Source organism: Arthrobacter sp. B0316-5-4 (assembly GCF_059090325.1).
Window position 1 is genome coordinate 503,511 of record NZ_JBNHFN010000005.1, and the last position, 44,822, is coordinate 548,332.

The 44,822-nt window shown below is 63.3% G+C and carries 46 protein-coding genes (1 of these 46 only partly in view); 24 read left to right on the forward strand and 22 right to left on the reverse strand.

The annotated features are described in order from the left end of the window. Positions 1-457, forward strand: the 3' portion of a protein-coding gene (locus tag AC5RU9_RS18005) for a phosphohydrolase (protein WP_211710680.1). It extends 80 nt beyond the left edge of the window; the window shows 457 of its 537 coding nt (coding positions 81-537); the start codon falls outside the window, past its left edge; the stop codon is at positions 455-457. A gap of 75 nt (positions 458-532) precedes the next feature. Here the strand turns inward: AC5RU9_RS18005 and AC5RU9_RS18010 are convergent, their stop codons facing one another. The 3 genes from AC5RU9_RS18010 to AC5RU9_RS18020 all read right to left on the reverse strand — a co-directional run bounded on the left by AC5RU9_RS18010 (position 533) and on the right by AC5RU9_RS18020 (position 4,118). Then, positions 533-1,777 (reverse strand): low temperature requirement protein A, encoded by a 1,245-nt coding sequence (locus AC5RU9_RS18010; protein ID WP_494017494.1) that lies wholly within the window; start codon positions 1,775-1,777, stop codon positions 533-535. A gap of 43 nt (positions 1,778-1,820) precedes the next feature. Next, the gene (locus tag AC5RU9_RS18015; RefSeq protein WP_494017495.1) at positions 1,821-3,122 is read right to left on the reverse strand and encodes an ATP-binding protein; all 1,302 of its coding nucleotides are present in this window, start codon (positions 3,120-3,122) and stop codon (positions 1,821-1,823) included. Positions 3,123-3,209: 87 nt separating this feature from the next. Further along, positions 3,210-4,118: a fumarylacetoacetate hydrolase family protein gene (locus tag AC5RU9_RS18020; protein ID WP_494017496.1), complete on the reverse strand. Its 909-nt coding sequence runs from the start codon at positions 4,116-4,118 to the stop codon at positions 3,210-3,212. Between the two features lie 192 nt (positions 4,119-4,310). Here AC5RU9_RS18020 and AC5RU9_RS18025 point away from each other — a divergent pair, with 192 nt between their 5' ends. Genes AC5RU9_RS18025 through AC5RU9_RS18035 form a run of 3 tightly spaced genes read left to right on the forward strand, consistent with a single transcriptional unit; the run spans position 4,311 to position 7,468 of the window. Beyond that, a complete protein-coding gene (locus tag AC5RU9_RS18025; protein WP_494017497.1) occupies positions 4,311-5,618 on the forward strand; it encodes an alpha-L-fucosidase in 1,308 nt (435 codons plus the stop codon). Positions 5,619-5,667: 49 nt separating this feature from the next. After that, positions 5,668-6,606: an aldo/keto reductase gene (locus AC5RU9_RS18030; RefSeq protein WP_494017498.1), complete on the forward strand. Its 939-nt coding sequence runs from the start codon at positions 5,668-5,670 to the stop codon at positions 6,604-6,606. Continuing rightward, the gene (locus AC5RU9_RS18035; RefSeq protein WP_494017499.1) at positions 6,599-7,468 is read left to right on the forward strand and encodes an amidohydrolase family protein; all 870 of its coding nucleotides are present in this window, start codon (positions 6,599-6,601) and stop codon (positions 7,466-7,468) included. The genes AC5RU9_RS18030 and AC5RU9_RS18035 overlap by 8 nt, the downstream gene beginning before the upstream one ends. Here AC5RU9_RS18035 and AC5RU9_RS18040 read toward each other — a convergent pair. The 5 genes from AC5RU9_RS18040 to AC5RU9_RS18060 all read right to left on the reverse strand — a co-directional run bounded on the left by AC5RU9_RS18040 (position 7,465) and on the right by AC5RU9_RS18060 (position 13,096). Next, a complete protein-coding gene (locus AC5RU9_RS18040) occupies positions 7,465-8,136 on the reverse strand; it encodes a FadR/GntR family transcriptional regulator (protein WP_494017500.1) in 672 nt (223 codons plus the stop codon). The two genes, AC5RU9_RS18035 and AC5RU9_RS18040, sit on opposite strands and share 4 nt — an antisense overlap. 130 nt (positions 8,137-8,266) lie before the next feature. After that, positions 8,267-9,775: an amino acid permease gene (locus AC5RU9_RS18045; protein WP_494017501.1), complete on the reverse strand. Its 1,509-nt coding sequence runs from the start codon at positions 9,773-9,775 to the stop codon at positions 8,267-8,269. A gap of 144 nt (positions 9,776-9,919) precedes the next feature. Beyond that, positions 9,920-11,335, reverse strand: coding sequence for an aspartate ammonia-lyase (locus AC5RU9_RS18050; protein ID WP_309996969.1), 1,416 nt, complete (start codon positions 11,333-11,335; stop codon positions 9,920-9,922). Positions 11,336-11,348: 13 nt separating this feature from the next. Beyond that, positions 11,349-12,371 (reverse strand): asparaginase, encoded by a 1,023-nt coding sequence (locus tag AC5RU9_RS18055; protein ID WP_494017502.1) that lies wholly within the window; start codon positions 12,369-12,371, stop codon positions 11,349-11,351. After that, positions 12,368-13,096, reverse strand: coding sequence for a FadR/GntR family transcriptional regulator (locus tag AC5RU9_RS18060; protein WP_494017503.1), 729 nt, complete (start codon positions 13,094-13,096; stop codon positions 12,368-12,370). The genes AC5RU9_RS18055 and AC5RU9_RS18060 overlap by 4 nt, the downstream gene beginning before the upstream one ends. Before the next feature lie 92 nt (positions 13,097-13,188). Here AC5RU9_RS18060 and AC5RU9_RS18065 point away from each other — a divergent pair, with 92 nt between their 5' ends. The 3 genes from AC5RU9_RS18065 (at position 13,189) to AC5RU9_RS18075 (ending at position 14,920) form a co-directional block, all read left to right on the forward strand. Next, positions 13,189-13,695 carry a hypothetical protein gene (locus AC5RU9_RS18065; protein ID WP_494017504.1) on the forward strand — a complete coding sequence of 169 codons (507 nt, stop codon included), beginning with the start codon at positions 13,189-13,191 and terminating at the stop codon, positions 13,693-13,695. An 89-nt stretch (positions 13,696-13,784) separates the two neighbouring features. Beyond that, the gene (locus AC5RU9_RS18070) at positions 13,785-14,393 is read left to right on the forward strand and encodes a hypothetical protein (protein ID WP_494017505.1); all 609 of its coding nucleotides are present in this window, start codon (positions 13,785-13,787) and stop codon (positions 14,391-14,393) included. A 65-nt stretch (positions 14,394-14,458) separates the two neighbouring features. Beyond that, the gene (locus AC5RU9_RS18075; RefSeq protein WP_494017506.1) at positions 14,459-14,920 is read left to right on the forward strand and encodes a DUF3817 domain-containing protein; all 462 of its coding nucleotides are present in this window, start codon (positions 14,459-14,461) and stop codon (positions 14,918-14,920) included. A gap of 651 nt (positions 14,921-15,571) precedes the next feature. On the opposite strand, the gene AC5RU9_RS18080 is transcribed toward AC5RU9_RS18075, so the two are convergent. The 6 genes from AC5RU9_RS18080 to AC5RU9_RS18105 all read right to left on the reverse strand — a co-directional run bounded on the left by AC5RU9_RS18080 (position 15,572) and on the right by AC5RU9_RS18105 (position 20,108). Beyond that, positions 15,572-16,294, reverse strand: coding sequence for a hypothetical protein (locus AC5RU9_RS18080; RefSeq protein ID WP_494017507.1), 723 nt, complete (start codon positions 16,292-16,294; stop codon positions 15,572-15,574). 221 nt (positions 16,295-16,515) lie between these two features. Next, on the reverse strand, positions 16,516-16,947 hold the full coding sequence (locus AC5RU9_RS18085) for a DUF6318 family protein (protein ID WP_494017508.1): 432 nt from the start codon (positions 16,945-16,947) through the stop codon (positions 16,516-16,518). Positions 16,948-16,969: 22 nt separating this feature from the next. Then, the gene (locus tag AC5RU9_RS18090) at positions 16,970-17,101 is read right to left on the reverse strand and encodes a hypothetical protein (protein WP_494017509.1); all 132 of its coding nucleotides are present in this window, start codon (positions 17,099-17,101) and stop codon (positions 16,970-16,972) included. Between the two features lie 191 nt (positions 17,102-17,292). Further along, entirely contained in the window at positions 17,293-17,670 is a 378-nt protein-coding gene (locus AC5RU9_RS18095) for an RNA-binding S4 domain-containing protein (RefSeq protein ID WP_018779945.1), read from the reverse strand. A 144-nt stretch (positions 17,671-17,814) separates the two neighbouring features. Further along, complete coding sequence (locus tag AC5RU9_RS18100; protein ID WP_494017510.1) at positions 17,815-18,909, reverse strand: sulfite oxidase; 1,095 nt, start codon at positions 18,907-18,909, stop codon at positions 17,815-17,817. A 164-nt stretch (positions 18,910-19,073) separates the two neighbouring features. Beyond that, complete coding sequence (locus AC5RU9_RS18105) at positions 19,074-20,108, reverse strand: aldo/keto reductase (protein WP_211710658.1); 1,035 nt, start codon at positions 20,106-20,108, stop codon at positions 19,074-19,076. 248 nt (positions 20,109-20,356) lie between these two features. Here AC5RU9_RS18105 and AC5RU9_RS18110 point away from each other — a divergent pair, with 248 nt between their 5' ends. After that, entirely contained in the window at positions 20,357-20,848 is a 492-nt protein-coding gene (locus tag AC5RU9_RS18110) for a flavin reductase family protein (protein ID WP_211710657.1), read from the forward strand. A gap of 8 nt (positions 20,849-20,856) precedes the next feature. On the opposite strand, the gene AC5RU9_RS18115 is transcribed toward AC5RU9_RS18110, so the two are convergent. Next, positions 20,857-21,729 (reverse strand): hypothetical protein, encoded by an 873-nt coding sequence (locus tag AC5RU9_RS18115; protein WP_494017511.1) that lies wholly within the window; start codon positions 21,727-21,729, stop codon positions 20,857-20,859. 98 nt (positions 21,730-21,827) lie between these two features. Here AC5RU9_RS18115 and AC5RU9_RS18120 point away from each other — a divergent pair, with 98 nt between their 5' ends. Next, positions 21,828-22,283, forward strand: a complete 456-nt coding sequence (locus AC5RU9_RS18120; protein ID WP_494017512.1) for a YchJ family protein — start codon at positions 21,828-21,830, stop codon at positions 22,281-22,283. A gap of 34 nt (positions 22,284-22,317) precedes the next feature. On the opposite strand, the gene AC5RU9_RS18125 is transcribed toward AC5RU9_RS18120, so the two are convergent. Together AC5RU9_RS18125 and AC5RU9_RS18130 are read right to left on the reverse strand one after the other, a co-directional pair. After that, positions 22,318-24,282, reverse strand: a complete 1,965-nt coding sequence (locus tag AC5RU9_RS18125; protein ID WP_494017513.1) for an acyl-CoA dehydrogenase family protein — start codon at positions 24,280-24,282, stop codon at positions 22,318-22,320. A gap of 62 nt (positions 24,283-24,344) precedes the next feature. After that, positions 24,345-24,779, reverse strand: coding sequence for a hypothetical protein (locus AC5RU9_RS18130; RefSeq protein WP_494017514.1), 435 nt, complete (start codon positions 24,777-24,779; stop codon positions 24,345-24,347). A gap of 160 nt (positions 24,780-24,939) precedes the next feature. On the opposite strand from AC5RU9_RS18130, the gene AC5RU9_RS18135 reads away from it, so the two are divergent. Genes AC5RU9_RS18135 through AC5RU9_RS18145 form a run of 3 tightly spaced genes read left to right on the forward strand, consistent with a single transcriptional unit; the run spans position 24,940 to position 30,708 of the window. Continuing rightward, positions 24,940-26,397 (forward strand): DUF3375 family protein, encoded by a 1,458-nt coding sequence (locus AC5RU9_RS18135; RefSeq protein WP_494017515.1) that lies wholly within the window; start codon positions 24,940-24,942, stop codon positions 26,395-26,397. After that, the gene (locus tag AC5RU9_RS18140) at positions 26,390-27,256 is read left to right on the forward strand and encodes a DUF4194 domain-containing protein (RefSeq protein WP_494017516.1); all 867 of its coding nucleotides are present in this window, start codon (positions 26,390-26,392) and stop codon (positions 27,254-27,256) included. Before AC5RU9_RS18135 ends, AC5RU9_RS18140 begins: the two co-directional genes overlap by 8 nt. Continuing rightward, positions 27,253-30,708 (forward strand): ATP-binding protein, encoded by a 3,456-nt coding sequence (locus AC5RU9_RS18145; RefSeq protein ID WP_494017517.1) that lies wholly within the window; start codon positions 27,253-27,255, stop codon positions 30,706-30,708. The genes AC5RU9_RS18140 and AC5RU9_RS18145 overlap by 4 nt, the downstream gene beginning before the upstream one ends. A 67-nt stretch (positions 30,709-30,775) precedes the next feature. On the opposite strand, the gene AC5RU9_RS18150 is transcribed toward AC5RU9_RS18145, so the two are convergent. Then, the gene (locus AC5RU9_RS18150) at positions 30,776-31,279 is read right to left on the reverse strand and encodes an FBP domain-containing protein (protein WP_494017518.1); all 504 of its coding nucleotides are present in this window, start codon (positions 31,277-31,279) and stop codon (positions 30,776-30,778) included. 496 nt (positions 31,280-31,775) lie between these two features. Here AC5RU9_RS18150 and AC5RU9_RS18155 point away from each other — a divergent pair, with 496 nt between their 5' ends. The 7 genes from AC5RU9_RS18155 (at position 31,776) to AC5RU9_RS18185 (ending at position 38,845) form a co-directional block, all read left to right on the forward strand. Next, positions 31,776-32,846 carry an iron-siderophore ABC transporter substrate-binding protein gene (locus AC5RU9_RS18155; RefSeq protein WP_494017519.1) on the forward strand — a complete coding sequence of 357 codons (1,071 nt, stop codon included), beginning with the start codon at positions 31,776-31,778 and terminating at the stop codon, positions 32,844-32,846. 5 nt (positions 32,847-32,851) lie between these two features. Continuing rightward, positions 32,852-33,967, forward strand: coding sequence for a FecCD family ABC transporter permease (locus AC5RU9_RS18160; RefSeq protein ID WP_494017520.1), 1,116 nt, complete (start codon positions 32,852-32,854; stop codon positions 33,965-33,967). Continuing rightward, on the forward strand, positions 33,964-35,076 hold the full coding sequence (locus tag AC5RU9_RS18165) for a FecCD family ABC transporter permease (protein WP_494017521.1): 1,113 nt from the start codon (positions 33,964-33,966) through the stop codon (positions 35,074-35,076). The genes AC5RU9_RS18160 and AC5RU9_RS18165 overlap by 4 nt, the downstream gene beginning before the upstream one ends. Before the next feature lies 1 nt (position 35,077). Continuing rightward, positions 35,078-35,902 carry an ABC transporter ATP-binding protein gene (locus tag AC5RU9_RS18170; protein WP_494017522.1) on the forward strand — a complete coding sequence of 275 codons (825 nt, stop codon included), beginning with the start codon at positions 35,078-35,080 and terminating at the stop codon, positions 35,900-35,902. Then, on the forward strand, positions 35,899-36,954 hold the full coding sequence (locus AC5RU9_RS18175; RefSeq protein WP_494017523.1) for a siderophore-interacting protein: 1,056 nt from the start codon (positions 35,899-35,901) through the stop codon (positions 36,952-36,954). Before AC5RU9_RS18170 ends, AC5RU9_RS18175 begins: the two co-directional genes overlap by 4 nt. A 248-nt stretch (positions 36,955-37,202) precedes the next feature. Then, positions 37,203-38,024, forward strand: coding sequence for an SGNH/GDSL hydrolase family protein (locus AC5RU9_RS18180; RefSeq protein ID WP_494017524.1), 822 nt, complete (start codon positions 37,203-37,205; stop codon positions 38,022-38,024). Then, positions 38,021-38,845, forward strand: coding sequence for an SGNH/GDSL hydrolase family protein (locus tag AC5RU9_RS18185; protein ID WP_494017525.1), 825 nt, complete (start codon positions 38,021-38,023; stop codon positions 38,843-38,845). The genes AC5RU9_RS18180 and AC5RU9_RS18185 overlap by 4 nt, the downstream gene beginning before the upstream one ends. Here the strand turns inward: AC5RU9_RS18185 and AC5RU9_RS18190 are convergent. Beyond that, positions 38,821-39,108, reverse strand: a complete 288-nt coding sequence (locus AC5RU9_RS18190) for a YciI family protein (protein ID WP_309997067.1) — start codon at positions 39,106-39,108, stop codon at positions 38,821-38,823. The two genes, AC5RU9_RS18185 and AC5RU9_RS18190, sit on opposite strands and share 25 nt — an antisense overlap. A 68-nt stretch (positions 39,109-39,176) precedes the next feature. Here AC5RU9_RS18190 and AC5RU9_RS18195 point away from each other — a divergent pair, with 68 nt between their 5' ends. Both AC5RU9_RS18195 and AC5RU9_RS18200 read left to right on the forward strand, forming a co-directional pair. After that, on the forward strand, positions 39,177-39,656 hold the full coding sequence (locus AC5RU9_RS18195; protein WP_017198795.1) for a MarR family winged helix-turn-helix transcriptional regulator: 480 nt from the start codon (positions 39,177-39,179) through the stop codon (positions 39,654-39,656). A gap of 56 nt (positions 39,657-39,712) precedes the next feature. Further along, positions 39,713-40,477 (forward strand): SGNH/GDSL hydrolase family protein, encoded by a 765-nt coding sequence (locus tag AC5RU9_RS18200; protein WP_494017526.1) that lies wholly within the window; start codon positions 39,713-39,715, stop codon positions 40,475-40,477. Here AC5RU9_RS18200 and AC5RU9_RS18205 read toward each other — a convergent pair. Genes AC5RU9_RS18205 through AC5RU9_RS18215 form a run of 3 tightly spaced genes read right to left on the reverse strand, consistent with a single transcriptional unit; the run spans position 40,474 to position 43,179 of the window. Next, positions 40,474-41,280 carry an FAD:protein FMN transferase gene (locus AC5RU9_RS18205; protein WP_494017527.1) on the reverse strand — a complete coding sequence of 269 codons (807 nt, stop codon included), beginning with the start codon at positions 41,278-41,280 and terminating at the stop codon, positions 40,474-40,476. The genes AC5RU9_RS18200 and AC5RU9_RS18205 overlap by 4 nt on opposite strands. Next, positions 41,264-41,692, reverse strand: coding sequence for an FMN-binding protein (locus AC5RU9_RS18210; RefSeq protein WP_494017528.1), 429 nt, complete (start codon positions 41,690-41,692; stop codon positions 41,264-41,266). The genes AC5RU9_RS18205 and AC5RU9_RS18210 overlap by 17 nt, the downstream gene beginning before the upstream one ends. After that, entirely contained in the window at positions 41,689-43,179 is a 1,491-nt protein-coding gene (locus AC5RU9_RS18215; RefSeq protein WP_494017529.1) for a ferredoxin reductase family protein, read from the reverse strand. Before AC5RU9_RS18215 ends, AC5RU9_RS18210 begins: the two co-directional genes overlap by 4 nt. 394 nt (positions 43,180-43,573) lie before the next feature. Here AC5RU9_RS18215 and rpmB point away from each other — a divergent pair, with 394 nt between their 5' ends. The 3 genes from rpmB to rpsN are packed head-to-tail and all read left to right on the forward strand — an operon-like array spanning position 43,574 to position 44,287. Continuing rightward, positions 43,574-43,810: a 50S ribosomal protein L28 gene (gene rpmB, locus AC5RU9_RS18220; RefSeq protein ID WP_011776361.1), complete on the forward strand. Its 237-nt coding sequence runs from the start codon at positions 43,574-43,576 to the stop codon at positions 43,808-43,810. Next, positions 43,810-43,977, forward strand: coding sequence for a 50S ribosomal protein L33 (rpmG, locus tag AC5RU9_RS18225; protein WP_003798558.1), 168 nt, complete (start codon positions 43,810-43,812; stop codon positions 43,975-43,977). The genes rpmB and rpmG overlap by 1 nt, the downstream gene beginning before the upstream one ends. A gap of 4 nt (positions 43,978-43,981) precedes the next feature. Next, complete coding sequence (gene rpsN, locus AC5RU9_RS18230; protein ID WP_011776360.1) at positions 43,982-44,287, forward strand: 30S ribosomal protein S14; 306 nt, start codon at positions 43,982-43,984, stop codon at positions 44,285-44,287. Positions 44,288-44,822 lie beyond the last annotated feature (535 nt).

Here is a 44,822-nt window from a genome sequence, read left to right on the forward strand (position 1 = left end):
GCGCCCTTATCGCGAGCATGTCCTGGCCGTCGGCGACGCGCTCGCGGACTTTGACGAGGACATCCAGATCGCCGGCTACCTTCACGACATCGCCGAGGACACGCCCATCACCAGGCAAGCCCTGCTGGACATGGGGGTTTCCGAACGTGCCGTAGACATTATCGAACGGGTCACCCGCCGCTTCCACGACGATCCGGACGATTACGACGCCGGCATACGCTTCGTAGCCGAGGACCACGACGCCACGTTGGTGAAAATCGCCGACAACGCACACAACTCGCTGCCGGAAAGGGTCAGGGCGCTGGCGGAAAAGTGGCCCGACAAGCCGCCCACAACGCGGTACGCCGACGCCCGTCCCGTCCTGTACACGGCCGTTCCCCGGGAGGAAGTGGAGCTGATCCTGCAGCGGATCAACCCGCACCTGCTCCAGGAACTGGACGAGATCGTTCCCGAATAGGTTTCCTTGCCGTTGCGGGGCCCGCTCTGCACGCCATGAAGGCGATTTTGGCTGCAGAGCAGGCCCCGCAACGCATCAGCCGGCCGCGTTCTCCAGCCGCCGAAGCGCAGCGGCCCGACCCTTGTGCCCGCGTCGTTCGTCGAACGCGATGGACAGGCCCAGGACCGCCATCATTTCCAGCATGCATAGAGGGACAGAGGCGCCGGCCGCAGCCATTGCGATGCTTCCCGCCAAGGCGAGGACCACTACGGCTGTGCTCACAAGCAGGTCACGGTCACGGCCGAGCATGATGCTGTACAGCGTGGTGAGTGAAACCTTGAAGAGGATGATCGGGATGGCGATCGAGGCCACGGCACCCGCGGCCGGGACGTGGGCTTCGTGGTCGATGAAGTAGGCAGCAATATGGAGTCCTGCGCCAGTGGCTGCGATGGCTGCGAAGATGAAGATGTGCCCGTAGCCGAAGACCCAGGAGCGGTGCCGCTGGAAATGGAGGGCAGGGCCTGCGGGCAGGATGAAGTAGATCCACCACATGGCGAACGCCAACCCCGTACCGCTGAACCCCACCAGGGCAGCATCCACTGACCATCCGTGGGTTGCGACGATGGCCCGCAGCGTTTCAATAGCACCGATCAGGCACTCCCCCAGGGCAATGATTGCCAACAGCCCGTACCTTTCGGCGATGTGGTGGGCATGCCACGGCGTCCGGATCTTGCGTTCGGCAAAGTACGGGGTTGCCATCTCCAGCACGAAGAGGGGAGCTGCCATCAGGAACGTGGTGAGGACATCCGTTTCGATCACCAGGGCAAGGACCCAGCCGATCTGCACAACCGCAAGGTACTTGGCGTAGCGCAAGCATGTTTCCCGTCGTTCCGGGTCCTGTCGTGCGGCGCGCAACCACTGGAAGATCAAGGCGACGCGCATGATGATGTAGCCGATGAGGATGGCGACGTTGTTCACGTGCTCGCCCTCCACGATGGAGTGGAACATCGGCTCGATGCCCATGGCGAGAATGAGGACACCCACCATCTGGACCATGGTGACCACCCGGAAAACCCAGTCATCCGTGTCGTAGGCGCTGGCGAACCACGTGAAGTTGATCCAGGCCCAAATCACCGCGAACATCGCAAAGCCGAAACCCAGCAGGCCCGCGCCGAAATGCGCCTCGGCGACGGCATGCGCGAACTGGTTGCCGGCAACACCGAAAGCGATAACAAAGGTCAGGTCGAAAAACAGCTCCAGGGGTGTGGCTGTGCGGTGCTTTTCGTGAGGATCGCGGCCGCCCATTTTGGACAGGGCATGGCGAAGTGGATTTGTGGACATGGCTCAAAGATTACCGTTCCCACGAACTCGGCAGCGGCTCGGCCTAGACGCGGCCCAGGGCGTCGATGTCTTCCAGGAAGTCCTGGTGGACTTCGGCGCTGACGGTCGTGCGGGTGTCAGCGATCGCGTCGAGGTAATCCTGTGTGACGGGCCCCTTGCGTCCGTTCGACGCCGGGGCGGCGGCAGCGCCGTCGTCGTACACGGCTTTCTCCAGGGCGCGCTGGGAGGCGCTGCGGGCCGCGAACTCGATATCCGCGGGCGAGAATCCCTCAGTCCGCGAAACCAACAATGGAATGTCTACCGAGTCCACCACCGTGGCCGGGATGAAGCGCTGCCACATGGCTTCGCGGGCATGGACGTCCGGCAGGCCGATCGGAATGACGTAGTCGAAGCGGCCGTGGCGGAGGAATGCAGTGTCCAGGGCGCGGATGAAGTTGGTGGCGCACACCAGGAGCCGCCCGGGTTGCTCACGGAAGGCCGGGATGATTTTGAGGAGCTCGTTGGTGACGCCCTGAAGCGGCGACGGCGGATCACCGGCACGCTGCGAGGCGATCTCTTCGACCTCGTCGATGAACACGACGGCGTGTTCGAGCTCGGCAATTTCCAGGAACGTCTCGCGCAAGGCTCCGGCCAGGCCCTTGGGATCGGAGGCCAACCGAGAAGGAAAGACCTCCACGAACGGCCACTCCAACCGCGATGCGATGGCCTTGGCGAAAGTGGTCTTGCCCGTGCCCGGCGGACCGAACAGCACCACAGCGCGCGGTGGTACGACGCCGTATTCGTCGGCAAGGTCTGCTTCGGCCAACGGCAGTACCAGCCGGCGTTCCAGCAGTTCCTTTTCCCGTCGCATTCCTGCGACGTTTTCCCAGAGATCCCGGGCCAGGATGCGCCCGCCGAGCAGCCCCAACGCGCCAAGTTCCTGGCGTTGCACCGGGATGGTCCGCTCGAAGTAGCGCAGGTTTTTCTTGACCACGAAGCCGCGGCCCAGGAACGCCTCCACGCGCGTTTCCGTTTCCGGCATCAGGGCGGAGAGCTTGTTGAGCCCGTGCGGGGCCATGCGGTTTTCGACGGCGGACAGCAGCGAGGTGCCGATGCCGCGACCGCGGAACTCGGTCAGGGTGGCGAGGAAAACGATCCAGCCTTGGTCGTGCGCGGCACGTCCGACGGCGGCGCCCACCACCTGCTCGCCCTGCACCGCAACCACCGCATGGTCCTTTTCGCACGAGGCGAGGACCTCCGACAATGCGTACACGGGCTCGACTCCGTCAGCCTTGAGCGACTCCCAGAGGTGCAGGATGCCGTCCAAATCGGACGAGTGGAAGTCCCTGATGCGCCAGTTCGTCATGCGTGTAACTCCTCGGTGGATCGCCGTTGATGCCTTGGAGTTGAGCATAGGCGAACCGTCGCCGCAGGACGTTGCGAGCCCGTTGCGTTACGAAACCGGATGCAACCGCACTCCTGGGGTGCTGCCTGCGGTGGCCCGGAAGTACTCCTGGCGCTGGCGTCCCAGGCGCTCAATTTCCACCTCCACCACGTCACCCGGCTGGATGAAGGGGAACCGGCCGGACATGGCCACCCCTTCGGGTGTGCCCGTGATGATGACGTCGCCGGGTTCCAGGACCATGTACTGGCTGAGGTGGTGGACGATCGTGGCGGGGTCGAAGATCATGTCAGAGGTGTTGGAGTCCTGGCGGGATTCGCCGTTGACCACGGTCTGGAGGCGCAGGCTGTCCGGGTCGATGTCGGCGGCGGGCACCAGCCACGGGCCCAGGGGAGTGGAGGCCGGGAGGGATTTGCCCTTGGTCCATTGTCCGGCTGCGCCCGGGATTTGGTAGTCGCGCTCGGAGAGGTCGTTTGCCACTGCGTAGCCTGCGATGCAGTTTTCCGCCTCCTCAAGAGAGGAAAGGTATGACGCTTCCCGGCCGATCACGATTGCCAGTTCCACTTCGTAGTCGTACTTTTCCGACGACGGCGGGATGGGTGCAGCGTCGAAAGGGCCGACTATGGTGTTGCTCGGCTTGAGGAACACCACGGGCACCTCGGGCGGAGTTGCGCCGGATTCGGCTGCGTGGGCGGTGTAGTTCAGGCCGATGGCCACCACGGCGCCGGGCCGGGCTACGGGTGCGCCGATGCGCAGGCCAGCTGCGGAAATTTCTGGAAGTTCACCCTTGTCCAAGGCTTCCCGGGTGCGTGCGATGCCGTCTGAGGCGAGGAAACCGCCGTCGATGTCGTTGGTCAGGGCCGTGAGGCTGAAGTACTTTTCGGTGCCGTCGGCGTCCTGGGCGATGACTGCCGGTTGTTCGTTTCCGGCCGTACCCAGCCTGGCGAATTTCAAGGTCATGGCTTCCTCCGTGCGTTCGGGACTAACATCCGAACTCTAGTGTGGTGGGGTCGTCTCTGCTATGGAAATGTGACCCGTTGACAAGTAATACATCAGATGTTTAGTGTCGGTGGGAATCTGGACGCTCTTCAGGATCCGAATGAGCACCGTGATACGCAGCTATCCGAACGGCCCGGTATGGAAGGAAACCCGTTGATCCAGCACGCACCTTGGTTTGAAGAGGCACGTTTGGGGATGTTCGTGCATTGGGGACTCTATGCACTGCCTGCCCGGCACGAGTGGGTGATGAACCGGGAAGAACTCAGTGTCGAAGCGTACGAGCAGTACTTCCGGCGCTTTGATCCCGATCTCTACGATCCCCGTGAATGGGCCCGTGCCGCCCGCCAGGCGGGAATGAAGTACGTGGTCCTCACCACCAAGCACCACGAAGGCTTTTGTTTGTGGGACTCGGCGCTGACGGAGTACAAGGCCACCAACACGCCCGCCGGTCGGGACCTGATCGCCCCATACGTGGAAGCACTCAGGGCTGAGGGGCTGAAAGTCTGCTTCTACCACTCGCTCGTCGACTGGCACCACCCCGACTTCACCATCGACGGGGTACATCCGCAACGTAACGCGGCCGACGTCGAAAGCGTGAACAGCGGGCGGGACATGGCCCGCTACCGGGAGTACCTGCATGGCCAGGTGCGTGAGCTCTTGAGCAATTACGGCACCATCGATTACCTGTTCTTCGACTTCTCCTACGCAGGCCTCGGGCAGGAGGAGTTCTGGGGTGGCAAAGGCCGGAAGGACTGGGATTCCGAGGCCCTGCTCGCCATGGTGCGGGAGCTGCAGCCCGGCATCATCGTCAACGACAGGCTTGATATCCCTGGAGACTTCATCACGCCCGAGCAGTACCAGCCTGCCGGACCCATGATGCTCGACGGCGTACCGGTCACCTGGGAGGCTTGCCAGACCCTCAACGGAAGCTGGGGCTACGACCGCGACAACCTCGACTACAAGTCAGTCGACATGCTGATCCGGATGCTCGTCGACGGGGTGTCCAAGGGAGGCAACCTGCTCCTGAACGTCGGCCCGACAGGCAGGGGCAACATCGACCCCCGGGCGTTGGCTTCGCTGCACGGAATTGGCGAATGGATGAAGCTGCACTCACGCGCCATTTACGGCGCCGGGGCCTCCCAGTTCACGGCCCCGCCTGATGCCCGCTACACGCAGCGCGGTGACAGGCTGTACGTGCACCTGTTCGCGTGGCCGTTCGAATACGTCCATCTCCCGGGCCTGGCCGGCAAGGTTGAGTACGCGCAGTTGCTGAACGATGCCTCCGAGGTGTTCCTCCGGGAACTCGATCCCCAGCAGCAGGCAATGAACATGACCCCTGGTGGCCAACCCCCGGGAACGTTGACAATCAAGCTCCCTGTGCAGCGGCCCGATGTCGCGGTTCCGGTGCTTGAACTGTTCCTGAAACCAGGCGCGCCCGGTGAGCAGGAGGATCGCGCTTAGCGGTTTGCCCGGGGGAGGATACGGGTATCCACAAAGTATGGGAGTTGCCATGACACCACTGAACCTCGGCAAGCTTGGCTTCGGCGGAGCAGGAATAGGTAACCTGTACCGGGCCATCCCGGACGGGGAAGCACTCGCCACCGTTCTTGCTGCCTGGGACGCCGGCATCCGGTACTTCGATACCGCCCCGCACTATGGCCTGGGCCTCTCTGAGCAACGGCTGGGTGCGGTCCTCCGGGACAAGCCAAGGGACGACTTCGTGATCTCCACCAAGGTGGGCCGGCTGCTCAAGCCGAACGCCGCCGGTGGCCAGGACCCAGAGGGCTTCGACGTTCCGGCCACCACCAGGCGCGTGTGGGACTTCTCCGAGGCGGGCATTCGCCGCAGCATCGAGGATTCACTGGACCGGCTTGGCCTCACCCACGTGGACATCGCCTATCTCCACGATGCCGACGTCCACGACCTCCAGGCCGGGATCGCCCAGGGCCTGCCGGCATTGGAAAAGCTAAGGTCCGAAGGCGTAGTCAAAGCCATCGGCGTTGGCCTGAACTCTGCCGAGGCGGCCCTCGAATGCGTCGAAGCCGCCGACCTGGACCTCGTCATGCTCGCCGGCCGCTTCACGCTGCTGGAGCAGCCCAAAGTCCCGCTGCTTGAGCGCTGCATGGAGCGCCGCACCGGCGTCGTCAATGTTGGCGTTTACAACTCGGGCCTCCTGGCCCGATCCGACGTCCCGGACGATGCGCACTACAACTACGATCCAGCGCCGCCGCCAGTGCTGGAGCGGGCGCGGCGGCTGGCGGCAACCTGCCGCGACTTCGGGGTGGAACTTCCGACGGCGGCGCTCCAGTTCCCGCTGCGCCATCCGGCCGTGGTGAACGTGACAGCCGGGGCGACTTCTCCTCAACAGGTGGCCTCGAACGCCGCGCGGATGGAGGAGCCTGTGCCCGAAGAGCTTTGGGACGCGCTGGAGGCCATTCGCCGTGATTGATTCGCACCTGCATCTGTGGACCTTGGACACTTTCGTCACCGGCGGTGAGCGCCACTACCCGTGGCTCGGCCCGCAGCACGGTCCGCTCTTCCGGAGTTTCGGCGAAGACGAGGCACGGGAAACGTTGGAGGCTGCCGGTGTCAGGGGTGCCGTGCTGATCCAAGCCGACGATACCGTTGCCGACACGGAGAGCATGCTGTCGGTCGCGTCGCGCAACCCGTGGGTGCTCGGAGTGGTGGGCTGGGTCCGGCTCGAATCGCCGGCAGAAGCTGCAGGGCAGTTGGCCCGGTTCGCGGCCCAGCCTGTCTTCAGGGGCGTCCGGCACCTGGTGCATGACGATCCACGGACTGACTTCCTGGACCTTCCCGGCGTGCGGGAGTCGTTGGCCGAGGTGGCACAGCGCGGGCTGGCTTTTGATGTCCCCGACGCATACCCGCGACATCTGGGTGCAACTGTACGGCTGGCCCGGGACATGCCGGACCTGACCGTGGTGTTGGACCATCTGGGCAAGCCGCCGCTGGGCGATCCTGAAGCCATGGAATTGTGGCGCGCCCACTTCCGGGCGCTCGCGGCATGTCCCAACTCGGTGGCCAAACTCTCCGGACTTCACGTGGCGGGCCTGGAGTACTCTGACGATTCCCTGCGGCCCGTGTTCGAGGAAGCCGTGCAGGCGTTCGGGCCTGGGCGACTCATGATTGGCGGTGACTGGCCTGTCAGTACGGCCGGGGTTCCTTACGGCCGGACGCTGGATGTCCTGCTGGAACTTGTTTCCACGCTGAGTCCTTCGGAACAGGACGAGGTCCTGGAGGGGACAGCCATCCGGACGTACGGGCTGGCAGTGACTCCGGAGTCAGACGGCTAGAGGGCCTGGCGCAACCAACTCTCCACGCCGCTGATGTGCACGGTGACCAGTGCCCGCACCAGTTCGGCGTCGCCGCGTTCCAATGCGTCCGTAATGGCGCGATGCTCGGACAGGGTGTGCGCGACGGCTTTCTCCTGCGTCAGCCCCCGCCATATCCTGGCACGGACTGTGCTGCTGGACAGGGCTTCCAGCAGGCTGCCGAGGTAGTCGTTTCCCGCAGCTTCGGTGATGATGCTGTGGAATTCGAGGTCATGGGCCACGAGTTCCTCGACGTCCGTGTACTCGTCGATGCCATTCATGCTGCCCCGCAGCCTCTTGAGATCTTCGGCGGTGATTTTCCCCGCGGCCAAGTGTGCGGTGGCGGGTTCAAGGATTCGCCGGACTTCAAAGAGTTCAAGAACGGAACGGTCCTGATGCAGGTCGACCACGAATGCGACAGCCTCATTGAGGAGTTTGGCGTCGAGGCTGGTCACGTAGGTTCCGTCGCCGCGGCGGACGTCCAGCACGCGGATCAGTTCGAGGGCCTTCACCGCTTCGCGCAGTGAACTCCTTGAAAGACCAAGCCTTTCGCTCAGTTCCTTTTCCGGCGGAAGTCGATCGCCGGCCTTGAGTTCCCCCCGGATCAGCATGTCTTTGATCTTGCTGATCGCCTCATCTGTGACAGCCATGGACCAATAGTAGCCACGAATGATCGGATGTCTGTTTCCGCCGCGTGGGGCGTTAAATTACGACGGCGGCACCTGGGTTCCGCTGTTACGGAACCCCGGTGCCGCCGTCGGGCGTTACTTGGTGGGGCTGTTACTTATCGGCGCCCGGGAGGGGGCGATTGGCGATAACGGGCGCGCTGCCGGTGTAGCCGTCGCGGGTGGCGGCAAGCTCGTGGATCTGCTTGCGGCACAGGAACCAGCCCCAGACCATGAGTCCACAGGCTATGGCGGTGACCAGCATGGTGAGCGGCGACTCGATAAACACCATGACCAGGACGCCGGCGAGGAAGACCAACGACAGCCAACCGGTGTATGGAGCTCCGAAAAGGCGGAAGGACGGGCGCTTCAGCCAGCCCTTGTCGGACCAGCGTTTCAGTTGTATCTGGCACAGGACGATGGTGGCCCAAGTGACGATGATGCCCACGGAAGCGACGTTGAGGACGATTTCGAAGGCGTCGGACGGCACAAGGTAGTTCAGCGGAACACCGAGGAGCGAGACGCCGGCGGTGATGGCGATGCCGCCGTAGGGAACGCCTGCCTTGTTCATGCGCTGCGCGAACTTCGGGGCCGAGCCGGCCACGGACATGGAGCGAAGGATTCGGCCCGTGGAGTAGAGGCCGGCGTTCAGAGACGACAGGGCAGCCGTGAGGACCACGAGGTTCATGATGACGTCCACGCCCTCGACGCCGATGGAACCGAAGAACGTCACGAAGGGGCTGACGCCCTTCTCGTACGAGGTGTACGGGAGCAGCAGTGCGAGGAGGATGACGGAGCCAACGTAGAAGACTGCGATGCGGAAGACCACGGAGTTGATGGCCTTGGGCATGATCTTCTCAGGGTTGGCGGTTTCACCAGCAGCAGTTCCCACAAGCTCGATTGAGGCGTAGGCGAACAGCACACCCTGCATGAGGATGATCATGGGCAGGATGCCGTTGGGGAAAATACCGCCGTTGTCCGAGATGAGGCTGAAACCGACTTCCTGGCCCTCCACCGGAGTACCGAAGATGACGAAGTAGGTGCCAACCAAGAGGAATGCCACCAACGCGGCCACCTTGATCAGCGCAAACCAGAACTCCATCTCGCCGAAGACCTTCACTGAAACAAGGTTGAGGCAGAGGACTACCACCAAAGCGATGAGCGCCCAGGCCCACTGCGGAACGGCCCCCATCCAAGCGATGTACTTGCCGAAGAAGTTCATGTACAGGGCCACCGCGGTGATGTCCACGATGGTGGTGGTGGCCCAGTTGATCCAGTAGAACCAGCCTGAGACGAAGGCTGCCTTCTCTCCATAGAACTCGCGGGCGTAGGAGACGAACGATCCCGACGACGGGCGGTGCAGAACGAGCTCGCCGAGTGCGCGAAGGATCAGGAAGGCGAAAAAGCCGCAGACCGCGTAGGCGATAACGAGCGACGGGCCAGCTGCGTTGAGCCGGCCGCCGGCGCCCAGGAACAGGCCGGTGCCGATAGCGCCACCGATCGCAATCATCTGGATCTGGCGCGGCTTGAGGTCCTTGTGATAGCCACTGTCCTCCTTGTGGAGGGATTTCTCGCTGGCGTGCGCTTGGGCCGGGACCGTGTGGTCCGTGATGGGGTTGGTCATTGGAATCCTTAGGGGTGTCCTGTTGGGGTGTCCATGGAAGTGTCCGGTCGGGGATCCGGGCTCGCTGGACAGTGCCGCGTGGGGGTATGCCTCACCGGGCTGAACGGCTGGCGGAAGCCGCTGGGGTTATTGGCCAGTTTGGGCCTATTTGCTTAGGTTTGCCAGACGTTCCGGGCTGAGCAGTTCCTCAAGCTGGGACGCGGTCAGCAGACCGTGTTCCAGAACGAGTTCTGCGACGCCCTTGCCCGTTGCCAGCGCCTCCTGTGCAATAGCAGTGGCGGAGGCGTAACCGATATGGGGGTTCAATGCCGTGACGAGGCCGATCGACTGCTCCACGGTAAGCCGTAGCCGTTCGGTGTTTGCGGTGATTCCCCGGACGCAGCGGGCCGTAAGGGTGCGGCACGCTGCTTCCAGGTGGGAGATGCTCTTGTGCAGGCTGTGCACAATGATCGGTTCGAAGGCATTCAGCTGAAGCTGGCCGGCCTCCGCGGCCATGGTGACGGTTACATCGTTGCCGATGACCTCGTACGCCACCTGGCTGACCACTTCCGGGATCACCGGATTGATCTTGCCGGGCATGATCGACGAACCGGACTGCACAGCCGGAAGGTTGATCTCGCCCAAACCCGCGCGCGGTCCCGAGGACAGCAGGCGGAGGTCGTTGCAAATCTTGGAAAGCTTCACGGCCACGCGCTTCAGCACCCCGGACAGGTGCACGAAAGCGCCAACATCCTGGGTGGCCTCGATCAGGTCGGCGGCCGTGAGCAAAGGAAGACCGGTAATCTCCGCCAGGTGGCGGCATGCAGCCTCCGCGTAGCCGGCCGGAGCGTTCAAGCCTGTTCCGATGGCGGTGGCGCCCAGGTTGATCTCATGGATGAGCATGTGCGACTCGTCCAGGCGGGCCCGGTCTTCGCCGATGGTGACGGCGTAACCGCCGAACTCCTGGCCCAACGTCATGGGGACCGCGTCCTGAAGCTGGGTGCGGCCCATCTTCACCACGGTCCGGAACTCACGGCCCTTTTCGGCAAAGGCCACCTCGAGCTCCTCGAGGGCCAGCAGCAGTTCCTTGACCGAGAAGATCGTGGCGAGGTTCACCGCTGTTGGGTAGACATCGTTGGTGGACTGGCTCAGGTTGACGTGATCATTCGGGTGCAGCTTGGAGTAGTCACCCTTGGGGTGGCCCAGGATTTCCAGCGCACGGTTGGCGATGACCTCGTTGGCATTCATGTTGGAGCTGGTGCCAGCGCCGCCCTGGATCACGTCCACCATGAACTGGTCCTGCAGCATGCCGTCCATGATGTCCTGGCAGGCCTGCTCAATGGCCCCAGCACGTTCGGCATCCAGGAGTCCGAGCTCGTGGTTGGTGCGGGCTGCGGCCTGCTTCACAGCGGCCAGGCCCCTGACAAGGTGCTTGTTGGTGGAGAGCGGCTGCCCCGTGATGGGGAAGTTCTCGATGGCGCGGAGGGTGTGGACGCCCCAGTAGGCGTCCGCGGGTACATCGCGGTCACCCAGAAGGTCGTGTTCGGAACGGAGGGGGATCGCCTGATCGACGGTGGTCATAGCTGTCCTTGGTTTAGTTGCTGAAAATTCGGGCTGCACGGAGTTCGCCGACCGGAAGGCCGCCGCCCAGCACAGGTGGGCTTTGAAGAGTGTCCAAGCTGCCGCCGTCGACACCCAACCGCCGGAGAACCTCAACGGTGACAGGCATGCGGGCGCGATCACCGCCGTCGGAAATCTTCACGGCGACGCCCGTGCCGTCGGGGAGGCCCACCAGTTGGAGGCCCTCGAACCCGTCCTTCGCAAGCAGGCCCGGAACGGCGCGCATCAGGGCCGTGACGTCGCGGCCTTCGCCAGCAACCATCTCCGGGAAACGGCGCATGGCATGCGCCACCTTGCCCTCGTTGCTGCTTTCGTCGGCGGCAGCCAGGCGGCCATAGGCCCGGGCCATTCCGTGCAGCGAGTGGGCGAAAAGCGGTGTTCCGCAGCCGTCAGTGCTGACTGCTGCGGCTTCCTCGCCAGTGAGTTCGGTAATGGTGTCGCGGACCAGGACCTGCAACGGGTGCTCCGGGTGCAAGTACCCCTCCACAGGCCAGCCGTTGATGACGCAAACGGCGGTCATGGAAGCGTGCTTGCCTGAACAGTTCTGTGCGATTTGGGTGGGACCGTTGCCGGCGCGAAGCCATTCCTCGCGTTCTTTGACGCCATAGGGAAGGTCGGTACTGTTGCCCAGGTTCGCTTCCGTGAGGCCATGCAGCTTCAGGATTTCCTCGGCGCCGCTGCGGTGCATTTCCGCTCCGGAGTGGCTTGCTGCCGTGAGCGCCAGAAGGTTCTCCGGGATATCCAAACCGGCTTTGAGGAGCGCAACGGCCTGGAGCGGCTTCAGGCTTGAACGCGGGTACATCGGCGCATCCGGCTCACCTGCTGATGCTGCTGTGCTGCCGTCTTCGTTCAAGGCGATCAGCGAGCCGTAATGGATGCTCTCCACCAACCCGTCGCGGGTTACCTCGACGAGCGGAACGTGGTGGGGCGCATTCCGCGCCTCGGCCTGATGGGCCGGTGCTGCTGGGACGGTCATGGTGTCCTTTGGGTGGGTCATTTGCTGAGGATCGTGTCCAGGGCGACGCTGACGGCCTGAAGGTGGTCGGCCATTGCCTTGCTTGCGGCTTCGGAGTCGCCGGCTTCGATTGCGTTGAGCACTGCCACGTGCTCTTCGTCCGAGCGGTGCTGCCGGTCAGCCACGAGGTTTAGGGTTTCGGACTGGTGGGCCAAAGCCTCGCGGATATCCGAGACAACGCTGGCGAAAACACGGTTTCCGCTTGCGCGGGCGACGGCGGAGTGGAAAGTGGCGTCCAGGTTGACCCAGGCTTCGGGATCGTTCTCGTTGAGCATTTCCTGGACGATGTCCTTGAGGTGCTCGAGTTCCTCGTCGGTCCTTCGTTGGGCTGCCAGCCCGGCGGCGGGGATCTCGATGTGGGGACGTGCTTCGTTAAGATCGCGTGCGCTGTACTGTCCCAAGGTAAGGTCATTAGCGACCTTGTTAGCCACGATGAATGTGCCCTTGCCGGTTTTGGTCATGGTGAGGCCCAAGGTGTTGCAGGACCTCAACGCTTCCCTGATGACCGAGCGGCTCACGCCGTACTGTGCGGCGAGCGTCGCTTCGGAGCTCAACTTGGTGCCGATATCGAACTGGCCGCCCTCGATGGCTCGCCTCAGGGCCGCGAAGACCGCCTCAGCTGCGGAAATGCGGGAGATCGGGGTGTGCGCAGCGGCATTGCCCGGGAATTCGGGTTGTCCAGCTGTCCGGCTGTCTGACAGGTTCACGCTTTGAATATGGCACGGGTCACAAGGCACTGTCAACGCTGAAAGAACCGCTTCACGGTTTGGTGCCGTTGCTCGTTCAAGCACAATGGACCATGCTCTTCACCAAAAAGTCCCTTACCGCGGATGGCTTCACCGGGTTCAGGCCGCTCGACGAACTCGATCCCATGCGGGTTCCCCAGGGACCCGGTATCTTCGTGGTCCTTCGACCAGCAGATTTTGAGCCCGTATTCCTTAGTAAGAGCACTGCCGGGACGTTCAAGAAAAAGGACCCCTCCCTCAAGCGGGAAGCGCTGGAAACCGAGTGGCTCCCGGAAGCTTCCGTACTATACGTGGGCAAAGCCAGCGCAGGCAGCCAGGGCAATCGCGGGCTCCGTAAGCAGATCCAGGAGTTCATGGACTACGGTCGTGGGCGTCCGACCGTCGTGTGGGATGCCCGGCTCATCTGGCAGTTGCGGGACGCCCTCGACTTGGTGATCGCATGGAAGGAACTTCCCGCGTCCGAGGTAAATGCGGCCGAAGCCGCCTATCACGCTGACTTTATCGCCACCTTTGGCAGGCTTCCGTTTGCCAACCTCGTCCAGGCGCGCTCCAAGAAGTAAGGACTAACGTTCGACGGCGACGGCGACGGCGGCTGGCGTGCGCCGGCGTCGGCCTGCCGTTCGCTTCGCATCCGGCGCATAATGTGGTCATGACCGCCAGTGATCCCACCCGCGGCAGACCGGCGGGACCCCGCATAACAGTTGAGGTTCCGGCCCTTCGCGTTGGCGCCGGACTTGCCGACTATGAGGGACTCAACCGCTTTGTCGACTCACTGCGCAAGCCGTCGGGACTGCATATGACACTGTTGCACGTCGGCGTCCTGGACCACTTGGTGGCGGACATTGAGGCTTGGACAAGAGGACTCTCGACGGCGGATAAGGTGCTTCCGGAACTCGTGAGCTGGCTGACCGAACTGCCGGTTCTGGAAGGATTCCTTGGAAAAACAGACCGACTGATCCCTTTGGGCGGTGGGCGCCTGATGGGCTTCGAAGTGGATGTGCCTCAGGAAGTCCACGATTATCAGGCCCTTCTGGTTCAGGGGCTCCACGTGCTTCTGGACGATCTTGGCCTCGACAACATCGACGACTTTATCCTCAGCTCACCTGCCTTGGGCTACAGATCACCGCGGTGGCTGCCCCATATTGCCGTTGGCAAGGCAAAGTCCCGACACGAAGAGTCCATCGAAATAGCTCCTGTGGCAATCGAGTTTGGTGATTCCCGGATCCGGAACAGGCAGGCACTCCCGCAACACGGCTGACAGGGTGGATGTTCTCTGACCACGGTAAGTTGGATGTGTCTCCCGTTTCCGACCTGAGGACTCCCATGCAGCCGCGCACCCTGTTCCGCACCGTCGCTTTTGCCGAGGCCGTGACTTGGACGCTGTTGCTGATTGGGCTCTTCCTTAAGTACGTCACCCGCACCACCGACGTGGGTGTGAGCATCGCGGGTGGGATCCACGGCTTCGTGTTCCTTTGCTATGCCGCCACGGCTGCCTTCACATGGATCAACCAGAAATGGTCCACACGTACCGGCCTGCTTGCGATCGTCTCGGCGGTCATTCCTTACGCCACCATCCCCATGGAGAAGTCGCTCGATCGTCGCGGTCTCCTTGCCGGAGGCTGGCGCTTGGCTGCTGGGGGAGAGAATCCGCAGGGCGGTTTGGAGAAGACCCAGGCCTGGGTCTTGAGAAATCCGATTCTCGCCGTGCTGGTAACCCTTGTGGCCGTGGGCGCGGTGTTCAGCTTCCTGCTTTTCATGGGCCCTCCGGGTACCTGGTTCTCCTGACCCCTGAGACAGGCACTGCCTGCGCGTTAGTTAGGCGTGAGGATCGTAAAAGCATGTCGGGCCACTAATTGGAACCCAATCCTGCCATCCGGGGCTGACTACGGATCGCAACGCCTTCTTCCAGATCACAGGCCTGCCCTCAGCCTTACTTTCCGCGGTAGCAGGGCACTCCATCGTCAAACATCTGTTGTCCTCGGAGTCCGGGCCGTCGTCACGGCAATGGAAGTCCGGCATGAGTTGGTACAAGCCGTCCGCTGAGAAAATGACACCCTGCGCCGAAGCGGGAGCAGCGGTTGGCAACTCTGTCGAAAGTGTCGCCGTGTTTGGAGAGCTGGCGTGGTTTTCGCCGCCCTGGCAAGCACTTGTGAGAAGCAGGCCGGACAGAGCCATCGCTATCGTTGCAAGACGCGTGGCTGTTGTTGTGTTGGCATGAAGGTCCCGCATCATTCGGATTCTCCTAGCTAGTTTGGGTGAAGTGTCGATCAGCCTAAATCGGCTCAAGGGAAACGGCTGAAATGAGGATCCAAGGCCTGTGGATAACCCCCAGACGGCTGCTCAACCTGCTTTTTGGAGCCCTTCGACCTGCTCGGGTTGGCCCTGGATTTGGGCATGACGGCATCACGTGCCCGCCCAGTCAGTAGGGCTGCCTTGCTACTTCGCCGCGTCGGGGCAGCCCCAGGATTTGGGGTTTTGCTCGCAGGTGTCGGCGACGAGTGCTTTTTCGGTTTTCCAGACGTGGATGGTTTTGGGTGCTGTGGTGAGGTCGAGGGTTCCGTTGATGGGTAGTGGTGGTCCGTTGTTGACGGAATAGGTTCCGGTGAAGCTGGTGGTGAGGGTGGCTAGGTAGTTCCCCGTTTCTGTGTACGTGTGGCTGTTGCGGGTCTGGGTGGTGAGCCATTGGGTTTGGGGGATGGGGTAGCCGGCGGTGGGTGTGGGTCCGAGGGTGGTGCCGTCGCCGTAGGTGTAGGTGTAGTTTGCCGGGGTGGCGGTGAGGTGGACGGGTTGGCCGAGGATGGTGAGGTCGAAGGTTTGTTGGCCCGGTGTGGTGTAGAAGTTGGTGGGTCCGCCTTTGAGGGTGTTAGGGAAGGGTTGGGCTTCGAGTGTTCCGGGGTTGACGGGTAGTTGGCGGAAGTCGCTAAGGATCCGGGCCGCGATGTTGGCCAGGACGTCCTCGGTTTTGGTGTCGTAGAGGCAGGTTGGTCCGCTGACGGCGGGGTAGTCGGTCCAGACTGGATTGGTGATCGACTTCGGCGCTTGCCGCCAGATCACGGGCGTGCCTTCCTCGCCGCCAGGTGTTTTCGGTGGGCAGTCCAGAGTGAGGCAACCCCTGTCCGGGGTGTCCGAACCACCCGAGCGGCAATGCACGTCGGCCATGTATTGGTAGGGGTCCTCGGTGGCGGCACCTGATCCCGTGTTCGTTGATGGACGGCCGGTGACTGGATCGAGAGTGAACCGGGCGTGGATATTTATGGCCGTGTCGTGTCTACCGATGCTGACTCGCGGGTCGTCAGCCGCAAATGATGAAGTGCCACTTAGCACAACGTGCATCGCCAGAAGAACTAATCCGAGTACGGCAAGTAGGGTCACTCGCATGGCTAACCGACAATCAATCCATTGTCGACAACCTGCCAGAAGCCGTGTCGGTAGGTGACCATGACAGCCTCGGCAGTGTTATATGCCGGTGTGGTCTGCTGCCCCGGAGTCCCGTCGGCGTCGAAGTACTGTATTTGCTCCTGGACAACTTGTGCTTTCACCGACTGCGGGTCTGAACCGTCCTCCCATAGCACCTCTATGACTGGAATAGTTATGCGGCCGCCGACCACCCAACGGCCCGATGTGTAGTTGAGGTCCACGGCTCGCTTATAGGCAGCGCCCGAGACCGTCGTCGTGTCGGTTATGAGACTCCACGGTGAGAGGTCGCCGGTCTCAGTGGCGTAAGAGTATGTCGCGTACCAATACCCAATAAACGCCTCCAGCCCCGCCTTTGAGTTCTCCTTCGCGAGCTCTGGCATCACTGGGATAGGCACATTCTGAGCCTTGCCCTTCGCATCAGCCGGTTTGTAGGCGGCAGTAGGAACCGAAGTAGCCGAAATAGCCGGCGCGGTCGGGCCCAAGGAGGGTGACGCCGTCGTCGTGCTTGTGGGTGAGGGTGGTTCGCTGGGAGTCGAGCCGCCCTGGCAACCACCCACCGTGAGCACAAGGACGATGCCCAAGACGAAAGTCCGGGCATTCGGAGACGGAAAAGTAGTAAGTGAAACGCGAGACATGACAGGCTCCCCAGCAGCTGTTCGGCGGTGTGCCGGTCAGTCTAGGCCGAGGCAGCTAGAGGATTCATGTCAGAAATTGCGGCCTGTGGAAAACCGCATAAAGAGCTATCCCCGCAGCTTCTCCATGTCCCGGCGGTCCTTCTTGGTGGGTCGGCCGGCGCCGCGGTCGCGCTGGGGCAGGCCGAGCTTGGGGGCTACCGGCCGAGGGGGAGTGTGGTCAGTGAAGCAATGCGAGGCAGCTTCCGCTCCGACGCGCTTGGCGATGAGGCGTCGCACCTCGAGGATCCGTTCCCAACCGGATTCGCGCACGCGGATGGTGTCGCCGATGATCACGCTTTGCGAAGCTTTCACCGGGTTTCCGTTGATCCTGATGTGCCCGGCGCGGCAGGCGGCGGTAGCGGCGGACCGTGTTTTGTAGGCGCGGATCGCCCATAACCAGGCGTCGACGCGGACGTTGGCTGGGGAAGAAGACGGGATGCTCATGATTGGAACGAGTCTAACCGGGGCGGAGCGGGCTGGCGAGAACGCCGGAAACACGCGAGATCGCGGGAAAGGCGCCCATATCGCCGGAAAGCTCCGGCGATCGCGCAGGGTTCCAGCGAACTCGGCGAGGGCCCAAAAACCCACCTACCGCACCGTCACCTCAACCCGCTGCGCCATGTTGTTCCCGATGCCCTGGTAATTCCACACCTGCTCCGTGGGCTGCAGCGCGCCTGACGTGTCCATGGCTCGGCAGCGCAGCACGTGTTCACCCGGGCTCGCGACCCACACCATGGACCACGACCGCCACGCAAAATCACCGAGCGGCGGATCCACGTGTGCGGGCATCCATTCGCCGTCGATCCCCACTTCTACCCGCTCCACTTCGCCGTGACCTGACCATGCCCGGCCGTGCAGCATCACTGGTCCGGCATCAACCATGCGGCGACGTGTGAAGAAATCAGGAATGCCGGGTGGAACCATCAGGGAACGGACGCGGATATGCGTCACTGGCAGGCCCGGCCCGTCGGGACCCTGCAGGTAGTGGTAGGCGACGGCCTGCTGGAATCCCATGAACCGCGATGTCACAGCTTCGATCGACGTCAACCACTTCACGCTCGCCATTCCGTACCAGCCGGGCACCAGCAACCTCAAGGGGAATCCGTGCTGTAGCGGCAACGGACTTCCGTTCATGGCGTACACCAGCAAGACTTCGGGATGCATGGCCTCAGCGATCGAAAGGCTGCGGGCGTACGGCTCCTCAACCCCGCTTTGAATGCCGCTGTCGGCACCGGTAAAGACAAGCTCGACGGCGTCACTCGCCAACCCAGCCTCCTCCAGCAGGGGTGCCAAGGGAGTTCCGGTCCACTCCGCGGTCCCTACTGCCCCTAGGCCCCAGGGCTGGCTGAGCGGACGAGGTTGCAGGAGGGATCGCCCATTTCCGGCGCACTCCAAAGTGACAGGCATGGTGACGGCCGGACGGGCTTTGATGTCTTCGAGGCTCAGTTCAACACTGCGCTCAACAGCTCCGCCCAACCGCAAACGCCAGGTCTCAGCGGACACGTGGGGGATGTCGAAGTGAATGAGCAGATAGTGAAGGCCGGCCGGGGTGATGTCGTCGTGCAGGGCCTCCAATGGCATGGAGTGGTTCCGCCCGGACAGTTGCAGTTCCTCGTGGGTCAGCGGACCGTCGGTGGGCTGGCCGGAAGTAGAGGCTTTCTGCTTGACGTGGTGATTGGACATGGGACGGCGGCGTTCTACTCGAAGCTAAACGCTGCGGAGTGCCGCAGCACTTAGGACAAGGATCACGCCGCGGGCAGAACTCCGTCAATAGCTCGTTGTGAGGCCTACTCTGCAGGGTAAACGAACCCAATACCCTGCGGACCGGGCCTCGCCACGGAAGGTGACTACCGGCGTCGTAGTTCCGGGTACTCAAGATGCGGGGCAACGGTGCCGGCGTCGCGTTCAAGGAAATTGACGGCGGGCGCCACGATGTCGTCTATTTCGTCAAGGATCGCCTCGCTTAGGACCACGTCCGCTGCCTTGAGGTAGTCGGTCAGATGGTCTTCGGTGCGCGGCCCGATGATCACGCTGGTCACGGCAGGGTGGTTCAGTGCGAACGCAACGGCGAGTTGGATGAGGGTCAATCCATGCCGTGCTGCCAACTGGGCCAAAGCATCGGCGGCGTGCAGCTTGCCCTGGTTGAACGGAGCGTTTACGTCGAATCGGCCGGGAAGCGCGGAGAATCGCGAACTTTCCGGCTGCCCGGAGCCGACGCGGTAGCCACCGGCAAGCCAGCCGCCGTCGAGCGGTCCGTAACTCAAAACCCCGACGCCGTATTGCTGGGTGATGGGGAAAACGTCGCGTTCGTTGGCACGCACCAACAGCGAGTACGGAACCTGGTCGACCACCGGCGGCGTCAGGTGGTTGGTGTTGGCGATCCACTGGGCCTCAACGAGCTGGGCCGGGCTGAACACGGATGTGCCGTAGTACAGGATCTTGCCCTGCCGGATGAGGTCGTTCAGCGCAGTGATTGTCTCCAACAGATCGGTGTTGTAGTCCGGCCGATGTGCTTGGTAAAGGTCGATGCGGTCCGTGTTCAAGCGCCGCAAGCTGTCCTCCACAGCCCGTACTATCCATCGTCGGGAGTTTCCGGCATGCGCCGGGTTGGAACCCATCTGGCCATGGAACTTCGTGGCAAGGAAAACGTCGTCGCGGCGGCTGTGGATGGCTTGGCCAACAACGGTTTCGGCTTCGCCCTGCGAGTAGATGTCAGCTGTATCGACACTGGTGATGCCGGCGTCGAGGGCGGCTTTGATGATGCGGATGCTCTCGGCGGGACCCGTAGGCGCGGCGCCGGTGCCGAAGTTCAGGGTGCCCAGGGTGAGGGGGCTGATCAGGGCGCCAGTGCGTCCAAGCGTACGTAGCTCGTTGAGGCTCATGTCGGCTTCCTGTGGAGGGGCAGTGCTGGGATGTTCAATCGAGGCTACACACGGCCGTCGACGGCATAAACGCAAGCGGTAGAACTTCTTCGTTTTTCGTCTTGCGAGGTAATGGAAGGGGCCATATTCCGCGACATTTCTTGACATGCAGCAACACAAATGTCTTTCGGATCAACAAATATTGCCGTTCTCCTGCGCAGGTGAATTATGGGAAGGGAACTCAAGCCACGCACGAAGGGGACAGCGGAATGACACAAACCACAGTGGAAGAAACGGCGGCCATCAAGGCTGCCTTTGCGCAGTTCCCGTCAGGAGTCGCAGCGTTCAGCGCGATGGTGGACTTCACGCCGGAAGCCCTGGTGGCATCGTCGTTCACGGTAGGTGTTTCGCTCGAGCCGCCGTTGGTGATGTTCGCAGTTCAGAACTCCTCCACAACCTGGCCGAAGCTCCGGCAGGCGCAGCGTTTGGGAGTCTCAGTCCTCGCTGAAGGGCAGGAAGGTGCCGCACTCCAGCTGGCCTCGAAAACCCGCGATCGCTTCGCCGGACTCGACACCAGCGTGAGCGACTCAGGCGCAGTCCTGATCGACGGTGCGGTGCTGGGTTTCGAATGCGAAGTTGTATCCGAGACACCGGCCGGGGACCACGCAATCGTTGTCCTGGAGGTCAAGGCAACCACCATCAACCACGAATCAAAGCCGCTGATCTACCACGGCGCGGCTTTCCGGCAGCTGGCCGCCTAAGGCCTCAACTAAGAGTTGCGGCTGGCGCTGCTGCTCAGCGAACCTTTACGGATCGGGCTCGGAGACTTTCCATTCTTGGAAGTGTTCGGGCCCGTTTTCTTGGCGCCATTTCCTGTGCCCGGTTTAGGGGAGGCATCAGGCTTGGATGCACCGCCCGGCGATTCCGGGGTCTTCGGGGCGAGCGTCTTCCCATTGGGTGAAGGGGCGGGGTCATCCAGATCCCGGACGGTGACCTTAATGGCCGGCGGTTGACCGGCTTTCGCCCGTGCGGCGGCCCGGCGGTCGGCTTCGGCCACGGCATCTGCCCAATCCTTGGCCAGGACAGGCGGTTCCTTGGCGGCAGCCACAACCATCGGATGGTGCGCAGTCTGGTGTTCCACCACGGACTTTACTTCCGCGGGCTTGGGCAGCTTACGGGGGTCCACTTTGGCTTTCCACGCGCCGTCCTTGACAGCAGTGGACGCACCTGAGAGCCGCCGTCGGACGTCTCCAAGGAGGTCCCGCTTAGGTGCCGCAGGAGCGCCGGGCGTCGGGACAGAGACGGGAGCCGGGGCCTTGGCTGGTGCCACGGGAGACGGAGCGGTGTTAAAGGCCGAATCCAGGACGTCGGTCCCATCAGGAGCCGGGACACGTGCGGGGTGCGGAGGCAAATGAACGATGGGGGTGGTGGCCTTCTTCGGGAAAATCCCAACCAGCGCCAGGAGAATTATCGACAGTAGACGCCCAACTCCGGCAACCACCAGAGTGATAATGACGATCAACCCGAGACCCAGGAACATCAGGACAGCGAGTCCCAGCGTTCCCAAGTACGTCAGGTTGATGGCGAGTGTTGTCGGATCCTCCACGTAGCCCCCCTGGCTGTCGTTTTGTGATGCGCGCATTGCCCACCTCGCTTGCTTACCTAGCCTAAGGTCCAGCACCGACGGAATCACGCCCCGCCCCTCACTCTGGCCGGGTTGTTTCAAAGCTGTTATCTCGCATGGGAAAATATGTTGCCCAGCTCTCATTTACAGCCTCAGATTGGGACTCCGTGACCCCTGACTTGACCCGCCTCCGCAACGGAGCGTGCCCATGTCTCTCCGGGGACCAGTACGACGATTGCTGCGGGCGTTTTCACCGCGGCGAATCCGACGCGCCGACAGCCGTCCAACTCATGCGCTCCCGGTATTCGGCTTTCGTCGTCCTGGATCCGGAATACCTCCTCCGGACCTGGCATGCCTCCACCCGCCCGGACTCCATGGACCTGGACCCGGACATCCAGTGGCGGCGCCTGGACATCCTGGGCACAGCGAGTGGCGGCCCCCTGGACTCGAAGGGCACCGTGGAATTCGCTGCCCACTACAGGCTCGACGGCGAACGCGGCCTCCAGCGGGAGCTCAGCCGTTTCGTGCGGGAGGGCAAGCGCTGGTTTTACGTGGACGGCGACGTTCGCTGACGCTTCCCGTCCGTCTCGGCCAAGGTGTGGGAACTCACCGATACTTGCGGTGCAGGTTTTCCTTCGTCGAAACGCCCGGCGCGGCATCACCAATCCACGGCCCGGTGCCCTCCGATTGGTCCAGCACGCCTTCCTCCAGCCAGACGTAGTCACCGGCGAGGACTTTGCGGGAGAGCGCGTGGTCCCCGTCGTCGGTGTTTCGCCACAACTGGTCGAAGTACTCGTCCACGCGGACCCTGGCCTGTTCACAGAAGGCATCAGCGAGTTCGAACGCGCCAGCCCCCTCCGCCGGGTTGGTCCGGAGGATCATCTCGGCCCGTGAACAGCAGGCGGCCATCGCAAAGAGCTCCGCACCAATATCAACGATCCTGCCCAGGAACGCCTGCTTGAACTCGAGCTTCGCCTGCCACCTGCCCATCCCGTAAAACGTCTGCCGGGCGAGTCGACGGGAGGACCGCTCCACGAATCGCAAATGCTTGCCGAGACGACCGAACTCCGAGAAGGATCGCGGGTCCATGCCGGCTCCAGCTACCAGCTTGGGCAGCCAGCGCGCGTAGAAACCGGAGGCTCCGACGGCGGCCCTCGCCTTGTCCTGCAGGCTCGCGTCCGCCGCGGCGAGGTCGCCAGCCGCGGCAAGGTGCGCATCCACGGCTTCGCGGGCGATCAGGAGTTTCATGATCTCGCTGGAACCTTCAAAGATGCGGTTGATGCGGAGGTCGCGGAGCAGTTGCTCGGCAGGTACGGCACGTTCCCCGCGGGCCTCCAAGGACTCGGCGGTTTCGAAACCCCTGCCGCCACGGATCTGCACGAGTTCGTCGGCGATCCGGCAGCTCAGTTCAGTGGACCACAGCTTGGCCAGGGCCGCTTCAATGCGGATGTCCTTCAGCCCGGCGTCGGCCATCTCCGCGGACAGTTCAAACACGGCTTCCAGCGCGAACGTGGTTGCGGCAATGAAAGCGATTTTCTTGCCCACGGCTTCGTGTTGACCAACCGGGCGGCCCCATTGGGTCCGGGCGTTGGACCATTCACGCGAGATCTTCAGGCTCCATTTCCCCGCGGCGACACAAAGTCCCGGAATGGAAAGGCGGCCGGTGTTCAAAGTGGTCAGGGCAATCTTGAGTCCTTGGCCCTCCCTGCCCAGACGGTTCGCGGCGGGGACGCGGACCTGATGGAAACGGGTCACACCGTTTTCAATACCGCGCAGGCCCATGAAGGCATTCCGGTTTTCCACCGTGATGCCGGGGGAGTCCATCTCAACAACGAAGGCGGAGATGCCGCCTTTGTGCTCCGTCCCATCGGCATCCGTGTGCGAAGGGACCCTGGCCATGACCACCACCAGTTCGGCGATCACGCCATTGGTGGTCCACAGTTTGACGCCGTCCAAAAGGTAGGAACCGCCGTCGTCGGCCAGTACGGCAGTGGCGCCCATGCGCGCCGGGTCGCTGCCGACGTCGGGCTCTGTCAGGAGGAACGCGGTGATGGCGCCGGCGGCGCAGCGCGGCAGGTACTCTTTTTTCTGCTCGGCTGTGCCGAATTCCTTAACGGGTTCCGGAACGCCGATGGATTGGTGTGCCGAGATCAGCGCGCCGAGGCTCGGGTGCACCGATCCCAGCAGGGCGAGTGCGCGTCCGTAGTAGACCAGTGACAGGCCCAGACCGCCGTATTCACGGGGGATCTTCATGCCAAAGACGCCCAAATCCGCAAGCCCGGCCAGGTAGTCGTCCGGGATCCGGGCGTCGCGTTCGATGACCCGTCCGGACATGGTCTTGGCAAACGCGACTAGGCGTTCCATGAACTCTTCGCCGCGTTCCACATCCTCTGCCTTGGCCTGCGGCCACGGATGGATGAGGCTGAGGTCGAAGCTGCCCAGGTAGAGCCCCTTCGCGAAGCTGGGACGGTTCCATTCTGTTTCACGCGCGGCTTCAGCGACGGCGCGGGCTTCTTCCGCGGTGGCGTTGACGCTTGCGGCAGTGAGACTGTTGTCAGTGGCGGACGTCATGGGATAACTCCTCTAGCCGGTTGTGCCGGATGGAGCCAGGGTCCGCCTCGGGTGGGAACCCTTCAGCTGTCCCTCAATGCTACCCGTGAGTAGCTACCCGTGCTAGGGGAAATCTGCGGCTGGAATTCGGCCGGAATCTCCACTTGGCCTGCGTGGTGGACCAGGCTGTCCCACGCAAAGTTGATGCCATGGACGAGCCCTCCCAGGACGCCCTTCACGGCGTACCAGGCGATGCCCATGGTCCCAATAAGGATGATGGTCGCCATAGCTGCCGCCGCTATGAAAGCGGCCAGAAGTACGGCGAAAAACAGTGTTCCAAGAACTACGTACGTGCCGGTTTCAAGCGCAGTGACATCGAAATCCATGGTTCCCCCCGGGGCGACGGTGCGTGGGACGGCGCGGCGTGGCTGCGTCGATGCTTTGACATTAGGGGTGGGGGCGCATTCGGGCCAGTGCAGACGCGCGCCGCGGACGCGTTGATACGGGATCGAAACCATACCAGACGGTAGGTTACGGAATGGTTGCGACGGCGGCCCCCGCTACGCGTTCGACGGCGGTACTTCAGCGCCGTCCGACGCCCCCGCGACGCTCTGCGTTAACCTTGTACGGGGCAGTTTCCGCTGCCAGCCAGGTTTCGCAGCAGCTGAAGGAGAGTAGTTGTCCCGTTCAGCCATGTCCTCAGCGGACGCCATCGGTGCGAGGCTCCGTGATCTCGAACTGTTAACCAAGGGCCCGGCATGGGCTCTCACGCGATCCGCGCCATGGGTGATCGCGGTACTTCAGGCATCCTTCACCCGCACCCGGCCGCAGCTTCCGCTCGAAGAGTTCCACGCCGACGTCGATGCTTTCCTTGAGCAGCTCCGCCGCCAGGACCCGGCACTCGGAGGCCAGCAAAACGGCAAACTGTTCGGTGACGAATGGACGCGCAAGCAGTTCCTGACGCGCCGTAACCAATCCGGCCAGATCGTCTACGAAGTCACAGAGCCTGCGGCCCGCGTTCTGGCATTCCTTGACAGCTTGTCGAGCGAGCGGTCCACGTTGAATGGTTCGCGGCTGGGCACCTTGTTGGGGGACGTGGAGAAGCTCGCCAACGAGACCAACCCGGATCAGAGCGCCCGACTGGAAGCCCTCGAGGAGGAGATCCAGGAACGCCGGCAACTGGTGGAGGACATCAGTTCAGGCGAGTTCGATGGCTTGCTTGACGACGAGGAAGCCGTGGAAGCTGCCGGTAACATTCTGGACCTCGCCGCGAGCCTGCCCGCCGACTACAAGAAGATGCGTGACCGCATCGAGGAACTGGTGGGCGAACTCCGCAACCAGATCATCGAGGAGTCATTGAGCAAGGGTGCCACCATGGCCCAGGTCCTGGAGGCCGATAAGCGGCTGCGGCAAAGCCCCGAGGGGCGCACTTTCCGCTCTTTCACGGCCTTCCTGGAAGACCCGCAGCAGCAGTTGCGCTTCCGGTCGGCGATCGGCGAAGTGCTGAGCCGGCAGTTCGCGGACGACCTTTCCCCTGAGGATCGCGAAACCCTCAAGAACCTCGTGGCGGAGCTGAGGTACCAGCACAGCCAAATCCAGCGGATCTACGGCAAGCTCTCGGAGAGCCTCAACACCTACATCCAAAGCGACGACGTGCGGCAGTCGGTCAGCCTGCGCAAGGTCCTCGCCGAGGCCGAGCAAGCTATCCGCTCACTGCCCTACGAGCGCGACCGGCCCGGCCTGGTTCGCGGGCCTGTCCTGTTCAACGCCGGGTTCGAGTCGCTGGCTATGGTCAAGCTGTTCGACCCCGACGAGTTCGCCACGCCCCCGCGCCTGGCCGATCCCATCGCCTTCAGCGACTCGGACAGGGTTCGCTCGGCCCGCACCGGCAAGGCCAAACCCGCGGTTGTCCGGGCCGCGATGGCGGGATCCGCCACCTTGGCCGAGGCATGGGAGAACCTCCCCGCCGAGGAACGGCACATCAACACTGTCCGGACCCTGCTCTCCGTGGCACTCCAGTCAGGCGCAGCCTTCGACCGCGCCGCCTGGGAACACATTGACTTCGAACAAATCGACGGCAGCATCCGCACTGCGTACCTGCCTGTCGTCACGCTGAATGAGGATTCTGATGACTGAGGAAATCACGACTGAGGAAATCACGACGACGGATGTCGCCGACGCCGGCGAGGTCACCGACGCGGGCGAGGTCACCGTGGAAGCCAGCCATTCCGATCCGTTCCGGGTCACCCCGCGCGACTCCTTCGTCGACGGTGCTGCCCTGTTCCCGGGCGATACGGGGGTGCTCCCCATGAAGGTCCGCCAAGCACTGGTGAAGCTCCTCAAAGGCCCGTACATAGATGGCGGCCGGGAGGAGAAGCTGTGGACCACCCTGCTGGACAACCAGTTGATTCTCCGCAGCCGACTCTCGGAACTCTTCCTCACCTTGCAGTTGGACCACGACCGCAAAATCGCTGTCCTCCGGCCCGTCGATCCGGAGATCATCGGCGCAAGCTCCCGCTCCAGCATCCTCCGTCAACAGCGTGCCTTGAGCCGCGTCGAAACCATTGTGCTGTTGAGGCTCCGCCTCCTGCTGGACCGCCACGTCACTGCCCAGACGGACCCGACGATCACCCGTGAGGAGATCTCGGACCTGGTGGCCAACTACACCCCCGCCGGCCAACAGGATGCCCTGCGCGACTCCGACGTCGTGACCCGCACTATCACCAAACTCCTGGCCCGCCAACTGCTCCTCCCCACGCCCTTGGACGACAGCTATACGATCAGCAACGCGCTGCCCCTGGCCCTGCCCTTCGAAAACATCGGCGACATCCCGGCCCAAATCGAAGCGCTCGTGGCAGTAGCCGCCGACGAATCAGGCACAGAACCCCTCCTCGACCTGGAACCCGACTCCGACTCCAGCGACGACGAAAACGGCGACAACGACGCCGATGCCGCCCCCGCCGCGGACGCAACAAATGAAGGACCAGCCAAGTGACCATCGCAAGCATGCTCCCCCTCGGTGAGCTCACGAACCCCGGCCAGATGCGGCTCGCCTTAGTGCAAGTGGTCAACTGGGGCACGTTCCATGGCGCCCACACCATGCACGTCGACCGCAAGGGCACCCTCCTGACGGGCAACTCGGGCGTGGGCAAGTCCACGCTCTTCGATGCCATGCTTCGGGTGTTCGATGCCCGCCCGCGCTCCAATGAGGCCGCGGCCCAGCGTTCCGGCGGCGCTGTGGAGGACAAGAGGACCACGTTCACGTACATGCGCGGCAAGGTCGGTGATAAGGCGGTGGGCGATAGCTCGGCCAGTGCCTTCCAGCGACCGGGTGCCACATGGTCCGCCGTCGCGCTGACGTTTGATAACGCGGCCGGCACGAAGGTGACGGTGTCGGCGCTCTTTGACCTGCCGAAAAACGGCACGGAATCCAGCGTGGGGCGCTTCTATGTCATCGACAGCAAGCCTTTGGACCTTGAGGCGATCGAGGGGATTGCGCAGAAGCGTTTCACCAAGGGTGCGCTGGAGGGGATTTTCCCGGACGGCCAGGTGTTCGATGTCCACAAGGCGTTCGCGGAGCGTTTCCGGAGGCTCCTGGGCATCAATTCGGACCAGGCGTTGCCGTTGCTTCGGGTGATCCAGGCCGGGAAGGGCTTGGGCGGCAGCGTGAACACGTTCTTCCGCGAGCAGGTTCTTGACGCGCCGGCTACCTTGGCGGCAGCGGACGATGTGGTGGAAGAGTTCAGCAACCTGATGTCCATTCGGCAGCGGCTGGAGGACGTCCGGCAGCAGCGCGACCAGCTGGCACCGGTTCCTGGGTTGAACAAGGAGTACGCACAGGCGTTGCTGGACGCGAACCGCCTCCGGGAGTTGGCCGGCGAGGAGTTTGAGGCCTATAAGCAGCAGCTTGCCGTCACAGTGCATGCCAAGACGCTGGCCCGGTTCAAGGAGCTTGCGCAGTCCAAAGCGCAGGAGCTGGCCGCCGAGCGTACGGTCCGGGATGCCCTCTCCAAGGAGCTCCGCGACCTTGAGCTGGACTACAACAACCGGGGCGGCAACGCCATTTCGGCAATAGAGCAGTCGCTGGAGAACGCCCGAGTTGGCTTGAAGCTGCGTCAGCAGGTTGAGGATTCGGCCAAGAAGGCGTTGGCTGACGCCGGCCTGAACCTTGAATGGTCCGCCGAGGGCTGGGATCAGGCGCATGAGCAGGCAGCTGCCCGGTCTGCTGAGTTGAAGGATGATTCGGAGGCACTGAAGGAACTCCGGTTCGAAGCTTTCGATGGCCATGCCACCAAGAAGCGTGAGCTGGCGGCGGCCCAGCAGGAATTGTTGTCGTTGCGGTCGCGCAAGTCGTTGCTGCCGCCGTCGAGCATTGAAAACCGGGCCGCCATCGCAGCCGCGACCGGTGTCCCGGAAGAACGGATGCCGTTTGGCGGCGAGCTGATCGACCTCGCCGAGGGGCAGGATCAGTGGCGCCCCGCAGCTGAGCGCGCCTTGCGGAACCTGGCCACCACGTTGCTGGTTCCGGGGGAACACTTCGCTGCGGTTACGCGGTACTTGAACGACAACACCGTCCGCGGGGCCCTGCGCGCAGTGGACGTGTCCAAGCCGCTCGCAGGCGGCGCACTGGCTGTGGAGGACGTGTCCGACGGCGACCTCTTGACTAAGTTGAGCATCCTCACCTCGGGCGCCAATGCCGACGCCGGGGAATGGATCCGCGAGCGGATCGCCTTGGACTTCGCGTACCCGTGCGTGGAGGATCCGGATGAACTGGCCTCGATGGACAAAGGTCTGAGCCTGGGTGGCGTGGTCAAGCGCAACAGGCACACCGTGGAGAAGGACGACCGGTTCACCAGCCGTCAGGATTACGTGCTGGGCTTCGACAACGCTTCAAAGCTCGAACTTGTCGCAGCCCGCGTCGGAGAACTCGAAAACGAGTTGGCCAAGGCTGCGGAGTTGGCGCAGAGCCGCGAAGACTCGCACCAGGGCATGGCCCGCCAGCTCGAAGCGCTCCGCCGGGTTGCTGAAGACCAGCGGCCGTGGGAGCAGGTTTCCGCGGCAGTTGCTGCGGATGAGCTGGCCCGGATCGAACAGCGCCTGACGGATGCATTGGCAGCCCAGGCAGACCTTGAACCACTGCGCGCCACCATCGAGGCAGTCCGCGAAAAGCACCAGTCCTCAACAGGTGCGGCCGCCGTGCTGCAGAGCGAATACAAGGCGCTCGACCATCAGATGACCACCGCTGACGGCCTGCTCGATGCGGCGAGGCTGAAGCTTGAGCAGGCGCCGCCGTCGGGGTCCACCGTGGCCGCCCTGGAGCCGTACTTCGCGGGTGCTGCGGAGGTGTCTGAGCTTTACGAGCTGGACAATCTCGCAAACAGCGTCCGGAACACCCTGCTCGATGAGCTTCGTAACGCGGAGTCTCGCGGCCAGGCGACGGCCGAGCGGCTGACTCGCATGTTCGAGGCTTTCGTCCGCGACTGGGGGAGCGCTATCAGCGCGGACCACGGCACGTCAATCGGTGCTGCCGGCGACTTCGAATCCCGGTACCACGCGATTGTGAGCGATGGTTTGCCGGCGCAGGAGGCCGAGTTCCGGCGGTTCTTCAACCAGCGCACGCACGAGTCTTTCAGCACGCTGCTGCATTTGCTGGACGAGGAACGCCGCAGCATCACCAGCCGCATCCTCCCGCTCAACGGAATCCTGTCGCAGGTTAACTTCCATGAGGGCAGCTTCCTGGAACTGGACATCAAGCAGACCCTCCCCCCGACGGCCAAGGTGTTCAAGGATGCTATCCAGAACGCCTTGAAGGCCAAGCACACCCGGCCGTCACGCGGCGCTTCGCCGACAACCGAAAACGACGACGACGCGGAGCTCACCGCACGCTACAAGTCGCTCGAAACCCTGGTTAAGCGGCTCGGATCGCAGACGCCTGAGGATCGTCGGTGGCGTGCCGAGGTGCTGGATGTTCGCGGGCATTTGTTCATCCAATGCAAGGAACACCGAGAAGTGCCTGCGAAGTCGGGCAAGGCAGGCAAGAAGAAGACCGAAGTCTTCATGCATGCTGATACCGGCTCCATGTCCGGCGGTGAGCGCCAGCGCTTTACGGCGTTTATCATGGCTGCTGCGCTGAGCTACCAGCTGGGCATTGCAGAGCAGGGGTTCACGACGTACGGCACTGTGATGATGGACGAAGCGTTCGTGCTGGCCTCGGAGGAGTTCGCTGGCGCCGGCATCAAGGCCCTTCACGAGTTTGGCTTCCAGTTGCTGTTGGCTGCTCCTGAAAACGTGATCGACCTGTCCCGGCACCTTGGCTCCGTCACTGAAATCCTGCGGGACAAGCGGACCAACCGCTCGGGTGTGCTCACGGCGCCGGTCATCGCCGGACCGGGCGAGCCTGGGGCCTGGCGGTCAGAGGCAAACCCTGTGGACATCGTCCTGCGCTGACGCAACGCGGGGTCACTGGCCCATGATGGACCGGCGGACGGGCCGGGTGTAAACCCCGCGTTGCTGGCTAGCGTTTTGAGTCGCCGCGGACCCGGTCAAGGAACAGCGCCGTCCGGGACTCCAGCCCGGCGATCTGCCGGAGTACGACGACGGCCGGGTCCGGGTTGATCTCGTTGACGGGTGGTTCCTTGCGCACATTGGCGCTGCAGCCGAACTCGGCACAAATCAGGGTTCCCACCGTGTTCCCGTCCTTGCCGGATTGCCCGGCCTTCTTGGCGACCCACAGGTAGACGTCCTCTTTGGAAAATACGTCGCGGCACAGTTCGCAGAGGACTACCCGCCTTTTCCCGGATCCGCCCTCGGGTGCCCGGAGCAGCACCCCGGTGAGCTTTTCCTGGTGGTGAACTACAAGGTATCCACGCTGTGGCATCTTCTCGTCCCGCCAACCCAGGAACTCGAGGTTTTCCCAGTCGAGGGTGTCAAAGGTGGAGGGGAGGTTGAGTTTCGCAGCCTCGGAACGGCTGGCGTTGATAAAGGACGAACGGACCTGTTGGGCAGTGATTTTCTGCATGGCAATGCTTCCTTGGAAATGGTCGACGTCCGCGCACGAAGATGGGCGCGGGATGGCTCGGTACGTCGGTCATCCGCGCGAAGGGCACAGCAACGCGCGCGGCTATAAGCCGGGGCGGTCCGTAATGCCTGGATTGCCTAGAGGGATGCCGACGTGTGGGGGAGTGCCAAGCAGGCCAAAGTGGCCACCTCGCTAACCGTGGCAGCAGCAACTGATGCAGTGCGCATGCTCAACCCCTCGTAATTGCCCGTGGAAGCGGTAGTCCGCTGCCGCTATCCTCCCAAAATCCGGGCGGCGCTGTCCACCCGATGTGATTGAGCGTCGGGGTGAAGGGGGTGGGATGTGAGTGAGGGTCGGGGTGAAGGGGGTGGGATGTGATGGAGGGTCGGGGTTGTGATCTGCGCCTCAGTTGGGAATAGGTTACGTAAATGTTTCTTAATTCTCGTCAGGCTAGGCTAGCCTTACTTAGGATCGCATCACTTACCTAAGGAGTCCCGTGGCTTCCCTTCTCCCACGCCGCGCCCTGCTCAAAACAGCAGGTACCGCGACGGCCGCGCTTGCCGCCGTCGCCCTCACCCTCACCGGCTGCTCCACTGGCCCGGCAACCTCCACTCCGGCAACTGAGCAGGCAGAATCCGCAGCTTTCCCGGTGACCATCAAAAACGTCTTTGGTGAGACCACCATCAAGGAACAGCCCAAGCGCGTAGTCACTGTCTCGTGGGTCAATGATGACGTCGCGATCGCCCTGGGCGTTGTCCCGGTTGGCGTTCCGAAGAACGAATGGGGCAATAACGACAAGGGCTCCACCCCGTGGAAGGACGCAGCACTGGAGAAGCTCGGCGCCGGCTTTGGCACCGACAAGGCTCCGGTCCAGTTCTCCGAGGCAGACGGCATCAACTTCACCGAGATCGCCAAGCTCAACCCGGACGTTATCCTGGCCGCTTACTCGGGCCTGGAAGAAGCAGACTATAAGAAGCTCAGCGAAATCGCCCCCGTTGTGGCGCAGCCGGAGCTCGCCTACGGCACTCCGTGGCAGGAAAGCACCACCCTGATTGGAAAGGCCCTGGGCAAGGAAACCGAGGCCAAGAAGCTGATCGAGGACACGCAGGCCACGGTCGAGGACAAGGTGTCCAAATACCCGCAGATCAAGGACAAGACCTTCATCTACGGCAACCTTGAGCCCGCCAAGGGTGACGGCGCCAACGTCTACACCGCCATCGACAACCGTCCCCGTTTCCTTTCGGAAATCGGCATGAAGCTCGCCCCGGTAGTGGAGCAGAACACCAAGAGCAAGACCGAGTTCTTCATCCCGTGGTCGGCTGAGAAGGCAAACGAGCTGGAATCGGACGTCTTCGTCACCTGGGTTCCGGACTCCACCACGGCCGACGCCATCAAGGCCGACCCGTTGCTCGGCCAGATCCCAGCCGTCAAGAAGGGCGCACTGGTTGCCGACTCGGACCAGACTCTGACGCTCGCCATCTCCGCCTCCTCGCCGCTGAGCCTGCCATGGGCGCTGGACACGTTCCTGCCGCAGCTGGGTAAAGCAGCCGACGCAGCGGGCAAGTAACTGCGATGAAACTGAGTACGACGACGGCACTTCAGGGGCGGGGCGACGGCACTTTGGTGTCGGCTGGCCCGGGAGGCATCACCTCTGATACCAAGGGAACCGGAGCTGTCACCGCTTCCCGGGGCGCAACAGCCAAGCGCTCTGCGTGGCTGTTGGTGGCCGTCGTCGTACTCGCCGCAGTGTGCGCCGCCTCCTTGGCGATTGGCGCACGCGGGCTTCCCCTTAACACTGTGTGGGAAGCCCTCACCAACTTCGATCCGGTAAACGGCAACCACGCGGTGGTTATCGCCCGGATTCCCCGCACTGTCCTAGGACTCCTGGCCGGAGCCGCACTTGGCTTGGCCGGCGCAGCCATGCAGGGCGTGGCCCGCAACCCGCTGGCCGATCCCGGCATCCTTGGACTGAACGCCGGTGCCGCCCTGGCAGTGGTGGTGGGGATCTACGTTTTCGGTGTCGGCTCGCTGTCGGGCTACATCTGGTTCGCATTCATCGGCGCCGCAGTGGCCGCCGTCGTTGTTTATGCCGTTGCGTCCTTGGGACGTGATGGTGCGACGCCGGTCAAGCTCGCGCTCGCAGGTGCGGCCCTGAGCGCCGGCTTGTTCTCCCTGATGAACGTCATCCTGGTTTCAAGCCAGGACACTTTTGACCGTTTCCGTTTCTGGCAAGTGGGCAGCATTGGCGGACGCGATTGGTCCGTCCTCCTTCCGGCGCTGCCTTTCCTGGCAATCGGCGCCGTCATTATCCTGGCCGGCGGCCGCGTCCTGAACAGCCTGGCGCTCGGTGACGACATTGCCCGGGGCCTGGGGCAGAACGTCGCCTTGTCCCGTGGAATCACCGGACTCGGCATCGTGTTGCTGTGCGGCTCCGCCACCGCGTTGGCCGGTCCCATTGGATTCCTGGGGCTCGTTATTCCCCACGCCGTCCGCTCTCTGACAGGTCCGGACTACCGCTGGATCCTTCCCTTCTCTGTGGTTGCCGCCCCTGTTCTCCTGATCAGCGCCGACATCCTTGGCCGCGTCATCCTGCTCCCAGGCGAAGTCCCGGCGGGCATCATGACTGCGATCATCGGCGCGCCTGTCTTCGTCTGGCTCATCCGCCGGGGCAAGGGGGCCGGGCTATGAGCACCGTCCACAAACTCCCCACCGAGTTGGCATTTGATGACAATGTTTCCCCCAAACACCCTCATCAATTGTCACTTCGGCGAGTACTGGGCCCCACCTTCTTCCTTGGGCTGGCCCTCGTGGTCATGTTCGCCGTGTATGTCCTCCTGGGCAGCTACACAGTGACCATTCCGGACTTTTTCACCATCGTCGTCAACCACCTGACCGGTGGGGAAAAAATCCCGGGCGCCAGCTTCATCGTCATGGAGCACAAACTGCCACGCGCCGTAGTTGGAACCATGATCGGCATCGCGTTCGGCCTTGCCGGGGCGCTGTTCCAAACCATGCTCCGGAACCCGCTGGCAAGCCCGGACATCATCGGCATCAGCTACGGCGCCAGCGCGGCGGCCGTGACGGCGATCGTGATCTTCGGCGCGTCCGGCGCTGTTGTTTCCTGGGCTGCGCTGGGCGGAGCACTCGGTGTCGCGGCCATCATCTACGCAATCTCCCGAGGAACTAGCTCAGGCGCGGGCGGTGGCAGCCGGGGCAACGCGGCAGGCAATCGCCTCATCCTCGCCGGAGTGGGCATCGCCGCAGCCCTCCACGCGGTAGTCAACTTCCTCATGACCCGCGCAGACATCCGCACGGCCGCCGATGCGCTCATCTGGCTCAACGGCTCCCTGAACTCCTCCACCTGGGACCGTGCCGGAGTTCTCGCAGTCTCAATGCTGGTCCTGATTCCCGCCGTCATTGCACTGGCTGGCCCGTTGCGGATCCTCGAACTCGGTGATGACGCTGCGGCCGGACTTGGCATCAAGGTGAACGCAACCCGGCTGGGACTGGTGCTGACCGCCGTCGGATTCGCCGCCGTCGCGACTGCCGCGGCCGGACCGGTAGCGTTCGTCGCGTTCCTCGCCGGCCCGATCGCCCGCCGCGTCGTCCGCAAACCCAGCCTCCCGGCGTCGGCCCTCACCGGTGCGCTGATCGTGCTGCTCGCAGACTTCTTCGCTTCCAACATTGCCCCCGTCATCCTCGACGGAACCGTCCTACCGGTCGGCGTCATCACCGGCGCCCTCGGTGCTCCCTTCCTGCTGTGGCTGCTGGTCACGTCGAACCGAAAGGAGGCCTGAGATGGCCGTCCTTAATGCCAAGGACCTTACGCTCCAATACGAGGCACGCAAGGTGGTGGAGGGGCTCACCACTGAGATCCCCGAAGGCAAGGTGACCATGATCGTGGGCGCCAACGCCTGCGGCAAATCCACGCTCCTTCGCGGACTCTCGCGGCTCCTGAAGCCAGCCGGCGGCACCGTGACGCTCGACGGCAAGGACATCCACATCCGTCCCGCCCGCGAACTCGCCCGCACGCTCGGCCTGCTTCCGCAGCACCCCACCGCCCCCGACGGCATCACCGTACGCGACCTCGTGGGCCGCGGGCGGTATCCGCACCAAGGCTTCTTCCGCAGCTGGAGCGCGGGTGACGACGCCGCAGTGCAGCGCGCGCTCGACGCCACTGACACCCTTGGACTCGCTGAGCGAAGCATCGACGAACTGTCCGGCGGGCAGCGCCAGCGTGTGTGGATCGCCATGGCCCTGGCCCAGGAAACCGACGTGCTGCTGCTTGACGAACCCACCACCTACCTGGACCTCGCGCACCAAGTGGAAGTCCTGGACCTGATTACGGACCTCAACCGCAGCCGCGGCACCACGGTGGCCATTGTGCTTCACGACCTCAACCTCGCCGCCCGCTACGCAGACCACGTCATCGCCATGAAGGGCGGGTGCATCGTAGCCGAAGGTCCCGCACCGGAAGTGGTGACCGAGGAGCTCGTGTTCAACGTCTTCGGACTGGAATCCCGCGTTGTTCCGGACCCTATTTCAGGTACACCGCTGATCGTCCCCATCGGACGCCACCACGCTCGCCCCGCTTCAACCAACGAACTGGAGATCGCCTCATGAGTGCACAACCCACCCAGGCCAAGGCAAGTGCCGCAGTGGAACCCATGACCCTCGCCTTCGACGTCACCGTGACGGCCGTGCAGGAGCTGAGCCCCAACTTCCGCCGGATCACGTTCGGCGGCTACTCCCTGCGCGACTTTGGCGTAGCGGGGGACACCCTTGACCTGCGCGTGAAGCTGATGATTCCCTCCTTCGACGCCTCCGGGCAGCAGATTCCGCTGCCTCCCTTCAAGATGGAAGAAGCCGGCTGGTACCGGGAATGGTTGGCCATGGATCCCGTCGTCCGCGGAGACATGCGCACGTACACGGTCCGCTCCGAAAGGCTCGACGCCGTGTACCCCGAAATCGACATCGACTTCGTCATGCACTTCGACGACGACGGCCACGGCGGGCCGGCAGCCAACTGGGCCTTAGCCGCGAAACCCGGTGACGCGCTCACCATCATCGGACCCAACAACCGCGCAGCACAGTGCACCACAGCCGGCGCCTACGGTGGCATCGAATGGCGTCCCGGCCTTGCCCAGCGTGTCCTCCTCGCGGGCGACGAAACCGCAGTACCCGCCATCAGCGCCATTTTGGAAAGCCTCCCCGCCGACATGACCGGCCACGCGTTCCTCGAAGTACCCTCGGCAGCAGATTTCCAGGACATCTCCACGGCCGCCGACATCGAAATCACGTGGCTGGCCCGAGGTGCGGCCATCGGACGATCCCGTCCGCACGGTGAGCTCCTCAAAGAAGCCGTGGCCAAAGCCGTACCAGTGCCCGGCTGGGTAGGTCTCAAAGGGATCGAGACGGCCGCCGGCCCCGAGCCCGAAGACGTCAATGTGGACCAGGACATCCTCTGGGAGACCCCCCAACGCATGGACGCTGCAGCTATCGAAGCCACCAAGAACCCCACGCTGCCTGCTGGTGCCCTGCCGTTCTACGCATGGATCGCAGGCGAGGCGTTCGTCATCAAGGAAATGCGGCGGTACCTGGTGCGGGATGTGGGCATCGACCGCAAGCAAGTTGCGTTCATGGGGTACTGGCGGCGGGGCAAAGCGGAGGGCTGATCCTCTCCGCTGGGTATTCGGGGGCCTGCGCTGGGGGCCGCTGGGTGGCCGCTTGGCGGGCATCCTCTGCGCGCTCGGTCGTTCCTCCCTTAGACGCGCGCTGCCGGATGCCCGCCAACCGGCCCTCTTCCCGCTGACGCTCTCTCACATCCCGCCTGCTTCCCGCTGACGCTCTCTCACATGCCGTTTCCCGAGTTCACTTGGGGTTGGCTCGCACTTAACCGCGCGGCGGTAGCGTCGGGCAGGTGGTGGCTGGGGAGAACGTACGACGGCGGTTTGTCGCCTTGGGGGATTCCTTCACCGAAGGCGTGGGGGACCCGAGTAAGGTCCTGCCCAATGGCGTTCGTGGCTGGGCCGACCGGGTGGCCGAGAAGTTGGCCAAGGCCGAGCCGGGCTGGGAGTACGCCAACCTGGCCGTGCGCAGCAAGAGGCTCCGGCACATCATCGACGAACAGCTCGAGCCCGCGCTGTCCATGGAACCGACGCTGATCACGCTGTACGCCGGCGGTAACGACATCCTCGACTTCGGAACCGACATGGATGCGCTCCTGAATGACTACGAACTGCTGGTCGCGCGGTTGAGCGGAACCGGCGCTACGTTGGTGCTGTTCACCGGCTTCGATGTGAAGGTGTCCGCCGTGCTGGAGCCCTTCAAGAAGCGCAACACCCTCTATAACCAACGCGTCCGCGACATCGCAGCCAAATACGACGCCGTCCTGGTGGATTACTGGTGCTTCGACGCCTACAAGGATTCACGGATGTGGGCCCCGGACCGGCTCCACATGTCCAAGGCCGGCCACAAATACCTGGCCGCCGAGGTCCTGGACCACCTCAATGTGCCGCACAAGATCTCGCCCAAGGAATGGGACCCGCCCACCCGCATGTCAGTGCGCGAATGGGAACGCCGGCAGCGCCGTTGGGTCAACGACTGGGTGGTGCCCCTGTTCGGACGCAAGCTGCGGGGCATCACGCTGGGGGACACCCTCAGCCCACGCTGGCCGCAGCCCGTGAAGGTCCCACGCAAAGGCGGGCTGAAAAAGCTCGTGCAAGACCGGGAGGAAACGCAGTGAAGGAACAGACCAGGTTCGTGGCACTCGGAGACTCCTTCACGGAGGGCGTTGGCGACATCGACCTTCGGCTGCCGAACAATTGCCGTGGCTGGGCGGACCGGGTAGCGGAGGAACTCGCCCGACACGATGACCGCACACAGTACGCCAACCTTGCCATCCGCGGGCGCCGGCTTCAGCGGATCATCGACGAACAAATCGAGCCCGCCCTGGCCATGAGTCCTACGTTGGTCAGCTTCTACGCAGGCGGCAACGACCTCGTGATGGCAAGGCTGAACATGGCCCAGCTCATGCGGGACTACGAGCACGCAGTGAGTCGCCTCAAAGCCAGCGGAGCTACCCTGCTGCTATTCACGGGCTACAACGTCCCCTTGTCTCCTTTGCTTGAGCCCCTCAAGGTCCGCACGGCCATCTACAACCGCAGCATTCGACGGATTGCCGCGAAATACCAGACGCTCCTGGTGGACTACTGGTGCTTCGAGAAGTTCCAGGACCCTCGTATGTGGGCTCCGGACCGCCTGCACATGGCATCTCCCGGCCACAGTTATATGGCCAAAAAGGTCCTTGAGGTCCTGGGGGCGCCGCACTCGCTCCAGCCGCCAGCGCTCGCCGCTCCCCGCCAGGGGTCCTTGGCTAAGAACATCGTCGACGACGTCGCCTGGCTGAAGCGCGACGTCGGACCGTGGTTCGCGCGTCGGCTCCGGGGAGTCTCAAGCGGCGACCATTTGGGTGCGCGTTGGCCGGAGCTAATGCCCGTGGTGCTGCCCGAACGGCTGGGTACCGCAAAAGCGAGGGAAAATCAGCTGTCGAGCAGGTTTTCGTAGCCTTCAGCGACGCTGGTGGCGGTGAATTCGATGATCTCGAAATCGGCCACGCCATTGCTGTAGAAGGGGTCCTCAGCCAAGGACGCGTCCAGCGTGGCCCGGTCAACTTTGGACAGAAGCACGCCTCCCGTGGCTGGGACGCGACGGCCCGACGCGAGGAAGATCCCGCCGTCGAACGCTTCTTTAAGCCAGGCCATGTGGCCCGGGCGGTGGAAGTCGACAATTTCGTCGGGAACCTTGTAGGTCAATGAGACTACGAACATGCGCACAGCCTATCTGTTGGGCGGTCAAGGGGACCTAAGGAAGCTGTGGATTCTCATAAGATGGGTGCATGACTCAACCCCGCTGGCTCAACGCCGACGAACGCCGTGCCTGGCTGGCGCTGCTCAGCATCAACACCCTGCTCCCCTCGGCGTTGGACACCCAGCTGCAGTCGGCCGGTAAGCTCTCCCTTTTCGACTACAACGTGCTGGCCATGCTCTCCGAAACTGAAGGCCGTTATCTCCCCATGAGCGAGCTCGCTGCGCGGACAAGTGCCTCCTTGTCGCGGCTCTCGCATGTGGTCACCAAGTTGCAGAAACGTGGCTGGGTTGAACGGCAGGCGCACCCCGGCGACGCCCGCGTCACGGTCGCGCACCTGACCGACGCAGGCATGTCCACCATCGTGTCCCTTGCCCCGGGACACGTGGAATCCGTGCGCACGCTGATGCTGGATTCGCTGAGCCCCGACGACGTCGCCGACCTCGCGCGCATCGGTGAGAAGATCGTGGCCCGGCTGGACAACAACCACTGGATCCTTCGGGATTCCTAAGCGGACGAATAAACCCTGCTTTGTGGCCGTGACAGGTGAAGTGGCAAACTGACGGCATGGATTTTTCTGCCCGTTATGTTGCCCTGGGGGACTCGTTCACGGAGGGTGTCGGCGACGAGGACCCCACCCGTCCCAACGGCGTTCGCGGCTGGGCCGATGTTGTGGCCCAGCAGCTCGCCCACAGCAACGCGGGCTTCGGCTACGCCAACCTCGCCATCCGCGGCCGGAAACTCCGCCAGATCATGGCAGAGCAAGTGGATGCCGCCGTCGCCATGAATCCAACCCTGGTGACCCTGTACGCAGGGGCCAACGACATCCTGCGGCCCAAGATCGATATCGATTCGCTCTTGGAGGAGTACGACGCCGGCATCGCTAAGTTGAGCGCGACGGGCGCCACCGTGGTCCTCTTCACGGGCTTTGATGCGAAAGGCTCAAAAGTCTTCAGCGCCATGCGCGGGCGTACGGCGATCTACAACGAACTGGTCCGTGAAATCGCAGAAAACCACGGCGCCTTGCTGGTGGACTACTGGCGATTCGACGAATACGACGATTGGCGCATGTGGGGCGAGGACCGGATGCACATGTCCACAGCCGGTCACGTCAATATGGCAAAGCGGGTGCTGGACGTCCTTGAGCACGAGCACGTGATCGAGGTGCCGGAACTGGCCCCGTTGCGGCTGGCGAACCGGGTGGAGTCCCTCAAGGCCAACGCCCGATGGCTGCGGGAATCCGCTGCCCCCTGGGTATCGCGCCGCCTGCGGGGGGTCTCTTCGGGGGACGGCCTGAGCCCGAAGTACGCCCAACTGGTCAGGCCGCTCTAAGCGGCTTTCCTGAAACCGGGCGTCGAAAGAAGAGTTCCGTCCCGGCGAACCGCGAGCACCTCAACGCCCCACCTGTCCACGGCCCGATCCAGGGCGCCCGCGCCACCGGCAACGATGGCCGTTGCAAGGACGTCGGCAGTCACGATGTCCGATGCGGCAACGGACACCTGCGCGAATTCCGGCCTGTTCGAGCCAACCGCCCAGATATGTTCCCCACGTTCCGCTGACCCCGACGTTGCCAGGGCGGTCATGGGTTCCAAAGGGAAAGCTCCCAATAGCGCCTGCCGGTCCAAAGGATCCACGATGCCGGCAAGCCACGGTTCTTTGGTGTCCGGAGCTGAGTGGCCGGGATCGGGGGACCCACTTACCAGCACGTCCCCGCCAGCGTTGACGCACCAGTCCCGCAGCCCGAGTGCCCTCAACGACAACGCCGCTTCACGCATGGCATGTGCTTTCACGATTCCCGACAGGTCCAAACCGCCATCAGGGCGCTCTGCCGTGAAGGCCCCTTCCGTCGCGAGCCGCCACTCGGATGCCTCGGCGTAAAGCTCCTGCATTGATTCAGAGGCGTAGGCCAGGGTCAGCTCACCGCGGTCCAACCGGCTCGCCTCCGAGCCTGCCCGGTAAAGGCTGAACGTCAGGTCCAGCTGCGCGAAAATTCCTTCAACGACCTCGACGGCGGACTCGACCTCATCGACGGCGGTCTCGGCAGGCGCTGTGCTTGCCACGGTCAGGCTCACCACGGTGCCCATGCTGGGGAACGTCCGGGCCCGGAGCCGCTGCACTTTAGAAGTTCGCTGCATCGAGGGCCGCCTGGAGAGAAGTGAGGTAAGCGTCGCTGGTGACAGTCGCGCCGCCGATGGTTTGGACGTTGGCTGATTGGGCTTGCAGGACTTCAGACCTCAGCACAGGCGCTGCCCGGCTGCTGATCTGCGCGGATTTCCGTTCCGCATCCGTGAGCTGAAGGGGTGTGACTTCGGTAATCTTGCCGTCCTGGATGGTGACCCGAACCTGGACTGTACCGAAGCGGGTCTGGACCTGCGCGCCGTCGAAAGTTGTCGCCGTCGTACTTCCGGTGCTCCCGTTGCTGGCGGTGCTGCTCAGGCTGGTTGTGGTCGCTGTGCCGGTCTCGGCGATATGGGCCCCTGACTGCCAGCCGGCCAGGAGGACCCCCGCCGATGCCACTGCGGTTGCGAGGGCTGCTCGAATTCTCACCAGTCGAACCTTTCGTAGTGGAGTTGTTCCGTTGGGACACCTGCGGAGCGGACGTCCCGGATCACTGACGCCGCCCAGGGAGCGGGCCCGCAAATGTAGACGTCGGCGTCCGCGATGTCCGGGGCGTAGGAGCTGAGTGTGTAACCGTCCCGGACCGCGTCTTTGGGTAGCCACGCGTGATCGCCCTGGGACCGTGGCCCCAGCAGGTGGAAGAGCGTCACTCCGCGCGCCTGGCACAGGGCCATGATTTCCCGGTCGAGGAAGAGTTCGGTCTCGTCGTGTCCACGGAGCAGGACTGTGGCATGGCCGGGCTTGAACGGAGTGGTTTCCAGCAGCGAACGAAGAGGAGTGATTCCTATGCCCGCGCCAATCATGACCACCCGGTTACGGGATCGCGCCGCCGTACTGAACAGGCCGTAGGGGCCCTCGATCGCGACCCTGGTGCCGGGCCTGAGCTGTGCCAGCCGGGCAGAACCATCGCCAAGATTGCGGACTGTGATCCGCAGCTTGCCGGGTGTAGTGGCCGTGCCGGGGAATGGTTCCGCCGACAGGCTGAACGGGTGCGGTTGCCACCAGTGGCCGGGTGCAAGGAAGCGCCAGAAGAAGAACCGGCCTCCGGAACCGGCCAGCCGCCCAAGGTTGCGGCCCGTCATTTCGATGCTGAAGACATCCGGCGAAACCCGGACCACGCGGCTGACCGTGAGCTGGTGCCGCCCGCTCGCGGCCAGCGGTTGGTACACCCGGTACACAAGGAGGGCTGCGCCTGTAACGACACAAAGCGCCAGCCAATACCAACGCTGCCATGTGCCCTCCGCGAAGAGCCCGCCCACGCTGAACTGGTGCGGGATGGCAGTCCCAACCGCCACGTAGGTGAGCAGGTGGATTGCGTACCAATATTCGTAGGGAAACTTGCGGCGGACAGCCACCAAGGACGTCACCACCACGGCAATGAACAGCGCTGTTGAGACGAAGGCGAGCCACATGTCGGGAACATTCACCCACAGTGAGACCGACTCACTGACAGGGTCCAGTCCCTCCGCGGCGCCGTAACCAATGGCGATCAGCAATCCGTGCGCCAAAAGCAGGTACAGCGCCGGCTTGCCCAAGGTTTTGTGGATCTCCACGGCGCGGTCGTGTCCGATGGTGTTGTCGATTACCGGAATCCTGGCGGCAAGCAGCAGCATCAGCAGGACGACGTCCATGCCGACCAAGCCCGCGATGATGCCGAGTGCAGTCATCGTTCCCGCGAAGCTCAAGAAACCGCTCGCACCGCCGCCGGCCAGCCACAGGGCCACCGCCGCCGCAGCCGACAACCACGCAAGGCCCCCCAGAAGATCGGCCCGGGCCAGCCGCCGTCGTGATTGGGTACGGAAATGTTCGACGGCGTTGGGTGGCTTCCGCGCCCCGGCCGCCAGCGTGCCTGGCAGCGGTGGGCCCGTTGGTGGCGGGCCGTCAACAGGCGTCCCGGAGGTGATTAACGAGGTCATGACTCAAGACTCGCCAAGCATCCTTTGGTTCTGCTGTGAAAGAGCTTTAGGGGGCGTATGATGCCTGATTGGTCTTAATTTGGCTTGGCCCGTAGAATAGTTAGGCGCTAGGTAGTGCGGATCGTGTGCAATTGCTCCGGTTGGCGGTGAGTGTCAGTCTACTGACCTCCCGATGGCCGGTAGTTAGGGGCTCAAGTTGCGTGCATTCCTGTATTCGCCCGGTATCCCAGGACATGTTTCAGTGGTTCCCACTGCTCTGTCCTGAGGCCAACCTTCTTCGCCGCACCAGTTGCGGAAACTACCGAAATGGTTTGGATCGGATGCGGACGCTGCCTGTCGCACGGTAACGCAGGAACATCTGCACGCCGTTACATTCAAACTTTGGAGGAGAGTCATGGCAGCACACTGCCAAGTGACCGGAGCCGAGCCGGGCTTTGGACACAGCATTTCGCACTCGCACCGTCGCAACAAGCGTCGGTTCGACCCGAACATTCAGAAGAAGCGCTACTGGGTTCCGTCCCTGCGCCGTAACGTCACGCTGACCCTGTCAGCCCGTGGCATCAAGACCATCGACGTACGCGGCATCGACTCAGTCGTTGCTGACATCCTGGCACGAGGAGTAAAGCTCTAATGGCAAAGGACAAGGACGTACGTCCGATCATCAAGCTGAAGTCCACCGCGGGCACCGGTTACACCTACGTAACCCGCAAGAACCGTCGTAACGACCCTGACCGCCTGGTCTTGAAGAAGTACGACCCCAAGATCCGCCAGCACGTCGAATTCCGAGAGGAGCGCTAAACACATGGCAAAGAAGTCCAAGATTGCTCGCAACGAGCAGCGCAAGGTCATTGTTGAGCGTTACGCTGCCAAGCGTCTCGAACTGAAGAAGACCCTGGTTGACCCCAACGCGACTGACGAAGCACGCGAAGCTGCACGCCTCGGCCTGCAGAAGCTGCCCCGCAACGCCTCCCCGATCCGTCTGCGTAACCGCGACCAGATCGACGGCCGTCCCCGCGGCACGCTCCAGAAGTTCGGTATCTCCCGTGTTCGCTTCCGCGACATGGCTCACCGTGGTGAGCTCCCGGGCATCACCAAGTCTTCCTGGTAATCACGAAGCTCTGAAAGGGCCGGCAACCGTTATGGTTGCCGGCCTTTTTTGTGTTTAAGCGTGCTTTCGTGTGCCGGCGCCGGGACGTCGACGGAGGTGATCCTCGGCGCGCTCGGTCGTTCCTCCCTTGGACGCGCGCTGCCGGATAACCGCCGCCGTCTTCCGACGCTCTCTCACGTCCCGGCCCCTTCCAAGCAACGCTCGCTCACGTTCCGCAGGTTTGGGCCGGACGCTCTTTCACGTCCTTTGGTGTTCGACGGCGGTGGGTGGCGTTGTGGTTCTGCGTCACTGGTGGTGGTTGCAGGGTGGTGGGTGGAAACCTTGTGACGGGCTTCACTTTTTCTGTTGTGGGGTTGTATTTGGTGGTTGGGAGGCGGTTTGGGGGGTTTTGGCCTTTGTTTGCGGGGGAGGAGCTGGGTGTTGGGGCGATTTGTGTGCGGGGTCGTTGACGTGTAATGTCTTCTGAGTCGCCGCGAGTGAGACAGCCTGGAGCTGGAAGCCGCGGAGGCCAACCCCCTTCAAAACAGCCTGAAAA

Coding starts and splice junctions, on each gene's coding strand:
- AC5RU9_RS18205 (WP_494017527.1), bottom strand. CDS start 41,280: ATGCAGCGAACTTCTAAAGTGCAGCGGCTCCGGGCCCGGACGTTCCCC.
- AC5RU9_RS18125 (WP_494017513.1), bottom strand. CDS start 24,282: ATGACGTCCGCCACTGACAACAGTCTCACTGCCGCAAGCGTCAACGCC.
- AC5RU9_RS18130 (WP_494017514.1), bottom strand. CDS start 24,779: ATGGTTTCGATCCCGTATCAACGCGTCCGCGGCGCGCGTCTGCACTGG.
- AC5RU9_RS18120 (WP_494017512.1), top strand. CDS start 21,828: ATGGGAAAATATGTTGCCCAGCTCTCATTTACAGCCTCAGATTGGGAC.
- AC5RU9_RS18160 (WP_494017520.1), top strand. CDS start 32,852: ATGAAACTGAGTACGACGACGGCACTTCAGGGGCGGGGCGACGGCACT.
- AC5RU9_RS18215 (WP_494017529.1), bottom strand. CDS start 43,179: ATGACCTCGTTAATCACCTCCGGGACGCCTGTTGACGGCCCGCCACCA.
- AC5RU9_RS18115 (WP_494017511.1), bottom strand. CDS start 21,729: ATGCGCGCATCACAAAACGACAGCCAGGGGGGCTACGTGGAGGATCCG.
- AC5RU9_RS18110 (WP_211710657.1), top strand. CDS start 20,357: ATGACACAAACCACAGTGGAAGAAACGGCGGCCATCAAGGCTGCCTTT.
- AC5RU9_RS18190 (WP_309997067.1), bottom strand. CDS start 39,108: ATGTTCGTAGTCTCATTGACCTACAAGGTTCCCGACGAAATTGTCGAC.
- AC5RU9_RS18055 (WP_494017502.1), bottom strand. CDS start 12,371: ATGACCCACCCAAAGGACACCATGACCGTCCCAGCAGCACCGGCCCAT.
- AC5RU9_RS18200 (WP_494017526.1), top strand. CDS start 39,713: ATGGATTTTTCTGCCCGTTATGTTGCCCTGGGGGACTCGTTCACGGAG.
- AC5RU9_RS18195 (WP_017198795.1), top strand. CDS start 39,177: ATGACTCAACCCCGCTGGCTCAACGCCGACGAACGCCGTGCCTGGCTG.
- AC5RU9_RS18070 (WP_494017505.1), top strand. CDS start 13,785: ATGACCGCCAGTGATCCCACCCGCGGCAGACCGGCGGGACCCCGCATA.
- AC5RU9_RS18040 (WP_494017500.1), bottom strand. CDS start 8,136: ATGGCTGTCACAGATGAGGCGATCAGCAAGATCAAAGACATGCTGATC.
- rpsN (WP_011776360.1), top strand. CDS start 43,982: ATGGCAAAGAAGTCCAAGATTGCTCGCAACGAGCAGCGCAAGGTCATT.
- AC5RU9_RS18065 (WP_494017504.1), top strand. CDS start 13,189: ATGCTCTTCACCAAAAAGTCCCTTACCGCGGATGGCTTCACCGGGTTC.
- AC5RU9_RS18095 (WP_018779945.1), bottom strand. CDS start 17,670: ATGAGCATCCCGTCTTCTTCCCCAGCCAACGTCCGCGTCGACGCCTGG.
- AC5RU9_RS18140 (WP_494017516.1), top strand. CDS start 26,390: ATGACTGAGGAAATCACGACTGAGGAAATCACGACGACGGATGTCGCC.
- AC5RU9_RS18075 (WP_494017506.1), top strand. CDS start 14,459: ATGCAGCCGCGCACCCTGTTCCGCACCGTCGCTTTTGCCGAGGCCGTG.
- AC5RU9_RS18050 (WP_309996969.1), bottom strand. CDS start 11,335: ATGACCACCGTCGATCAGGCGATCCCCCTCCGTTCCGAACACGACCTT.
- AC5RU9_RS18150 (WP_494017518.1), bottom strand. CDS start 31,279: ATGCAGAAAATCACTGCCCAACAGGTCCGTTCGTCCTTTATCAACGCC.
- AC5RU9_RS18100 (WP_494017510.1), bottom strand. CDS start 18,909: ATGTCCAATCACCACGTCAAGCAGAAAGCCTCTACTTCCGGCCAGCCC.
- AC5RU9_RS18080 (WP_494017507.1), bottom strand. CDS start 16,294: ATGGCCGACGTGCATTGCCGCTCGGGTGGTTCGGACACCCCGGACAGG.
- AC5RU9_RS18170 (WP_494017522.1), top strand. CDS start 35,078: ATGGCCGTCCTTAATGCCAAGGACCTTACGCTCCAATACGAGGCACGC.
- AC5RU9_RS18045 (WP_494017501.1), bottom strand. CDS start 9,775: ATGACCAACCCCATCACGGACCACACGGTCCCGGCCCAAGCGCACGCC.
- AC5RU9_RS18020 (WP_494017496.1), bottom strand. CDS start 4,118: ATGACCTTGAAATTCGCCAGGCTGGGTACGGCCGGAAACGAACAACCG.
- AC5RU9_RS18165 (WP_494017521.1), top strand. CDS start 33,964: ATGAGCACCGTCCACAAACTCCCCACCGAGTTGGCATTTGATGACAAT.
- AC5RU9_RS18015 (WP_494017495.1), bottom strand. CDS start 3,122: ATGACGAACTGGCGCATCAGGGACTTCCACTCGTCCGATTTGGACGGC.
- rpmG (WP_003798558.1), top strand. CDS start 43,810: ATGGCAAAGGACAAGGACGTACGTCCGATCATCAAGCTGAAGTCCACC.
- AC5RU9_RS18175 (WP_494017523.1), top strand. CDS start 35,899: ATGAGTGCACAACCCACCCAGGCCAAGGCAAGTGCCGCAGTGGAACCC.
- AC5RU9_RS18010 (WP_494017494.1), bottom strand. CDS start 1,777: ATGTCCACAAATCCACTTCGCCATGCCCTGTCCAAAATGGGCGGCCGC.
- AC5RU9_RS18105 (WP_211710658.1), bottom strand. CDS start 20,108: ATGAGCCTCAACGAGCTACGTACGCTTGGACGCACTGGCGCCCTGATC.
- AC5RU9_RS18030 (WP_494017498.1), top strand. CDS start 5,668: ATGACACCACTGAACCTCGGCAAGCTTGGCTTCGGCGGAGCAGGAATA.
- rpmB (WP_011776361.1), top strand. CDS start 43,574: ATGGCAGCACACTGCCAAGTGACCGGAGCCGAGCCGGGCTTTGGACAC.